The organism is Sphingobium sp. (genome assembly GCF_049304695.1).
Taxonomy (GTDB): Bacteria; Pseudomonadota; Alphaproteobacteria; order Sphingomonadales; family Sphingomonadaceae; genus Sphingobium.
Window position 1 is genome coordinate 56,640 of the sequence record NZ_JBAQOK010000059.1, and the last position, 57,198, is coordinate 113,837.

Here is a 57,198-nt window from a genome sequence, read left to right on the forward strand (position 1 = left end):
AAGGCAGCGGCTTTTGCACGCACCGGTAGCAGCCAATCCGGCATGGGATCTGTAGGTCCGAAGCGTGCGTCGTCGAAGTCATAGCGCCAGCCGAAGGAACTGGTCAGGCGCTTGCCGAGCCAACCCTGGAAACGAAACGGCTCGAGCGCGGATGCGTCGATCCCGTCGATCAGCCTCAACTCTTCATCGCGGGAGATAAGGTCTTCCCGATAGGACAAGCCCGGGATTTTCGGGGTCTCAAACAGGTCGGGGAACAGGCTGGCCATACACGTATAGATTGGGAGGCTACGCGCACAAGGCAATCGCATAGCTGATTTTTTGATGGAGAGCGCGAGGTCCGTAAAGCGTTCAATCAATTCGAGTCAGTTTTGGGCACTGACCGGATTCCGACATTGATTTTATATTGTTTGGCAAATGGGGTCGGAGCGGTGCGGCTTGGAAAACTGCAATCGTCAGTGAGCCGCCGTGAAGTTCGAGCCATTTTAGTAGGCTGGGGCGTTTATTTCCACCCATTGGATTAAGAGAGGGGCAAGTGTCCTTCGTAAAATCCGACCCTTCCCGGCCGTTCAGCGCTCGATTTTCGATACCCAGGTGCCGACCGTCCGCTTGTCGGCCCTCGGAGCTTACCAATGGCCGATCCGGACTGGCACCCTGCAGATTGAAATCCGCAATAACAGAAGCTGAGAGGCCGAAACGCTATTCAACAACGGTGATGGAGCGCTGTCGCAGCGTCCTGGCGCTTTGCTTCCAGCGGAAGGCGCAAGCCCCTCAGGCTTCCGATCTTTTTCAAGTCGGCGACCGTGCTAGTAGATCGCGATATCCGCCCGAACAGAACCCGGCTTCGTTCGCGAGCGCGCGCGACATGATCGCCTGCCAGAATCCCACGCGATGCTGTTCTTCGATCCGGTCAGCATTTGCATGGAGATATGCCTCGATCAGCGGCTGGTCGATGACACCGCCATTGGGCTGGACGATTTCGCGCTCGATCCGAAGTGCCAGTTCGTTGAGCAATTCACCGACCTCGGGGAGCAGTGCCTTGTTGAAGTCGACCCGCTTTAACTGACGCTCCATACGACCAGCGAGCATGGCATCGGGAATCGCTGCAGGCGTGAACGTGAAACTGACGGTGTAGCTACCGTTTGCTCGCGTCACGGTCGGGGCAAAGAAGGAGACCGTGGGAATCTGGTCGATATAAGGATGAATGAAAGCAGTGGCGATCGTTTTGCCAGTCGACGCCGACTTGTGTTGGTTGCATGGGCCACACATCGCAACAAGGTTGAGCGGGAAGATCGCGAACTCAGGAAACGGCGTCTGCGCCAGATGGTGATCCAGCGTCACGGGACGCGCGCCGCCACAGCTTGGACAGCGATTGCCGGCAACTGCTAGCAATTCGGTGCGCAACCAGTAGAGTTGCTTGCCCTCATATGTCTTCTTGTACGCAGCGCGCAGTTTCGCACCATATTTGACCCGAAAGGGCTTGTCCGCCGTGATGTTGCAGCCGGCGCCCGCACCCATGAAATAGCTGAGATATAGCGGACGGAGCTTATCCTCCATCGCCCTAGGCACCGCTGAGCTCAACCCGCTCTTGAGCACGTTGAAGGGGTCGCCGACCTTTTTGTGCGGATAACGCAGCGTATACATCAGTCGTGGACCTTGTCTTCTTTCGCCCGCCGCACGATTGTGGCCATGACATGGGCGAGCGCCTGCGAGGACAAGCGGGACCCTAGCGCTTCCTCCACCCCTTCGACGGTCTCATAGGTAGTGACCATACGGTCGAGCACATTCCGGTAATCCCCGGCGGTCGGATAGAAACCGAAGACCTCGCGGCTCAGCGCGCCGACATTCTCGCCATAGGTCTCGATCGACGGGGGCTTGGAGATGGTCGGCTCCCGCCCTGCGAGAATGACCACTTGGTCCGCCAGCGCTTCCTGTACGACGACCGGCGAATGGGTGGCGACCAAGGCATAGGCTCGCTGGTGAGACAGTAAGCGGCGGATTGCCGACATCAAGGCGGCGAGCAAAGGCGGATGCAAATGAGTTTCTGGTTCGTCTATCAGCACGAGGCCGTGTCGCTGGAGCAGAGCGGTCATACCCGCCAATTGGTGCAGGACGATCTTGTGCCCGCTCGACAACTTCAGAAAGGCGGCGGCGGGATCTTGGCCGATCCAGCGGTTGAGCTGCTCGACGCGGATTTCGTCCAGCCCCCAGAAATCCTCTTCTTCCTCCGGTGCGTCATGCGGTGGAATGCCAGCATAGGCGCGGACCGATACTTCCTCCAGCACCGGCCGCATGACTTCGGCGAACGTCTTGAACCGGTCGAGCTCGCGGATACGCGCAATGTGGCTGGCGAATGTGTCCGCCATTTCTACTTGGGTGACCAGCCGTGGCGTCACGTCACTGCCTTCGATCAGCGCCGCTGGATCGCGGATACCGAGATAAACGTATCGTCCACGGCCAGCGATGAAATCGGCGCGACGCTCTTCGGGATCGTCGCCCTCGAGCATAGGCGGAACAAAATTATCGAACGAGCTGTAGGAGACTGCCAAGATATTGGGGAAACCCGGACCATCGGCGATGGCTCCCTCCACGGACGCCAGCTGCTCACGCTCGGCGGGTGGTGCATACGCTACGCGGGCGATGCGCGCGAGCAGGTGTGTCTTTCCAACCCCGTTCGGTCCGATGATGATGCCCGCGCGCCGAGACGGCTGGGGCTCGCGCAACCCCACCTGCGCTTCTGTTCCGCCTAGATTGAAGGTTATCGGCTCGTTGGAACCCATCGGCGTGAACGCGAGGGTGAACTCATCGTCGCCCGGTGGCGCTCCGCCAGCAGCTACCGTCCGCCCGATCTCGTCGTAGAAATCATCGGGTCGATTGTGATCGCGGTAAAGTGAGATTGCGAGGCCCGGTTCCTTGGCGAAGGCGTCGCGCAGTTCGGGATGCGAAGAAAGATCATTGAACAGCCCCCGTACTTTATCAAGGAGCCCGAGCTCGATCAGGCGGATATAATAGTCGATAGAGGTGCCAAGCGAGACGACATGTTTCTTGAATTGCAAAACCTTTGCCTGCCCGACCGGCAGCGGTATATTACCTTCCCGCTGCCCCTCTTTAAGGATTTTGAGCCTGCCGACCTGATGGATGGTGCCCTTGTGCTTGTAATACAGCGTATAAAGGGTGCGGTAGCTATAGTCGTTCCAGTTATCACCTAGAAGAATGAGGGCATCGTCTGCATTGACTGACGCGATGTTGCGAGCGGGTGGCTGGATGAAGAGGCGCAGCTGCGACATGTATTTTTTGTCCCAGAAAGAGCATTCTTAGCACAATTGATCTTTTATGAGGCCCTTCGTTAGCGATGCGGCGGCGCGATGCAACTCATTTGTCCTGATCGACTAATGGGCATTCGACCCGCAATCGCCGCATTGATAGACGGCAGCTTTCAGCTAAACGTCGCGGCTGCCACAATGACGATATTGGCGCATTTCCGCCGCAGCCGACCCTTATGAGACCCTCAGCGACCAAATCTCGGTCCCTGGGTGCAGACCGTCCGGTTCCAGCAGCTCGCGACCAACCATGCCGTTCCAAGACCAGCGCGAAACGTCTGCCCTGTCCCGAAATCTGCCATCCCCGCTTCATTGACCAGACCGGCGGCATTACGACTCAGTTCAGTCATTCCAGCCGCCTGTGAAGGCCCGTATCCCGTCATTTGTCGCTCTGCAAAAATTACTTATCGAAGCTGAAAGGACTTGGAGGGACTTGTGACGAGGGTGTTCGCTGGCAAATTATTAGGGGCTCAAGCGGAGCTCGTTCCGCGAGCGCGAATGGTCGCACCGAAATGGCTTCGAATGTGGCGCAGTTTTTAAGCTGTAGTCATACACAGAAATTTTGGGTTCTGGCTGCCGAAAATGCGCTTAGGCTTATCAATTCGAGTCTCGTATTTTCTAATGACATTTTGATGGACTTGGCGCGCGAAGTGCCATCATAGGGATTGCAGCTAACGAACGCCTACCGATTATGTCAGATCAGGAGAGGATGCCACTGACCAATGCTACCGCGCTTGAGAATATTGCAGGTCGGCGATGTTCATCTCGCACGGACGGCAAAATTGGGGCTGAAGCTTGACGAAAAGGACCGCCGGTTTCCGCTGGAACTGCGGAACCGGATGGCTGGCGGGCCAATAAAAACTGTTTTTAGGCGGCTTCATCAGTTTCTTGAGCAGGACGACTTTGCCTTCCTCCTGTTCATGGGCGATCTCGCCGAACAAGGCGATCTCAACGGTTTCAGGGCCTGTGTGCGTTACCTCGCGGAAGCGTTGCAGCTCGGCAAGGGACGCCGCTTTGAGGCTCTGAAGGTCGGCATCGTGCCGGGTAATCACGATATCGATCGCGTGCTTGCCGCCAAGCCCAGTTATACGACGAAGTTCACCCCTCTTCAGCAGGCCATGACGAACGCCGGCCTTCCGCTGCTCCCGGTCGACAAGCCCATCTGGCTCGACCATCAAAAAGGACCATGCCGGATCGATGTCGCGCTTCTCAATAGCTGCTGGGGATGCGGCTCGCCAGAATATATCCCGGAGGAGTTTCGCGACGAGATCGTGAAGGCTATTAACTCCGCTTTGACGAAAGGTGTCGATGAGAAGGCGACGCGGTCGTATTATGATCGCCAGCTTGACACGCCCGCCTTCAGCAAAAATACGGTCCAAGGTCTTGTCGAAGGCGCCTCGAAATTACCTGGCGGGTCGCTAATCATCGCTTGCGCTCACCATAATATCTTGCCGCAAAGGCTGCCCAGGCTGGCCCCCTACACCGAGCTCGTCAATTCGGGCGCGATCCGCAGCGAACTTAGTAAATTGGGAAGGCCGGTCCTTTACCTGCACGGTCATATCCACGAGGACCCGGTGGAAATTATCCAGACTTCTGCAGGCGCTCCTCTCGTGTGCATATCCGCGCCAGAGGCGTCGGAAGGCTTCAACGTTGTCGAGATCGTCTTCACCCCGGCTGGCTTGCCTCTGAGCTGCTACATAGAACCATGGCGCTTCGCCGAATCCGGTGTGTTCGCGGCCATGCAACGACAGGTCATTCCGATCGGGGCGGGACGTAGGCGCCCGCCTAACGCAGTGGTCGTGGCCATCTATCAACAGATCATCGCAGAACAGAGCTGCTTCTGGGGCGACATGATGAGCTGCGCCCAGAAGGCTGGCGCAACCCACGCGGCCGACGCCACCGAGGAAGCCCTGGAACTTTTAACCGCTGATCAGCTGGTGACCATCGAACATCATGAACTCGGACGCGAACATTGGTTGGTGAGGTCGAGGCTATGAAAGCAGGCGACCTTAATCCGTTTCGCCCGACCCGATGGGAACATCAGCGCCGGGGGCACCACCTGATTTGGTTTCCTCCGGCCGCCGATAGGTTGACCCAGGAAAAGTCAGTCTATGTCCGCGGGAGCCGCGGAAGTGGAAAGACCACGTTGCTGAGGAGCATCTGCTGGGAGGATCTCATGAGGAATCCTTCGCTTCAACTTCAGCACAAGCTCACCGATTTCGATCACATCGGCGTCTATGTGAAATTTCCTGACCACATCAGCGCCTCACTGTCCCACTCGGCTTGGGAAACGATCTACCCTGATTCTCCAAATCCCGACTTCGAATTGCATCGTTTCTTCTCGCTTGCGGTCGAACTGGTCTGTCTTGAACGGTGCTTGACAGCCTGCCACGACCTGCGTGTGGCCGGGGCCCTCCTCTATCGTCCAATCGAAGAGCTCAAGATCGTCGACACCGTGACAGGTGAGTTTCCTCGACTTGTCGATTTCGGTCAGCGCCCGTCAACCTTCCTCACGCTCGCTCAGCTCTGCCGCACGATAGTCCGGGAAATGAACCAGGCATGCGGTCGCGGCACAGTGAAGGAGCTCGGCGATCGTCTGCCACCGCGCGACGCAGGGGAAATCCTCAAATTCGTGACCGAAAAGATCACGGCTGTCATCCAGATGCCAGGGTCCGCCAACGCAGAGATTGGATTCAAGTTCTGTTTGGATGATTGCGAAGTGTTGAGTCCCATCCAGCAGCGCAGCCTCAACACCCTCGTCCGGATCAGCAATCACCCGATATCGTGGGTTGTCAGTTCGGTCGGCTCCTTCTTCGACACGTCAGAGACCTTCATCGAGCAGCAGCCGCTCACCGACCATGATCGCAAGATTGTCCGTCTCGACCTGCGAACCGCCGAGGAGTTCAAGGCGCTTTGTCAGGCAGTTCTCAGCCTTCGCCTCTATTTCGCCGTCAGCGAGGAGGCGAAAAAAGCCTATGAAGGCCGCATTGAGCAATTCTTCCCGCTCGATATCAAATTGGGCAGCCGCGACATCAATGACCTGTTTGCAGCGATTATCGACGAGTCTGAAAGCCCTTACGCAAAAAGGCTTGCGGTGGTTGCGACAAGCCTGCGCGCCGCGCTGCGCAGCCGTTTCAAAAGCTACCGTCGCGCCTATCCGCCGCGAACGAAGGACCTGCCTTATTATCAGACCTATGTCCTCCTTCTTTCGGAGGATGGTGAGGACGCGTTCAAGTCCGAGTTCGGACCGGCGGATGAACGACGCCTGCTGAGCGGATTGGATATATTCGAGGATGGCGCGAAAATCGCTTGGCTGCGGCGCAAGCAGGCGGCCGCCCTTCTTCATTTCGCCTCACGCCTCGGGTTCAAACGCCTTGCTTATGGCGGAGTGCCGATGATCGCTCAGCTTGCAGACGGCTCGGTGCGGGACTTTCTCGAGATCGTCGGCGAAATCTTCGACGCCTATTGTCATCGCCACAACATCAACCGGGAAACGGTCGACGCGCTTGATCGCTTTGCAGCTTCCCGGACCGAAGTAGCGGCTTGGATGCAGGAGCGCGGCATATACAATGCCAGCACCTCCTATTTGAGTGGGATCAGCAATCGATCGGAACTAGATGCGAGCATCGTCACCAAGTTCATCGACGGCCTCGGCTATTTCACTGCCAACCTGCAAAGCAATTGGCATGATCCAACGACCCTCGGCCGAGCGGAGCGCGGGGTTTTTACGGTCCGCTTTCCCGATCGGACAAAGGCACGCTCAAACCCCGAGCGTCAAGCGAACGAGGATATCGTCTGGAACGTGATCCGGCAGGCTGAACTCGCCGGCTACATTCGCACGTCGGCGATCCAGCTCGGGGCCGGGGTGAAGCCTTCCGAAGGCGAGGCGCGCAATATTAAGTTTCGCCTGCATCATCGCTTCGCGCCTCACTATAGGTTTTCGCACCGCGGTGCATATGAGACAGTGGCGATCCAGGTCGATGATCTCGCCCAACTCTTGGACCGGAACAACCAGATCGATTCTGCCGCATGGGGTCAGCGCATGGCCGCGCGTTTAGGCGGGGGCAGCGGGGGGCAGCTTGATCTCGACCTTTCGATCGGGGTTGATGATGTCTGAGCCCTTGTCGATAGGCCGTTTTCTTGTCAGGCAGAGCCAGGTGACCGCTAATACGGCGATGACGGCGATCTATGATCTCGTTATTTGCGCCGTGAGCTGGGAATCGCGCAATCCCACTTCTTTGCAAACGATCGGTGGCACCAACTATCCGACGGTCTTCGTGCGCTTCGCTTCGTCGAAGCCCGCAACAGACGATGCCAAGGACGCCAATCTCGCCATCTTGCAGGAGCTCTGTCCCAACAATCAACTGTTGATGCTCGGTCGCTCGACTGAACTCGACGCCAACATCGCGAGCTTGCAAGCCATGGTGCGCGACCAGTTCGTGCGCCATAAGCGCCCCCTCAGGATACTACTCGACATCACTTGTCTTCCTAAATCCTACGTCAGCTTCCTGTGCGGCCTAGGATTCAACGAGGACTATCTCTGTCGCCTCGACTGTCTTTATGCAGCCGGTCACTATGATCTGACCGGCGACGCCAGCGGCGGGGGACCGCTCTCGATTGTGTCAGAGGGCGAATGGACTTCCATCCAGATCCCTTTTCTGGAATCAGCGAATACCTTTTCGCCGGTGCGCGATCTCGTCGTCATCCTCGGCGGCGAGATTGGTTACTCCCTCCCTTTTATCGACCGATATGAGCCAGCGCGGTTGAGCGTCGTGTTCATCGAAGATGGGGTTGCGCCCGACAAACTGACTGGGAGCGAGAAGGCGGCTTATGAGGATCTGACCAATCAGCCGACCCTCGTCCGCGCGGACTTCAAGATTAACGACATGATCGGCGTACTCGGACATGTCCATGATTTCTGTTCGAAGGATCCAACCCGCGCTATCGTCGGCCTGGCCATTGGCTCCAAAGCCCAATCTCTCGCGCTGGCCCTAGGGGCGCTGGACCTTGATAATCTCGAAGTCGTGTGTCGAATTCCAAGCTCCTATGCCAGCAAGGACGTTGCGCCGACCGGGCAGGTGTTCCTCTATAGTATCGAGGATCGTTTTGAACCGATGGGCTATCTCGATGCACACTGAACGTGGGACAGCGGTGTCCGAGCAGCGAACTGACGTGTCCTTGGCATTTCGCAACACTAATCTGGCGTGGCCGGCAGCTATATGCGGGCGCCATACCGAGATCGGTCATTCTGCAATCGGCCCAACTTTCTGCGCTCTGCCATGCCGATCGAACAAGCTCTAAATGTCGGCTTCGGACAAGACCTGTCGTTCGACATACCGATTGGGTATGGCAGGAAAGCCCCAGGGCCGGGCGTTCCCGTTTTAAGTGGCGCTAATCAGGTGGGTCGATAGTCGACCCTTTGTGGTCCTTCCCGATCGCTTTTTCATTCCCGGTAAGCGGACATAGGCCAACGTGCGATTGTCGGCTTCTCCACGTCCGAAAGGTTGGACGATCCGGCAAGTCCGCTTCCCGGCGGCAAACTGGCTGGAGCGGTCGTTCGTTCAACTAGAGGGCGCGCCGCACTTAGTGAAGAAGAAGGCAGCAGTATCGCGCAATAGAGGTGGCCGGGTTGATTTGAACAGGGATCTGCAACGGTTAAGTGGATCGTCTGCCGATTTCATCGAACTGCCGATATGGGGCGTCATGTCGGGAGGGCGTAGCCGACCAGAGTGACGCCCCATATCGGCGGCCAAATTCAAGCTGCCATCAACATGGGCAGGTTGTCAAAATAGGTCTGGTCCGGCGTCTTGGCAGCAAGGCTCGAATGCGGCCTCCTACTATTGTAGAAGCTCAGATACCGACCGATCGATGATCGGGCTTCGCTGACCCCGCCGTAGGCGTGCAGATAAACCTCTTCGTATTTCACCGAGCGCCACAGGCGCTCGACCATCACATTGTCGCGCCATGCGCCCCGACCGTCCATGCTGATGGCGATTTCTTCGCGGAGCAACACGCTGGTGAAGGCCATGCTCGTAAATTGGCTGCCCTGATCGGTGTTCAAGATCTCCGGTTTGCCGAAGCGCGCCAGAGCTTCCTCCAGTGCCTCGACACAGAAGTCGGCTTCCATCGTGATCGACACCCGCCAGGCCAGGACCTTGCGGCTGAACCAGTCGACGATAGCCACGAGATAGACGAACCCCTTCGCCATCGGAATGTAACTGATGTCGGTCGCCCATACCTGATTGGGCCGTACGATCGCCAGCTTGCGCAGCAAATAGGGATATACCTTGTGCCCCGGCGTCGGCTTTGAAGTGTTCGGGCGGCGGTAAATCGCCTCGATCGCCATCTTCTTCATCAGCGTAGCTACATGCTGGCGGCCGATCTTCATGCCTTCCTGCCGCAGTAGATCGCGCAGCATGCGACTGCCTGCGAACGGAAATTCCAGGTGCAACTCGTCGATGCGCCGCATGATCGCCAGATCAGCCTCCGAAACCGGTCTGGGCAGGTAATAGACGCTGCCCCGGCTGATCCCCAGTTCCCGCGCCTGCCGCGCCAACGGCAAACTGTGCGAACGATCGATCATCGCTTTGCGCTCGGCAACAGACCGGCCTTCCCGAGCGCGCCGGCCAAAAAATCGTTCGCCAGCGTCAACTCGCCGATCTTGGCGTGCAGCGTCTTCATGTCAATCGCCGGCTCGGCCGTTGCCGACGCATTGTCCGAATCAAATACCCCGGCCGCGCCCTCCAGCAACTGGCTACGCCACGTCGTGATCTGGTTTGGGTGCACGTCAAACTGCTGCGCCAACTCGGCCAGCGTCTTCTCCCCCTTCACGGCAGCCAATGCTACCTTCGCCTTGAAAGCCGGGCTGTGATTCCGGCGTGGTCGTTTGCTCATTTCTACTCCTGTCACGCGGCCATCCTGGCCGCCGTCAGGCAGAAAATCCACTCATCTCAATGTCCAGATTTCCCAGGCCACCTCTCAATCTCGCAGCCAAGAAGCATGACTTAAGCCCCTTTCGCATTTGTACAGGTCAAACTTTGGATCTCATTTCCCTTGAAGTACAAGCTTTGCCTGGATCAACCGGAATATCTCCGCCTGATAGCGAGCATCGGCCAAGGCATCGTGGGTGCCGGTGAGGGTCGGCGATACTTTCTGCGCGATCCGGCTCGACCGGGTGTCCGCCCAGGAACAGCCCGTAGCTCCCATATACATCGCTTTGATATCGAGCGCAGTGAAGCCGAACGGGTTCTCCCCGAGGAAGCGATGGAAATAGTAATTGATAAACGACCAGTCGAAGGGAGCGTTGAACCCGACGAATATGACGGTCGCATCATCGCCGCCCAGATCACCCAGCCATTGCGCGAATTTCTTCATGGCTAGGCGGGGATCATCCCCGGTCTGCGCCAGCGTCTCCAGCGAGAGCCCGGTCACTTCGAGAGCCTTGGGATCGAACTTATCGCCGACCGGCTTCAGTTCACAGGCAAACGCCTCTTCCGGTGCAAAGACCGAGCAGGCGCCGATCGAAAGCAGGCTGTATTCGCCGGGGATCGGTCCCGCCGTTTCCACGTCCACCGATACGAATATCTCGCGCTTGTCGCTCATGAGATCAGTGGCTCCGTCGGCACGAGAGAGGGACGATTGCGGATCGCATTCCAATGCTCGCGAAAAGCACGCTTGCGATCCTCTGCGCTACCGCTGACCTTCCAGTGGAGACCGGAGAAGGTTGTGATGTCGAACGGCAGGCTGGCACCTTCACGCACCATGACCATGGTGGGCAGGCAGCGACCAAGGGCATAGCCCAGTTCCAGGAAGCAGTTGGGCCGCGCTCCAGTGATGTCGGCCAGGACGATGCTGCTGCGGTGCAGCTTGGCGAATATCTCCTGATCGATGCGGGCATGCTCATAGGCTTGCCGTCCGTCGATGACGACCAGGCGATAGCCCAGTTCATCCTCGATAACCGGCTTTACAACCAGATCGAAAAAGGTCTGCACATCTTCATAATCGTCGAGATCAGGATTAAGCAGTCGGACCGCGAACGCTTTTGGTCGTTCCAACGCCTCTAACAGATCGACCAGTGCCGCTATGCGGTCCGGGATCTTCTGCCGGCTTGGAAAGCCGACCCGGTTGATCCAGTCATGAGCATCGCCATCGTCCGCAATCTGGAACAGGCGGCGGGTCTGACTGCTGGCCAGACCAAAATTGTAGAGCCGCCGCGCGCCCTTCGTCTCAGCGCAGAGCGGGAGGTTGAGCGGCACGATCGGCTTGCCGGCTTCATGATAGAGGTTCGCCAGATAAAGGACGCCTTCATCGCCACCCAGAGCGATGAGAACGTCACCAAAACGTGCCTGCGCCTCCATGCGCTTGCTGTTCATATTCCACTGCGCGGCGCTTTCGATCTTGATAAGCTGGGACGAGCGCAACTCATCCCAAAGTTCAGCATGTTCTTCAGGAATCTGCTCTTCGGTTTTATGGTGCTGCACGGCGACTACAAACGGACCCGGCACATTTTGCGGCCGATGCGCCAGATTGTCCTTCACGGCCTTCCAGATCAGCCAGTCGAAGCAGACCGGCAGGCCATCTCCCTCTCGATGAGGCTCGGCATCGACCGGGATGACGAAGTTGGCACCGCGCCGGACCAGTTCTTTGACCAGCCCGGCGACCAGTGTGCGCGCGGCTTCAACGTCAGCCGTTGGGGCGATGGTGAGATCCTTGGCCACGCTGCCAGAGATATGGATGCGGCGTCCGAACAGCGGGGAGCGCGCCATCACTTGTCCTCCATGACAGGCGAAGCATGAAGCGTCGCGGCAACCGAAAGCAGATCGTCGAAACACAAGGCGCGATCCGGATAGGCCTGGGCCAGCGCCGTTGGATAGAGCCGCGTGCGGATATCGGAATAGGTCCAGGGCGGGCGCCCCTCCTGTGCGGCCGTCGCCCGCACCAGTTGGGCAATCTGGGCCGCCCCCGCATCAAGGCCGGCCAGATCCATCTGGAAGAGTTGCCCGCGCTCCTGGTCCGATGGGCGGCGGAACTCCTCGATGATGGCGGCACGGCGCCGCAGCGCGGCGTCGAGAACGGACAGACGGTTGGTGCACAGAATCACAATGATCCGGCCGCCATATTGGCGCAGGTCATCCACGCCCTGAATGAGCGTGTTGACAGCCACCTTGTCTTCATGATGGCTGTGATCCTGCGATCGGGAAGCGCCGAGGCTGTCGCCTTCATCGATGATGAGGATCGCGCGCCGGCTCTTACCCGCCGCCTGGACGACCTTGTGGAAGGCCTCGGTGATGAGGCTCCCCATTTCGCCGACCATGCCATTGCCGCGTACCCGGTTCGACAGCTTGAACAGCATCGAATCCGAACTTCTCGACTCCGCGACAAGGCGGTTGGCGATACATTCCGCCGTCGCCGTCTTGCCGGTGCCGACGTCCCCGTGGAAAATCACCAGCGGATATTGCTCGGCGACCAGATCGCACAGGGCAAGCTTGCCGCCATGCTTTTGACGGTTCCAGTCGCCCAGGGCGCTGACGTTAAGCAATAGGCGGAGTTGGTCGTGAACGCGGGTGTAACGGACATCGAACCCCAACAACCGCTTTTCGCGCGCAGCCAGCACATCGCTGGGGAGCGCGACTTCGCTATCGAAGATACTCGGCTGGCTCATGCGGCCCAATCCTTGCGCTGCATGCCATAGGCACAGCTGACATAGTTGCGCCCACCCGACGAACTCAGGCTGGAATGGCTAGTGTCGTCATATGACGTGGTCCAACCAATCTTCAGCTTGCCGCTGGTGGCCCGGCGAGCTTCGTCGGTATAGTCAGCGGTGTAGCTGATGACGATCCGCAGCGTCGCACCCGACAGGCGGGGCCAGAGCACGCCGCCGGGGCGGCTCGTGGTCAGGCCGCCGGCATCGGTGTCGACATTGAAGCGGACGGCCTTCTTCTCGACCCCGTATTGGAGCAAGGTGAGATCGACCCAGGCGAGATACCCTGCCTTGGCCAGCACCTCGATGTCATGGGCATAGTTGGCCGCTTCCGCAGCCGTCCATGTGCCGGTGCTGTCGGCGATCATCGTGAGATCTGCCTTCACCCGCCGCACGACATTCTCAACATCGGTCGTCGTATAGGTGGCGGATGCGGTTCGCGTCTGGCTCATGGTCAATCCTCCACCTTGAAGCCGGGACCGAAGAGTTCCTTCCAGACCCCTTTGTCATTTTCAGCGGAAGCGAAGTTCGCAGTCTCCCACGCTTCCTGGGCCGCAGCGACGATCTCCTTGCGCTCAGCCTCCGAAATCCGGCTGGTCACATTGTTGAGGCTGTAGACCGGATCGAGGATCACGACCGGGTCCGAAAATGACCCGAACGGTGCGGTGTTCTCAGGGAAACTGATCTGGTCTTTGAGGCCCGATTGGGCGATATAGAGAAGGAAGTTGCGGAAGCGCTGCTCGACGCTGCCCGCCTTGCCCTGCGTTGCCAGAACATGCGCCATGATCAGTTCAATGGCGAAAGACTTGAGCGGCTTGATCTCCGCATAGTTGCGCCACTTCTTCGCCATTCGGACCAGGGTGCGGAAATCGCCGTCCTGATTCTTGCGATCGCGAACGAACTGAATCTGGCACGGCGCGCAGGTCTGGACCTTCGAGCCGTCATGGATGTCATACTGCCAGCCATAGCCTGCCCGCGTCGCATCTTCGATCACCGGCACGATGTCGACGCTGAGCCCCGAACCAACAAATTTCACCGTGGCGGCCTTGCGCTGAATCTCGAAATCCTCGACCGATTTGGTCGGATAAATCTTGATCAACAGATCGTAGATCGTGGCGCTGAGGCTATCGAGGGTTTCCTTGGTCACGTCGCGGCCAGTGATGTAGAACACCACGTCGACGTCTACCGGATCGGACGCCGTCTTGCGAAGAATCGTGTATTTCGCGAACGACCCCGCTTTCACGACCTTGGTGATCTTGATTTCGGTTTTGTCGCGGACACTCTTGCACAGCTCGGTGATCAGCCGATCAACCTGCGCGTGATACTCTTTCCGCTTATCCGCGGGCAAGCGCAGCACATTGCTGTCATAGTATCGCAATTCCGTGTTACTCAAAGCCATCGCCCCACCCTTTCCGGTTTGGCATTCTCAACCGGAATGGGACCGGCCCCTTGCAACACGCTTCGGTTTACAGAAATCCGAGTTAGCGCAGCATTAAGCCTAATCTGAGTGCTGTTTACCGCTTTTCAAGAGGTTTTGGTTTACAAAAGTGTTCCTATATCGCATTTATGGAAACCGACCTGTTGCGGTCGTCAAGGAGGCCATCATGATCGGAAACAAGCTAAAGGTCGCGAGGTCGGCATCCGGCATGTCGCTACGGGCGCTTGCCGATGCCATGGGCAGCATCGTCTCCGCTCAGGCCGTCGGCAAGTATGAACGCAACGAAGATATGCCGAGTTCTCGCGTACTGATCGCCCTTGCGAAAGCGCTCTCTGTCTCCGAGGAATATCTACTGAACGAGGACGAGCTGTCGCTGGAAGGCGTGGATTTTCGTAAGAAGGTCGGCACGTCGTCCCGTGAGGAAGCCACGCTCGAAGCGCGCGCCATTCACATGCTTGAACGCTATCTCGCGGTCGAGGACATGCTCCAGATGCGCAGCGTCGAATGGGAACAGCCGCGAAGCGCGCCGCATCCCGTGTCAGATATTCGGGATGCGGAAGATGCGGCCCGTTCCGTTCGGGACGATTGGGGGCTGGGTAACGACCCCATCCCGCAACTCGCGGAGCTGCTCGAGGAACGCGGCATCAAGGTGCTCTCACTCGATCTTGATGATGTGGACGGGCTTGCCGCCAAGGTCCGGCGCAAGGGCAGCGATGCGGCGCGCGTCATTGTCATCAAGCAGAGCTCCTGGTCGGAACGCAAGCGCTTCAATCTGGCGCATGAGCTTGGTCATATGGTCATCGCTCCCTCTGGCGGTGTCGACGAGGAGAAGGCCGCACATCGCTTCGCTGGCGCGTTTCTGATGCCGGCGGACGTGCTCCGTGCCGAAGTGGGCGCCCATCGATCCTCGATCAGCATCGGCGAACTGGTGGCGCTCAAGCGACTGTTCGGTGTCAGCATCCAGGCCCTGGCGTATCGCTGCAAGGATCTTGGCATCATCAACCAGGCGGCCTGCGCCCGTCTGTTCAAGGTTTTTGCGGAGCGTGGCTGGCGGACCTCACCATTCGAGGAACCGGAAAGCATGAAGCCGGAACTGGAAGAACCTCGTCGTTTCGAGCGCCTATGCTTTCGGGCCTTGGCCGAAGGCGTGATCGGAGAGTCGCGGGCCGCCGAGCTACTCGGCATTTCCGTGCGCGAACTCGATCGACGACTGGATCAGGTGGCGGCCTGATCCGTGACGGTTCTGGTTTCCGACACTTCGGTCATCATCGACCTCGAACGGGCGGACCTTCTCGATGAGATGTTCCTGCTGCCGTTTGAGTTCGCGGTGCCTGATCTCCTTTACATCCGTGAACTGGAAGGGGAACTCGGAGACAGGCTGATGGCGCTCGGGCTGCGCGTCGAGGAACTTACAGTTTCCGAACTGCGGCGCGCGACCGGCGTCAATCGACAGCACCAGAAACTCTCCGTACCCGATACCTTTGCCTTCGCCCTTGCGGAGTCCCGAACATGGACGCTGCTGACCGGCGACGGGATCCTGCGCGAGCTGGCCGCTATCGAACAGATCGCCATGCATGGCGTCCTATGGCTTTTCGACCAGATGGCTGATGGCGACCATGTGCAGTTCGATCGGCTGCATGGTGGCCTGACCCAGCTCTTTGCTCATCCCCGCTGCCGCCTTCCTGCGAACGAAGTGAAACATCGCTTGACCCGGTTTGCCGGTTGACTTGGATCGGCAGGAGAACGAGCGCCAACCAAAAGCCTCATCCGATCAGGCACTTGATAGAGCCAGCTAAACAGCGATGGCACCCCGTAACGTGAATTTCGCAATGCCATCGCGCCAGCAATTCTTAGACCTGGCTATCGAAATCCGCGTGACGTCCCGTCGGTTAAATGGCACGTCTCGAAGTATGGCGATCCTCTGGACAATATTCCGTATCATCGGACTCTACGTCGGCTTCTTTATTGCCAGCGCAATATTATCCGCGGTAGTACTGGACAGCCTTTCCGACGCACTCGAAGCGCTCTTCATGCTGTTCGCGCCGGTCTTGTTCATAATCTGGTATGAAAAGCGCCGAGCCGCGAAGATGGCCTTGAGGAATGCCACCGCGAGAACCAATCCCGCACGCCGGCGCCAGTTGGCGTTCGACGAAAGGGACGCAGAAAATTCGAGGCCAAGCTCACGTTCGGAAAATCAACGCGTTGTCCCTTTCGTGCGTCCAGCGATACCGGAGGACGCGGCGAATTATCCTCCGCTTGTGGGTTCGGGCGTCGGAGAAGCCGGTGCTCCAACCGCAAGCATAACCATGTCCCAGTCGCGATGGCCTGACGGCCAATCCAGGACGCAAGAACTCCGGCAGCGGCTGTTCGGCGACGATTCCTCGATATTTGATCCGAAGAACGCCGACCGCGTTCAGGCGATTGCCGCGCGATCATCACCGGTTGAAGCGGCTCCGGAAGCTGCCGTCACGCCCGCAGCCTTGCCTGCGTACCGACCGCAACAGGATAATGCCGAACTTGTCCGTGTCGGCAAGGCAGCGCGGGAAGCCCTCGAGGCCGCGTCGCTGAGGCGTGCGACGAAGGAGAGCGCCGTCCCGCCGCAGCAGGTTGCTCCCTCCATCAACGGCCCGATCGCGCGCGCAGGAACTGTTCCAGCGGCCCACCGTCCGTCACGGATCGAAGAACTGCGCCAGAAGCTTTTCGGGAGCGATCCCGCTGTCCATACACCGCCAAGGCCCGCAAGGCGTGCTGAACAGCGTCCGGTCACTCGCCAGAGTTCTTCAGTCAAAATCCAGGGATGGCTGCGCAAGGGGCAACTAGTGACCATCGCCGGACGCGAGATCGACGGCATGGTCTATGTGGGCGCGTCGCCCAAGATCAACGCGCATGGCTATGGCGAGAAATGCCGCGCTTATATCGATCCGTCCCTATCGGTCGCATCATCCGGGTCCGACAGCAATGGCGATGGTATGTCATACTGGCCCGGATATTCGAACATTCCGGCCGTGTGCCGGGCCACCTATCTCGACTGGCTGGCCGGTGGCCGCCGCGATGCGACCGTCAATCCCGGCTATATGTTCCTCTTCTTCTACGGCCTGGAGCGCCGCTTTCTGGTCGACCAGCCACCAGAAGACGAAAAACGGGAGATCGTTGCCGAGGTGGAGCGTCTCAAGGCCGTCTTTGCCCAGAACTATTCGGTGCAGAGATATCTTGGCGAGTTTCTGGACATTGCCCGCATCATGGCGATGGGCGGGCTGTCGTTGGATGATCCGGCACTCAAGCAGTCCATCCTCGACAATCGCAGCTGGGAGCTGCCCTTTTCCCTGAAATTTGCGCTCGGGGGAATGATTGCCGAAGGGAAGGCGTTCGATGCGGAATGGCTGCATCTTTGGCTGATGTGCCATCCAGAGCGCCGCCTTCGCACGCCGGCTGAACGCTGCAGCGAAGAGTTCAAGGCGCTCTTCAGATTGAAGTTCAACGCACTCTATCCCGATGGCCTGAAGGTGCGAACGCCGCGCAAGCAGCTCGCGATGAACTACCGCGCCGCGTCGAGCGAATTCAGTTGTTCTGTCAATCTCACAGCGGGCGAAGGCAAAGACATCGCAGTCCCCGACGTCTCCGATCTTCGTTCGCCCATCCAGAAAGCGCAGAAGATTGCGGATGAGGCGATGGATGAGCTCGATAAGTTCAGCCGCTACCTTGGGCGCAATGCGGACGGCAGGGGATCGATTGAGGCACAGGCGCTGCTTCCTGCCCGATTGTGGGGATTGTTCCCTTCCGCAGAGTTGGAAGGCCTCAGGGAATGGGCGCGTGAGCGAGTGGCAGCTGGCGGTCTCGTCCCGGCGCTCGAGGTGGTTTCTCGTCTGGAGGGCAGTTCTCCCAAGAAGCTTGGCAAACGCCAGTTAACCGGCGCGGCCGATGCGCTCGCCCGCATCGGCTTCGGCATGGCGCCCGATCCGAGATTCTCGCTGCGCGCGCCCAGGATCGACGAACCGGTCGTGATGTTCGATCTCGGCGAGACGGTCGAGCAACTCGAAACAGTCTCGCCTGCCTATCGTGCGGCCTTGTTCGAACTGGCGTTGGCGACCTTCGTTGCACATTCGGACAGCAAGATCGTCGAAGCGGAACGCCGAGCATTGCGCGATAAGGTCGAAGCGATCAGCGGCATCGGCGATCCCGAGAGAAAGCGTCTCCATGCCAATCTGACTTGGTATCTGGAGGTTGCTCCTGACATGTCGTGGCTGCGCAGCAGATTGAAGGAAGTGGATGCCGAGCACCATCTCACGCTGCGTGCGGCGGTTGTCGTGATTGCCCATGCCGATAGCATCATCCGATCCGAGGAGGTCGCTTGCATCGAGAAGATCTACAAGGCGTTGGGGATCGATGCTGGCCTCGTATATGCAGATCTTCATGCTGGCGATGCCCCGGATGGACCGGTACGGGTCAGGGCAGCCGAACCGGAGGCGCCAGGCGAACGAATTCCTGCCGAACCTCAATCAAGGGGCGGTGCGCTCAATGCGGCGCGCATCGCTGCGATCCGCAGCGATACCGAGCGCGTTTCGAATGTCCTGGGCGAGATATTCGCAGCAGACGACGATGCGGGCGACGGGGCGCCGCGCGAACATGCGCTTCCAACGGCATTGCCAGGCCTCGACAGCAAACATGCGGATCTGGTGACACTTCTCATCCAGCGCGACCATTGGACGCTGCGAGGCTTCGCTGACATCGCCGGAGAACAGGGCCTGCTGCCGTCCGGCGCTCTGGAAGCTATCAATGAGTGGGCCTTCCAGAAGTTCGAAGAAGCGTTGCTTGACGAATATGATGGCTATGACGTGTCGCCGGATATCGCGGGAGCGTTGCGGGCCGAAATGGCGAAGGAGGATAGTTGATGTCGAAATTGAAGCCGCGCGAGCGTGATGCGATCGTTCAGGCATTGCGCGCGGGCGTGGTTCCGAAGCTGGGGCTTCGTCACATTCAGGTCGGTCGCGCTCGTGAGATTGAGGAACTCGTCAAGGATATGGACCGGATCGCCGACGGAGGTTCCGCGATCCGGTTCATCATTGGCGAATATGGGTCGGGCAAGACCTTCTTCATGAATCTCATACGCCTTGTGGCGCTGGAAAAGGGGCTGGTCGTGATGTTTGCCGATCTGGCTCCTGACCGGAGGATCCATGCCACAGGCGGCCAGGCGCGGGGCCTGTATGCCGAAATGGCGCGGAATCTCGCGACGAGAACCAAGCCGGATGGCGGCGCGCTTACCAATGTCGTCGAGCGTTTCGTCAGCCAGGCCCAGCACGATGCCGAGGCGAAAGACCAGCCGACGGTAGACATCATTCGCCAGCGCCTGGCCCATTTTGAGGAACTGACCGGAGGCTTCGACTTCGCGCAGGTCATACGCCGCTATTGGGAAGGGCAAGAAACAGGTGACGAAGAACTCAAGTCGGCCGCGATCCGCTGGCTGCGCGGGGAATTCGCCACCAGAACCGACGCGCGCAAGGCTCTTGGGGTTCGCACGATCGTCGATGACGCCAGCGTCTACGACCAGCTGAAGCTGATGTCGGCGTTTGTTTGCGAAGCGGGTTATAAGGGGCTGCTCGTTGGTCTCGACGAGATGGTCAACCTCTACAAATTGACCTCATCGCAGGCACGCAACGCCAATTACGAGCAGATCCTGCGCATTTTGAATGACGTCCTGCAGGGTAGTGCGGAAAATCTCGGTTTCCTCATGGGCGGAACGCCCGAATTCCTGATGAACACCCGCCGTGGACTCTACAGCTATGAAGCGTTGCAATCGCGTCTGGCCCAGAACAGCTTCGCCCGCGAGGGTCTCGTGGACCTCTCCGGCCCCGTCATTCGCCTTGCGAGCCTGACGCCTGAAGATCTGTTCGTGCTGCTAGCCAATATCCGCGCCGTTATGCAGAGCGAAGGCGCGTGTCTGCCGGATGATGCCCTGGAGGCGTTTATGGTCCATTGCTCGGACAGGATCGGCGAGGCCTATTTCCGGACACCACGCAACACCGTTACCGCCTTTGTGAACCTCCTCGCGGTTCTCGAGCAAAACCCCGGTGTTGAATGGTCCGATCTCATCGGCACGCTCGACGTCACCCAGGATGATGGTGACGATATGAGCGATGTCGATGAGACTGTCGGCGCGGCTCCAGCGGCGGATGAGCTTGCCAGCTTCCGGCTGTGAGCACCGCCTTCGACAAGCTTGCCAGACCGATCCAGAAGTGGATTCGCGAGCAGGACTGGCGTGAACTGCGCGATATCCAAGCACGCGCAACGCACGTGCTCATGGACAGTGACGCTGACCTCATCGTTGCCGCCAGCACGGCAGGCGGAAAGACCGAGGCCGCGTTTCTTCCGCTGCTTTCTCAAGTGTTCAATGATCCATCCGAACTCTCTGGCTTTGACATTCTCTATGTCGCACCGTTGAAGGCGCTCATCACTGATCAAGCGCGGCGGCTGGACGATGTCTGCCGCGAGACCGAACTACCGGTCATCCCCTGGCACGGCGACGTACCATCTTCGGTCAAAGCCCGTGCCCTTAGGCATCCCAGAGGCGTACTGCTGATCACGCCGGAATCGCTCGAAGCCCTCTTCATTCGCCGAGGACTGGAGATACCGCGACTGTTCGGCGCGACACGAGCGGTGATCCTTGACGAACTGCATTCCGTGCTCGACAGTGAGCGCGGCATTCAGATGCGCTCGCTGCTCGCGCGCCTCGAGCAGTCACTAAACCGCCCGATCCGCCGTGTCGGTCTCTCGGCTACGCTCGGGGACATGGAACTGGCAAAGGCCTATCTCCGCCCAGACAATCCCGAGAACGTCGAGACCGTGATCGCCACAAGCGGTTCGGCGGAGCTGCAACTCCAGTTGCGCGGCTATGTGGCCGGGGACAAGGATGACGATGCACCATCGGCAACCGACGCCATTTCCCTTCATCTCTTCGGACATCTCAGGGGCAGTGACAATCTGGTGTTTGCAGGCGCGCGCCAGACAGTCGAAATCTATTCGGATCGATTGCGGACCTTGTGCGAGAAGGAGCATCTGCCGCAGGAATTCTACCCCCATCATGCGAGCCTATCCCGCGACCATCGCGATTTCGTGGAACGGCGGCTGAAGGATGGCAATGCGCCAACCACGGCGATCTGCACTTCGACGCTTGAACTCGGTATCGACATCGGTGATGTGACCTGTGTCGGGCAAATCGGCGCCCCTTTCAGCGTGGCCTCGCTCCGGCAGAGGCTGGGCCGGTCAGGGCGACGCCCGGGCAAGCCTGCCATTCTCAGGCAATATGTCGTCGAGGCAAAGCTGACCCCGACGAGCAACTTTTCCGACCGATTGCGCCTTGGCCTGGTGCGGGCCACTGCGATGATCGAACTGCTGCTGGAAGGCTGGTGCGAGCCGCCACAGCGCGGCGCGCTGCACCTCTCGACGCTTGTCCATCAGATTCTGTCGGTGATCGCGGAGCGCGGCGGCGTTCGCGCACAACAGCTTTACGGAATGCTGTGCCAGAAGGGACCGTTTCGACAGGTCGACACCCAACTCTTTCTCGATGTCCTGCGGGCGCTCGGCCAGCCTGAAACAGCGCTGATCGAGCAGGCCGACGATGGCTTGCTGCTCCTCGGCGCAAAGGGCGAGAGGCTGGTCGAGCATTACAGCTTCTATGCGGTCTTCCAGACGCCCGAGGAGTACCGCCTGATATCCGGGGGGAAGGAGCTTGGCACCTTGCCAATCGACAATCTGATAACTCCGGGAATGCTGATCATCTTCTCAGGACGCCGCTGGCTGATCCTGGAGGTCCTCGACCGAGACCGCATCATCATGGTTTCACCGGCCAAAGCCGGGGTCCCCCCGCTTTTCGGGGGGGACCCGGGGAATATCCATGACCGGGTGATCGAAAGAATGTTCGATATACTCGAGAGCCGCCACCGCCCGATTTACATGGATGCAACAGCGCTGGAATTACTTGAGGAAGCTCAATGTCAATACGCCCACCTGTGCTTCGACCCTGGTCGCATTGCGCATCTTGGCGACAAGGCCGCAGTCCTCGCCACGAAAACAGGCTCGGTTCGTACCACAACGCTGGCCCTTGCCCTGCGCGCTAGCGGATTTACGATTCAGACACACGATGGCTTACTTGAAGTCTTTGGAAACGACGAAACGCCTCCGCTCATCGAGGCGCTTTCAGCAATGGCGAGCGGCAAGCCTTTAGATCTGTTCGGCCATTCGCCGAACCTGCTATTTGAGAAGTTCCATCCCCACCTTACCGAAGGGTTGCTGCAGAAAGATGCGCTTTCAGCGCGGTTAGACCCTGACGGATTGGCTGAACTTTCCCGCTCAATCCTGAGGTGAACGAAAGGCCGCTATCAGGGATCGTGTTCTAGCGGATTGAATGGCGGCTTTGTTGGCGGCAGCGGCGATCGGTATTTCCAAGCCGGAATGTCCGTTATCCCATTATCAGTGCTCGGAACCTGACTGTCGCGAATGTCCCATCCTTGGTCATTCCGCTGTAGAATTCTTTGCGCAGATAACAGTCTAAGAGCGTCAATGGGCTGCCTTTTCGCGAAGTTTCGCGACATGGGCTGTGCATATGGAATGTGTCATCCGGCCGAGGATCTCTACCCTCTCAGCCAGCCAGTTCAGTTCTTCCAGATCGATCTGATAATGCTTAGAATAGCGCGCCTTCACATAGGCGTCCTTCAGCTTCTGAAACATTGCGCGTTCCTTGCGTAAGCCCCGAGGCCAAACATCGAAAAGCGCGGGGTTTCTACCTTCGGCCTGTAGTCGGAGGAAGGCGATATTGTGATCGTACGGGGTGTAAAATGTCAGCGTTAAAAGGATAGCCTGATAGAGAGCTTCGGCTGTACGATGGAGTAAGAAGGCCGCTTGCTTTTTGAAGTCTCGCTCGATTGCCACTTTGGCCAGCTCAAAATTACTCATCGCATCAGGAAAATATTCGTCGAAATAGTCCTGCGCGGCTGTTGCTGCTTCCGACGGCGTCTTGGGCTTGGGCTTGGCCAGTTCGCGATCGTCGGCCTCGTAGAGGGCGATGCCCTGTTCGGCGATTTCCATGAAGAAGACCCGGCCATGGCTGAGGCCCTGGTTCACTTGCTGGAGTGAGTGGACGATGAAATGCACTGGCGTATTGATGCGCTTCTCGATCAGATAGGCGTCGATGAGGCGCTGCTCTGCGACCGACCAATAGGCCGCGACGTCGGCCAGTTCCTTCTGGTTGACGATGACCAGGATATCCATGTCGGATTTATACTGATTGGCATCGAAGGGCGCATCGATCCAATCGCCCCGGGCATAGGAACCGAACAGGATGATCTTGAGGATGCGGGCCGACTTCTTGCGGCCGGTCGCATTCTCGGTTGCCTCCCGAAACTCGGCGAACAAGATGCGCACAACCTCTTCGAGTTCGCGCTGCTTGGCTGCTGGGAGGTGGTCAAGGTCGGTACGCATCACTGATGTCCAATGAGGTGGATCGCGTCCTTGCCCCCGGCCACCCCGTTTGGCGTCAGGCGGCGGTCGAACGTCGCGAGCTTGCCTCTGTTGGCGACCGCAAGGGCAAGGAGATAGGTGTCGGTCACCTGCGCTGACGTCAGGATCTGGCTTGCATCGACATGGTCTGCGGTCAGCAGGCTGATATCGTCCGGCCAGAAACTGTGACCAGGAAGCCTACACATCTGGGCCATGATCGTCGCGACCTCGGCTGGAGAACCCGGCGTTGCGGGATAGCGGACATTGCCGACGATCCGGATCAAGCCGTTTTCGGTGATAGGACAAGTCGCCCAAGCCTTTCTGCCTTCCGCTTCGAACCATTGGTGCGCTGCTTCATGACCGACATGGTTGGGGTCGATCAGTGCAACGAGAACATTGACGTCCAGAAGATAGGTCATGGCGCCTCATCACGCAGGGCGTTGACGATATCCTGCGTCACCACGACCCCAGGCTTGGCCGGCAAGAGACTGATCCCGTTGCGCGTGCGCGTCGCTTCGGGCGCACGGAGCGCCTTGCGGGCGAGATCCGACAGGACGCGCCCGATCGAACTATGCTGATGATTGGCAATCGCACGCGCCGCCGCCATGACATCATCATCGATCACCAGGGTCGTCCGCATCGCATTATCCTTACGCATTGAGCATCGCGCATCATATGCCATCTGAATCGATGGCGCAACGATGGACGAATGTGGCGGCTGCCGCATATGCACCGTCCATGACTTGGTCGAGGGCGTCCTTGATAGGCGGTGCCAGCCGAACCGTGATCCGTCGCTTGTCGCGCGGGTCGGGACGGCGCGTCAATATCCTCCGCCCGGCCAAATTGGCGGTCCACCGATGCGCGCTTGAATGGGGGATGTTGGCGACCGTGCAGAGGGCGGACTGATAGACCGCAAAACCTTCCAGCTCGGCCTGGTACAGATGGAGCAACATGTCCCAGTTGGGATTGGTGCACAGGTGAGTGCCCAGGCTCTTTTCGATCAGACGACGTTCCTCGATCAGTGCCCGGCACGTCTGCAGCCGTTTATGCCGCCGCCTCGCTGCGGCCTCTTCCAGATCGTCGTCGTTGTGCCGCATTTTATCCCCTGTCGATGCACGCGAATATCTATCCCTGCTTCCGTTCAGCCGGTGACCGGCGCCGACAATTCGCCGGCCCGAAAAGCGTCGATCAGAGCATGCTGCTCGGGGGCCAGCATGTCGATCGCGCCAACCTGCCGCCCCGGATCGCGCAACAGAAGGGAAGGACAGCGTCCCTCGTGGTTGCCAAGATTAGGTCGGTGAATGCGGTAGCCCAGCAAATCGGTCAGATCGGCATCGAATGCGCGCGCGACTTCGGGCGGGTAGGCCAGCCACTGCAGTTCATAAGGCTTGAGCCATCCCAGTGTATAACTGATAATCATGCCGCGGCGGGGCGCGAGCGAATGATTGGCCCCGCCGGCATGCAACGTGGAGCCCAGGAACAGGAGCGCCGCGCCCGGTTCCATCTCGGCGACGATGGATTCGTGCGGATCGATCAGCACCTCACTGCAGCGCCGATGGCTGCCCGGCCAGACATGGGTTGTGCCATTCTCCTGGGTGTAGGACGTGAACGGCCACATCACATTGACCAGAAACTCGACCCCGAGCGCCGGATCGACCAGGCGGCTGCATGGCCACATATCCTGGTCGCGATGCGGCACCTGCTTCCGCGAACCGGGCATTAGCTCAATCGCTTGCGTAAGGTTGAGCGAGACATGATCACACCAGGGACCCAGCACCTTCTGCACGATATCGAGGATTATGGGATGCTGGACGAAATCCCTTGTCCGGTCTGACCGCCTGAGCAGACTGCCAAAGCGTTTCGTATCGTCGCCGTAAAATGGCCCCGCCGAAAGCGGGGTGGCGCTAAAGTCGTCGGCGAGGTCGCACGCCAGGGCTGTAACCTCACATGGGGATATGGCCTGCGGAATGATGCAATAGCCCTGGTCGAGCAGTAGATCGGCGTGAAACTCTGCACATGGAGTATCGGGTAAATGTGCCATGGTCGTTTCTCCTATGCGGCGGCAGCCGCGGCGAATTGAACGGGCGCAGGGCGCCAGACGCCGGCGGCTTGCATCAACGCGGGCGTGTCTTCCGAGATGATGATCTGCATCGCACCCAGCATGCCGCAGGCCAGCGTCCTTGGAAGGCCAAGCGGACGGCATTCCCACCCGAAGGACAGGATCTGGCTGAACCAGGGCATGTCGGCCACGCAGCAATAGCTCTCGATGCCTTCCTTTAGCGCGAAGCTGGCCGCCATCGTCACAAGGTGATCGCGGACCTGACGGCGCTCGGCCGCACGCAAGTCGCGAGACAGGCAGAAGCGCGATATCTCCCAGATCGTGGCACTCGCGGGCGGTGCCTGATCGCACAGTTCAGGGAAGATATCGCCAAGAAGGTTGGGGCCGCTGGTGGGCAGAAGCCGCATCGATCCCAGATGGGTGCCGTCGCGCTCGGCGGCAATCAGATAGATGGTCGATGGACCGTCGAACTGATCGATTTCATAGCGTCCGGCCAGGACGGGGATGTCCCAGCGGAGCAGATCGATGAAGACGCGCTTGCGCGCCTCATACATGGATCGAAGAACGGTTTGTTCCTGGAGGCTCCCGCCTCGAATGATTTGCATCATGTCGGCTCCCTTGTCCGGTTGGCAAGTCAGCGTCGCGCAACAGGGACGGGGGAACAATTCCTCCAAAAAGAGGGATGGCGGGGAGTGGGGGACCGAAGATAGTGCCGCACGCAAAGCGTGCGGCTTTGGAAGATCTACCTTCTGATATTGAGGGCGCGGTAGCAAATCTGTCCGTCGAACAGGGCGCGGACGACCAGCTCGGTTCGCTTGTAGACATCATATTTGCGCATGGCATCCTCAATATATTGGCGGACCGTGTTCGGTGAAATATTGAGGATACCCCCAATCTCGGCATTGCCCTTACCGCATCCAACCAGGGCAATGCAGTCAAGCTCCCTCTGGCTGAGCGCGGGAATGTCGGGCGTTTTCGTGCCAGGTGCCCATCGCGCACGCTGCAAACGGCGCGCCGCTTCAAACGCGAACATGCCGATGACTTGAGCGGCCCCTAACAGGTCGGCGGTGGGCCTGACAGTCTCGCGTCCTGCGAACGAACAGCTTCCCCTATATTCGCCGGCCGCCTGCACCGGGATGGTCAAGCCCTCGCGCAAACCGAATGGCTTGGCCTCTTCGAGGATGTGACGTTGTCGTTTCGTCATCCTGATCATGGCGGGAATGACGCTCCACAGGAAGGCCGTTACCGTTTTCGTGCTGGCTGCATGCACGGGGTCGTCGACATAATAGTTGCGTAGCAGGGATCGCTCTATCCAGCCTTCAGGGTAGCTGGTGATCACCATAGTGTCGTGGGGCGGACCGATCAGATCCACATGATCAACGAGGGCGAATTGCTCGAAACCCAACGAGGGCGTTGCCTCGCCGAGCAGCGCCTTAAGCGCAAATTCGTCCTTAACTTCTCTGCAGTCGTCTACAAAGGTTGCGAGACGCGGTGACATATACATGACTTTCTCCTCATATGGGTTGGCCTGTCGGCGACACTGTCCAAATTGACGACGCGATCCTCGCGCATCGGTCCGCTCACTGCCGGGCTGCTGCCCATCCCGGCCGTGGAGGAGAGCCGGGGTCACTTTGCTCAGCGGAACGGGAGAAGAGTAACAGCGGCGACGTCAGCGCCAAGTCGGTTTTAAACCGAAATGTTCTTTTCACAAATTTGTCATCGAAGGCGTGGCTTGGACGCAACATCCTATCGGCGGCAAGCGCGCCTCAACGGGCCCGCCCGCCCCGATACACAAGGCACGGTGCTGCGATTTGGGCGATGGGTTTAGGCAGTGATCTTCGCGATAATGCTAGGTCAGCATTCTCATCACTGATCGACCGCCTATCTTGGCGGCTTCGACTTCTTGCCAGGCATTTTGGGTGGTAGCGGGGGCTTGAGGGCGGCAATGGCTGCTGCGCCACCACGTTGGATTGAGAGCTGCCGCAGCTCGCGCAACTCCCGTTCAGTCAGTGTTTCTACCGACAGATCCTGGACAACAGCAGCATAGCGCAATTGCACGGAGATGCGCGCAGCGTCGATCTCGTTGGACGATTTGCGCTGTCTCGTCTCAAGCTCGGCCAGACGTTCGCGTGCGGTTAGTCTCAGCATGATCCATGGTCCTCATGGATCTGCCCGCCGGAAGTGAGAATGCCAAATCTACACAGCGTTGCAAGGGGGGTGTCGGCGCTGAGGTGCAGATACTGCTCGTTCAGGGGAAGCGATCTGGCAGGCGCTGACCCGATCGGGATTACGGCTTTTCCAGATCCTCCAAATAATCGGACGCAAAGTCTACCTTGAAGGCTGACCTAAGAAGGAGGTAGTGATCTGGCATCTGGTAGGTCCGCCATTCTTTACAGGTCGGCAGCTTGCCCTTCTGACTGTGCTTGATCTCCGGGGTGTACGGGGGGGGGCGACAATATCGTGGATATAGTCCCCCGCCTGATCGTCAACAGCATCGATGCGACCATCGCCGCTGCTGAGGCGGGGGTGGGATTCGCCAATGTGCTGAGCTACCAATCGGCCCCGCGCATCGCGAACGGGCAGTTAGTGGAGGTGCTGGCGGATCATGCCCCGACCCCCATGCCGGTAAGCTTGCTCTACGATCCCGGTCGGGCGGCTATGCCTGCGGTTCGCGTATTCATTGAGGCCATGCGGGAACAAGGGAGGCAAGGAGCGTGGTCCTGATCAAGATCGGTGCGAACCGAGAGCACAAAATCATTGTCCCGAGAACGGAGCAGAACGCCCGATTGCGGGAATCAGGACTTCCCCTTTGACAGGCTGGAATGGTTCGATCGCGGAATTGAGTAGGCAGTTTTTCTCCTGAACGGGGACTTACAAATCAACGACCAACGACCAACGACCTAAACGGGATAGAGCTTTGCCTTCAGCCCAGCCGAAATCACCCCGCAGAACTTCGGTGCGAGTCTAAGCTATCCCGTTCAGCTGGACGCTTATGTCGCCACAAAGCCAACGGGCGGCGCGCGCGTGATGAAATGGCCCTTCACCCCGTCGGGCCATTGCGCATAGGCTACCCGCCCATCTTCGCTCTCGGCATAATGCACGGCATAGTCGAGGATAGCCCGCGCCGCCGCCTCGTCGGGCAGGAAGTGCCCAAGCACATAGCTGATCTTGCCGGGCGCACGCAGATGGATGGTGCAATGCGCCTTGCAGGCAAAAAGGCAGGGCATCTCCTGGACGTCCACGCCATCATAGCGGTTGGAACTCGCTTTGACCTGGTGCAGTGCCTCCACCAGCCTCCCTCCGCCGAACACGCCATTTGCGTCCTGCCGCTCCTCGGGGGAGAAGCGACAGCTGTTGCAGGCGACGATGGCAGGCCCATCCTTGACCGCTTGCAACATGGTCAGGCCGCCGCCCGCAGATCGCGCCGCAGCAACCCGCCGCTTTCCAGCAGAAGCTGGAACAGGCGGAGGCCACCCAGGATAAGGGCGTAACGGACAAATTGCCGCAGCAGGATGTCCGGCGTGAACGCTGCATAGCCTGCGTTCATCGCCACGGCACCGACCAGAACGACCAGCTTGAACCCGACGAAGGCAGCGATATAGGCGATGACGAGCCGCGCAAAGGAGGACCGGACCGGCAAGGCGCTGACCGCGTGATCAGCCACCAGCAAGGCGGCCATAGCGGCCAGCGCCAGGGTGAACGCCCATCCGGCATTCTGCGCCGTCAGCGAATAGTCCAACAGGCAATAGCCGACGGCCTGCGACGCCGACCAGGCGGCCAGCATGAGGATGATCCCCGCCGTGCGCGGCACATAGAGCGTCGCGAGCGCAGCCAGAGCGGGAAAGGGCGTGGCGCAGGCCAGCACCAGCGTCGTCGCTATGCTGGCGAAGGTCATCGATCCGATCCACAGATTGCGGGCGGCGGCAGGGGACATAGGCTGCATGTACAGGCACTCCTTGGCTTTACGGGGATGGGGATAGGGGCGGGTCATCACAGCCGCGCCCGGAACCCGGCGTAGATGCTGCGGCCAAGCTGGCCATAGCGACGCGCGGTTTCATAATAGTCGTCGAACAGATTTTCGGCCCGCGCGAACAGGGTGAGGGTCTGCGTCACCGGCATCTCCGCGCGCAAGTCGATGATCGTATAAGCGCGGTTGACGAAGGGCGTCACCGTGGCACTGGTCCGCGCCGTGTCGATCGTCTCGCCTGACCATCGCATGGCGACCGCCGTGTTGAGGCCGAACGGCCAGGCATAGCGCGCCGTCGCATTGGCGGCGTGGCGCGGCCTGCGCGCAAGCTGGTTGCTGAAATTCAGGCCCGGCGACCGGTCTTCCGCCACGATCCAGCTATAATTGCCGTCGACGGTCAGGCGGCCGATATGGGCAAGCCCTGCCATCTCCAAACCATGCGCCTCGCTCCGCTGAATATTGGCATAATAGCCGGCGCGCGGCGTGGTCGTTCCTGGCGCAAGGCAAAGCGGCGGGCGGTTGCTCGTTGGGCAGCCATTATAGGTGATCAGATTGTCCGTGTTCCGCTCGAACCAGGTGGCCGACAGGATCAGCTTGCGGTCGAAAAGATGCTGCTCGACGCCGACGTCCCAACCGCGCGACTTTTCCGGGTCCAGCGCAATGTTCCCATATTCGCTGTGCAACTGATAAAGGGTAGGGGCTTTGAAGCCCTCGCCATAGCTGGCGCGCAGGATCGTGCGATCGTCAAACAGCGACCAGACCGCGCCGCCGCCAAACACCATATTGCCGCCAAAGGCCGAATGATGATCGTGGCGAAGCCCGCCATTGAGCGTGAGGCCGACGACCGGCTCGATCCTGACCTGGGCATATTGGCTGTCGATATCGGCCGACGCCCGGATGGTGGCATAGCTGGCCAGGCTGTTGGGGGGAGAGGCAGAGCGCATCGTCTGTTCTTCGCGTTCCGCACCGAAGACGATGGTCCAGCCTTGAGCGAGGCCAAGCGTACCCTGATATTCGTAACGATCGGTTTGCCCCTTTGCGGCGAAACTTTCCGGCCGTATCAATCTCAACGGATTGATATTGTCGCGCACCGTTTCGCTACGGCTAAACCCCAGCCGATTGTGCAGCGCGCCGTCGAACAGATCGGCATTGAGGCCAGCATAACCGGTCCACTCCTCGACCAGCGAATATTCGGGGCTGTCCGGGACCGATCCGGCGCTGTCGATGTCGGCGCGCCCCTTGGCATAATAGCCCCGCATGTCGATCGACACGTCGGGCGACAGGGCAAGGCTGACCCGCCCGTTGAGCGTGCTGTTGGTATATCCGTCCCGCTCCTTGCCGCCAAAGCGCGGGCTGATCGCGGAGATGCCGTCGGTTGTGAAGCGCCCCCCTGCCACGCGCCAGTGAACGGGGCCGCTGCGCCCGCCCACGGCTGCCCGCGCATGGACGGTATCGCGCGATCCGGCTTCGATATCGGCGGACGCCTCCAGCGCGCGATCGGGCGTTGCCGTCACGATGTTGACCACGCCACCGATCGCCTGGCTGCCCCACAGGATCGACTGCGGCCCGCGCAATATTTCGATCTGGTCGATGTCGCCGGTCATCAGTGTCGCGAAATTATAGCCGCCACCGGTCGAGGACGGGTCTGCCAGCTTCACCCCGTCGATGACCAGCACGGTCTGGTCGCCCTCGGCACCGCGGATGCGGATGGATGTCGCCGTGCCATAGCCGCCATTGCGGGTGAAGCTGATGCCTGGCGTGCGGACCAACAGGTCCGACACGACAGGTGCCTGCGATGCATCGATCGCCTTCTTGTTAAGAACTGTGAGGCTGGAGGCGACGGTATCGACAGGCGTTGGCGTGCGCAGCGCCGACACGATGATGACGCTACCGGCATCGACTGCCGCCAAGGGCTCGGCCAGGGCGGCTACAGGAAGGCCGACCAGTACGGCCAAGCTGGTTTGCAAGATTATACGCATTACTATTCCCCCGTCTTTGACAAGACCGGGCGCGCACGACGCGGAGCAGGAACGGGCGCAGAACGCACGACACCACGCCGCGCGAACACGCACGGTCGAACTGTCGTTGCGCGAGGATATCCTCGTTCGACCGGCACACCCTGTCCGGACGAAGAACGACTGCGACGGGCAGGTCTCCTGGCTTGCGGGTCAACGCCGGTTCGGCCGCCTTCTCAGAACCTTGAAGGTTCCAATGGCATCTGGCCGATGGCTCACCGCTCACAGTTGCAGGGGCAGCCGGGGTCTTGAACCCCGTTCCCTTTTGATCCCCTTGCGGGGAACCTGTCGCAATTTCTGACCTCTAGGCGGGAAGCATCAGGCAATCAAGTGGAAGAAACTGCCGGTCACGTCGCCGTTGCGATGTCCGGCGGGTGGCAACGCATGGCCCTGGGCGTCGGCCATGTCGGCAAGGGGTATGCCCTCGCCCGCCAGTATCGTCGCATAGTGGAACTCGTGGCCGAGCAGCAACTGTCCCGCCGACGCGAAGCGGGTGTCTTCACGCAAGGTGGCCTTGCGATAGCCCAGCGTCATGCGTCGTTTGGCAAAGCTCGTTTCCACCGGCAGCAATCCGGCCATGGCATGGACGACGCCGTCTGCATCTTCCAGCGATCGGCCAAGCACCATATAGCCGCCACACTCTCCATGGACCGGGTGATCGGCAGCGAACGCGCGCAGCCCCGACAGGAAGCGCGCGTTGGTCGCAATCCGCCCGGCATGAAGCTCGGGATAGCCGCCCGGCAACCAGCAAGCGTCGCAGTCGGCAGGGGGCGCTTCGTCGGCAAGCGGCGAGAAGAAGCAGAGTTCAGCGCCCGCCGCGCGCCACCATTGCGCCAGATGCGGGTAGAAGAAGCTGAAGGCGCTGTCCCGCGCCACCGCAATCCGCTGGCCAGGTGGGCGAATGGTGGCGGGCTGACATGCCGCGTCCTTGGCGGGGGCCGCTGCCTTGACGATCGCGTCCAGATCGCATTGGCTGCCCACATGATCAGCGATTGAAGCGATGCGACTGTCCAGTTCGCCCGTCTCTCTGGCTTGCACCAGGCCCAAATGGCGGGAGGGCATCTCCATGGTCTTTTCCGCCCCGACCATGCCGAGCAGGGGCAGGCCCGCGCGCGCAAAGCCCTCTTCGACCATGGCGGCGTGGCGCACGCTCGCCACGCGGTTGACGATGAACCCCGCGATCGGCGGGGCACCCGGAAAGGTCGCGCAGCCATGCGCCACGGCAGCGACCGACTGGGCCGCAGCGCGGGCATCGACGACCAGCAGCACGGGCCATCCCAGCAAGCGTGCGACATCCGCCGAAGCGCCGGATCGGCCGTCTGCCTGCGCGCCGTCGAACAGCCCCATGGCACCTTCCGCAATGACGAGATCACTCTCACTCGCCGCCTGCGCCGCCAGTCCCCGCAGCAGCGGTCCGTCCATCGCAAAGCCATCCAGGTTGATCGACGGCCGTCCGGTCGCGACTTCGTGGAAGGCCGGATCGAGATAATCCGGCCCGCATTTCGCGCCCTGGATGCGCAGCCCCCGATCACGCAGCGCTCGCTGGAGGCCAATGGTGATTATGGTTTTGCCCGCACCCGAAGCAGGCGCTGCGACGACGATTCCCGCTCCAAGCGACAGCCCTGCGGCGGCGGTCAAAATTCGATACCTTTCTGTGCCTTCACGCCCGTCTGGAAATGATGCTTGATCTGCACCATTTCCGTGACGAGATCGGCCGCTTCGATCAGGGCATCGGGTGCATTGCGGCCCGTGACGATGACATGTTTCATGGTGTCACGATCCATCAAGCCCGCGATCACCTCTTCGACCGGCAGATAGTTGTAGCGCAGCACGATGTTGAGTTCGTCGGCGATTACGAGGGCATAGCTTGGATCGGCGATCATCCGCCTAACCTCGTCCCATCCCGCGCGCGCCCATTCGATGTCGCGGGCGCGATCTTGCGTGTCCCAGGTAAAGCCTTCGCCCATGACCTTGTGATCCACCTGCCCCGGAAAGGCGGCATAGACGGCCTTTTCGCCCGTCGCCCATCCGCCCTTGATGAACTGGACGATGCCGACCTTCATGCCATGGCCCAGCGCGCGGCAGGCCATGCCGAACGCGGCGGTGGACTTGCCTTTGCCCTTGCCCGTGTGGACGATCAAAAGGCCCTTTTCTTCGGTTTTCCGTGCAATCTTGTCCTGCATGAACGCCTGGCGTTTCCTCGCCTTGGCGTTGTGGCGTGCATTGATATCGTCCTGATGGTCCATCTGCGATCCTTACGTCGAATGCGCGCGTCCAGATGGACACGCGGGGGGCTTTCATGCCGCTCGAACGGAAAAACCGTGTCCGGGCCAGTCCCTGGGCCGGGGCAAGAGCGACCCGTGTCGGCAGGTCTCCTGGCTTGCGGGTCAGGGCCGACCAGGCCGCCTTCTCAGGATCGCTCCCAATGGCATATGGCCCGGCGACTCGCCGCTTACAGTTGCAGGGACAGCGATGGAATCGGCGCGACACGCCTCACCATCTTCCCCTTTAAGCCCGATGGGCACCGACATGGTCGAAGGCAATTGCCTTCAGGCCAACATCTAAAGACGCCTTGCTCCGAAAGCCACAGGCTTCGCTGGAAAAGATATTGCCAACTGCGTTTCTTGGCTCAGCTTGGCAGTCCGACAGGGAATGGCTGCCACCCAGACCGATTAACGCTCCAAGTTGCGGAAATAGTTCGAAACACCAAGCGTGAACGCTCGCAACTTTAGCAGGCTGTCACAAAGGGGGCGATAGGCGGACAATTGGCATTTCGGGATCAAAAATTAAACGCTAAGTGGCGAATCTGGTTCGGTTTCAATAGCAGCTGCCTGGATCCAGCAGATTGTTCAAACTGCAGTTCTGCCGTCCAGGCAGTAACGATCAGCCAGTCACAGCGCGTTGATGACGCTCTGCCCAATCCAGCGCTGTGTCGGCGACTTCCTCCCAACCTTCGTCGAGCAATGTCCAATGCGAACGATTTGGGAATATGCGATACTCGGTCAGCGCAGGAGCTTTCTTCTGTTTGGCGAAGATGGCGCGCGTCATCGCTGCGTCGGCGATCAGGTCCTTGCCCCCGCCGATCAGCAGCATCGGCGCGCGCGCCGGATTGCGCCAGTCGATCTTCATCGGATTGATGACGCCGTCCCAATAGACCCGCCCGGGCGTTGGGATGATATAGCGATCATAGAGCGCATCGGCTTGTGCGGCTGGCACGGTCTGGGCGAAACGACGTGCGAAGAAGCGGCGCGACATATGCTTGACCCTGTTCCGGCTGAACGGATCGAGAAACACGGGCAGCGCCGAGACGATTGCATGGGGATAGAGCGGCACCCCTGGTGTCGGCGCCGGATGGATCACGACGCCCGCAACGCCCATTCCCCGGTCCATCAAATGCTGGACGAACACCCCGCCGACCGAATGACCGATCAGGATCGGCTGCTCCGGCAATGCGCGGATGATCGCTTCGTAATGCGCGACGATTTCCCGCTGGCCGCTTTTGTGGAGGCCAGGATGAGGGGCCGCGCGCAGGTCAGCCGGATCGCGATCGTCGAGCGGCCAGTCGGGGGCGATCACGGTGTAGCCGCGCGCCTCGTAGCGGGCCTTGACGCCGTTCCAGCTCCTGGCATTGAGCCAGGCACCGTGCACGAGGACAATGGTCTTTGATTGGGTCATGACTAGATTCCCTTCTGTGGACGGGCCGCATCAAGCCCGGTAGCGGGCGGCGGCATGGTTGCGGGAGAGATTGGGCCGCAGCGCCGCGCGTGCGGCCAGATAAGCATCAAGATCGGCGCTGTCGGGTAGGGCTGGAATGGTGATCGTTTCGCCCAGGTCGAGGCCCCTCATAGCGGCGTCGACCATCTCGTCGGCTTCCATCACCATGTCGGCCGGGATGTTGGCAAGCTGCTCCTGAGTCCAGATGGCGGTGCGGGTTATCCCCGGCAGCACGGCCTGGACGCGAACGCCTTTCGATCCCAGTTCGCTCTGCAATGCCTCGGTAAAAGCGAGAACGAACGCCTTGGTTGCTGGATAGAGCGCGGTGAAACCTTCGGGCATCAGCGCCGTGACGGAGGTCATGTTGATGATCGTCCCGCTGCCCAACCCGACAAGGCGCGGCGCGATGGCGGCGGTCAGGCGGGTGACAGCCAGCACATTGAGGTTGATCATGCCCGTCAGGAAGGATGGATCTGCTTCCACCAGCGTGGTTTCCCCCGCGATGCCGGCGTTGTTGACCAGGCCAACAATGCGGTCGTCTGTTCGCAGTCGGTTTTCGATACGGGCAAGATCGTCCGCGTTGGACAGATCCGCGCTGATGACCTCCACTGCGACGCCTGTCTGCGACGTCAGCTGCTGCGCCAGGGCCGCCAGCTTGTCCGCGCGGCGGGCAACGAGGATCAGGTCGTGGCCGCGGCGGGCCAGCCGGTCGGCATAGATGGCACCAATGCCATCGGAAGCGCCGGTGATGAGGAACATATTGTTCATGGCGAATATCCTTTGTGCGAAACGGAGGCGTCAGTTGCGGATGAAGGCGAGCAGATCGGCGTTGAACCGATCCTGATGGGTCTGCGTCAGGCCGTGGTCGGCACCCGGATAGATTTTGAGCACCGCATCCTTGACGATTTTGACCGTTTCCAGTGCGGACGCGCCGATCGGCACGATCTGGTCATCGTCGCCATGCAGGACGAGCGTTGGCACATCGAATTTGGCCAAGTCGGCATGGAAATCACTCTCCGAAAAGGCCCGGATGCTGTCGAGTTGTCCCTTGAGGCCGCCCATCATGCCCTGCCGCCAGAATTCATCGCGGATGCCATCGGATATCACCGCACCTTCGCGATTATAGCCATAAAAGGGGATCGTCAGATCCCTGAAGAACTGACTGCGGTTGTTAAACGTGCCCGCGCGGATGCCATCGAACGCATCGATCGGCAGACCGCCCTGATTGGCCTCGGTCATGAGCATCAATGGCGGCACCGCGCCGATCAGTGCCACCTTGGCGACACGGGCCGTCCCATGACGGCCGATATAGCGGGTCACTTCCCCGCCGCCGGTCGAATGGCCGACCAGGATCACGTCGTGCAGATCCAGCGTCTGGATCAGCTCGGCCAAATCGTCGGCATATTGATCCATGGTGTTGTTGGCCCACACCTGGTCCGAACGACCATGGCTGCGGCGATCATGGGCGACCGTGCGGAAACCCTGATCGGCAAAAAAGACCATCTGCGTGTCCCAGACATCGGCGCTCAGTGGCCAGCCATGCGAGAAGAGGATCGGCTGGGCCTCCTTCGATCCCCAGTCCTTGTAAAAGAGCCCGGTTCCATCCTTGGTCGTAATCCTGCTCATGTTGGCACTCCCTGTTGAACGGGGCGGTTGCGCCCTGTGATCAGAGGAATAGGATCGTTGCGCGGCAGCCAGGAGCGGCGGTTCCGACATTAAGCAGGTCAAAACCGACAAAGGGAGCATAGGCATGGCGGTGGGGGCGGGAACGGCGGTTGACCTGGGTGCCGAAGTGGGGCTGGTCCTTTATCCCGGGTGCCAGATCGGCATGGTGTATGGCGTCACCGATCTATTCGTGATCGCATCACAATTTTCGCTGGACCGGGGCGGCAAGGCGTTGCGCGTCAGCCACTGGTCAGTCGACGAGGCCGGCACTTTCACTCGGACGTTCGACACCCATCCCGACCAGCCGGGCATGCCGACGATCCTGATCAGCCCGGGCCGGCTGTCGGGCCCGCCCGACGCGCACGAGGCAGCGCCCTATGCGCGTTGGTTGCTGGACCGCCATGCGCAGGGCACCGTTCTGGCATCAAATTGTGGGGGCACGTTCCTGCTCGCGGCCACGGGCCTGCTGGCGGGCCGACCCGCCACAACCCACTGGCTGTTTGCCGACCAGTTTCGCGATCGCTTTCCCGACGTCAGGCTCGACACGGCCAAGATGGTGATCGATGATGGGGATATCATCACGGCGGGTGGCCTCATGGCCTGGACCGACCTTGGCATGCGGATCGTGGATCGGTTGCTGGGTCCCACCGTGATGATCGAGACCGGCAAGTTCCTGCTGATTGATGCATCTGGCCGGGAACAGCGCCATTTTTCCAGCTTTGCGCCGCGCCTTACGCATGGCGACGAAGCGATATTGAAGGTGCAGCACTGGCTACAGGGGCGTGCGGAGCGGCCGGTCAGCGTTGGCGATATGGCAGGAACGGCGGGGCTGGAGGAGCGCACCTTCTTGCGCCGGTTCAAGGCGGCGACCGGCATGAAGCCGATTGAGTATGTGCAGAACCTGCGCGTCGGCAAGGCGCGCGAACTGCTGGAATTTACCAGGCGGTCTGTAGACCAGATTGCCTGGGCAGTCGGCTATGAGGATGCAACCGCCTTTCGCCGCGTGTTCCATCGCATATTGGGCTTGGCACCTGGCGAATATCGCAGCCGCTTCTCAAGCGGATCAGACGTTCAGATAGCGGCATGACTTCTGGACATAGCAAATCCGACAAAGGGCCGATTAACGAATGAGACGATCAGGACGTTGAAAAACAGTCTCGTCCCAACCTATGTTCAGAAGCCCGGCGCATTGTCGGACTGGCTCGGAAAAGCTCGAGAGGGCTGGCCACTAGCCCAACCAATCAGTCGTGATCTCGCCCCTATGCCCTTTCGGCGCCAGCGCGGCGCGCAGGGCTTCCAGCAGAGGCGGCAGCGCCTGCGTGAAGGCGTAGGGCGGATTGACGATATAAAGGCCCGCGCCGTTGTATAAGCCGGGCTGGTCGCCATCGTATAACCAATGCTCCACCCGCAGCAATTTCGGAATGCCGAGTTTGCGTAACTGCTCCCTCCACCGCCAATGCGTGGCGCGGTCTTTCAGCGGATACCAGATCACCGTCACGCCATGCGCCCATTTGCGGTGTGCGGCGGCAAGTGTGGCTGTGATGCGTTCGCGTTCGTCTGCCTGCTCATAAGGCGGATCGACCAGCACCACGCCGCGCGCGGTGCGGGGTGGCACCATCGCCAGCCAAAGCTCGTAAGCGTCGCGCTCATGTACGGCAGCGGTCGTGCCGCGCATCATGCCGCGCAGGGTATAGACATCCTCGGGATGTTTTTCGTTCAGGATCAGGAAATCCTGCGGCCGAAGAAGCTGCGCCAGAATTCGCGGCGAGCCCGGGTAGAAATGTGCCTCGGTCCCGACATTTACCGCTTGTAGGACGGCGCGGTAGTCGTTCAGCAAGGCGTTCGAGTCGACAAAAGCCCGCTGCACGCCCTGCGTGGACTCGCCGGTGCGTTGGGCATCCTCCCCGTCAAGGTCGTAAAGCCCGCAGCCGGCATGGGTGTCGATCAGGGTCAGCGCGCTCTGTTTTTGCTGCAAGGCCCGCACGAGGGCGATCAGCAGGCTGTGCTTGACGACATCGGCGCTGTTGCCGGCATGGAAGGAATGGCGATAATTCATTGCGACCCGAATGCTTGACGATCTACATTTATATTTGAGGCTGGGCACGGTTGCCGAGCGCGAAGCGATTGAAGAAACCAATCCGGCGCTAGTATGAAGTCGTGTGGAAACCTTCAATACACTTCTGCACGACGCCTCAAGTCCGCGTTAGCGATCGCTACCAGAGGCGAAGACGCAGGGCTCCGCGCGCATGGAAATGTTCGAACAACATAACGGACTTGCGCCCGCTCAATGTAGGATGACCTGGATTAGTTGACTGCTGCCGGACAGGAGCAAGCTCGGCCATAGACCCGGCGAAGTCGGACATGACAAAGCCGCTGGCTGGATGCATCGATACAGTCACACTATGTGTGGAGGTGTGTCATTTAGTTTGCTTGGCCGGAACGGTGCCGGTTCCGGGGTCGAACACCCAATTGAGGTAGACCGCGATCCTTATGCCTCCGCGCTTCAGTCGATCGTCCATCTCCGATCGATGTTTGTAGGCATAGTCCCAGGATATGCTGGCGTCGGCGGGGTAGATCGTCTTGCGTAGCGCGATGCTCTCACCAACCCAGACCGAAGGCGCAGGATCGCTCCAGTCGATCACCTGCTCGGGCGAGATCAAGCGCGACAGCCAATGCGCATATTCGGAATAGGATAAGGCGCGTTGCTCGATCATCGCTGAGTCCCACACCGAATGAAGGTTGGTCGCGCGCCCGAACCAGTTCACTTTGACATCATTGCCGCCCCGGTCATCCCCACCGCCCGCGTGTAATGGCTGATGCAGATCGCCGATGATGTGCACAATGAAGCGGAGGGCCAGCCGCTTGTCCTCGATCGACGATTTGGGATTGCGCAACGTCGCCGTAAAACCATCCAGCGCGCTCATGGCATCGCCCTCTGGCGGCGCGTCCTTGCTTTGATAGCTGTCCCCTTGCCTCACCGTCACATAGTGCCACGGGCCAGCCTTCTTCTGCCAATATTCGGCAGGGTCGGACTTCATGTCATCGGGCCAGGTCGCCGCCTCGGCAAGATCCTCGGCACCAAGCAGAAGCCGGACATGGGCACGTGCAACACCGCTCAGATTTTCATCGGCAATGGCACCTGTTATGCGATGCCCGACAGGGCCCCACGCCTGTGCGGGTGTGCATAGAAGGAATGGGATGGCGAGAAGGGAGAATATGCGCATGGCTATTCCTTGGCGATATTTCCTCTTCAGGGAAAGACGGATTGCTGCGGATGACATTTCGCTCCCCGCGGGCGAACTTAAATCGTCCTGTCGGTCTTGTCGGCCAGCATCAGCCGTTCGCCCTGCTTCTCTACTATGGCGGCGATCGGCCCTGACATCAGGCTGAGCATGCCAGGAAGATGGAGCGTTACCCGCAGCCGATTGTCTTCTGCATCGACGGTGCAAGGCACTTCGACACCCATGGTCGCGACCGTCAATGCAAGACGCTCGGCGCTGAGCCACGAATGGGTCACAGTGGCGGCACCGCCCGGGATGTGCGAGGCCAGCTTGCCAACGCCCCTCTCCATGCGCCGTTTGGCCTCATCGCGGCCAAGAGTGTGGGGAATATCGATCACAGTGGGAGTTGCCATGGTCCATGGACGCTTGGAACAAGGCTGTGGTTCCGGCTCTGTCGCGTGGGCCAATATCATGACGCCGGGGCTGGGGCTGGTGCTTGACCGGGAAAAGGAGGGATCCCCAGCAGCAAACCTCGCTCATCTCGCCTTTACGGCGGGCACCTCGGCAATGCGGGTGGTGTAGTTGGGCGACTTGCTGTCCGATCTGGCCGCCCATTCGCGCTTGAACCCCTGACTGGCTGGAACGGCCGCGAATGTCCCGAAACGCATATTGACCTGATCCATGGCGACCATCAACCGATCACGCCGTCCGCTATCGTCCTCGAAGAGCGTTCGCGGTCGTCTATCAGCGTCGATGAGGTCTTCCAGCATGACGCCCGCCTTGGTGATGCCATAGCCCTCTCGCCAAGCGCTCTCTATGCCGCGCCGGGCGTAGGCAAGAAGCATGAGGCCATCGTTGGTCATGGGCTGCATGCTGAGCGTCCGCGTCGCAGAATATTGCGGCTGGTCCTGCTTATGCCGATTGGTATGGAAAAATACCGTCAGGCGTCCTGCTACTAGGCCGTGCTGCCGCAGCTTTTCTCCCGCCCGCATCGCATATTGGGCAACGGCGCCCATCAGCATGTCCATATCGGTGACAGGCGTACCAAAGGATCGGGTGACAGCCATGCCCTTGCGCTGAGGCTCAACGGTTTCGATGGCGCACGCCGGAACACCGCGCAATTCAGCGACCAGCCGTTCCAGCACGACACCGCCGATGGCGCGGGCCTGCTTGAGGGCCATGTCGCGCAACTGCCCGGCAGTGCAGATATCCAGGCCTGCAAGTTTGGCCGCCGTCGCCCTGCCGACGCCCCATACATCGTCCACGTCGAACTGGTCGAGCACCCAACGGCATAAGTCTTCGTCGCGCAGATCGGCGACGCCATCAAATGTCGGGTTTTTCTTCGCCGCCGCATTCGCCAGCTTTGCGAGCGTCTTGGTCGAAGCGATGCCCACACAGGTGGGTATGGTGGTCCACTGCCGGACCTGCGCGCACATGGCACGGCTATGCGCGGCGAGATCCAGATGCTCGAAGCCTGCAAAATCGACAAAGGTCTCGTCGATCGAGTAAATCTCGAAATCCCTTGCAAATGGTTCGATCGCCGCGACGACCCGCCGCTGCATATCGCCATAGAGGGCATAGTTGGACGACAGGACGCGAATGCCATGCTGCCTGATCTTGTCGCGGATGAGATGGACAGGATCTCCCATTTTGACGCCCAGAGCCTTGGCTTCACCCGAACGGGCAATCGCACAGCCGTCATTGTTGGAGAGGATAATGACCGGGACACCAACTAGGCTGGCATCGAACGCTCTCTCGCAGGACACATAATAATTGTTGCAGTCAATCAGGGCGACCGGCGCGCTCATCCGTATTTGCGGGCCAGTCCGACGACCACGCCCCATATCTCGACATATTCATCCACGATGATGTCAGGAAAGCCATCGGCTTCCGGAACAAGCCAGAAGCGCCCGTCGCGACGCTTCAGCCGCTTCAACGTGCGATCGCCATGGACCATAGCGACAACGATATGGCCTGAAATGGGCTTTTTTGCCCTGCTGACGATGATCAGATCGCCATCGGTAATCCCGGCCCCGGTCATGGAATAGCCATCGACGCGCATGATGTAGCTTGCAGCCGGATGCTCCACCAGCCAGTCGGCCAGATTGATCGGTTCCTCCATGTCGTCCTGCGCGGGCGAAGGAAAGCCTGCCGGAAGGCTGACCAGCAGCAGCGGCAGATCGGGCATGGCAAGGCAAATGGGTATGGGTTCAAACATCAAATAGGCCACGAATCAGATACCCGATCCGGCATAGCCTGATTGTCCGAAACGGTCATTTGTTCTTTTTATGTTCTACCCTTGAACGGTCATCCGCGCGGCAGGATATGCCCTCGCCATCGCACAGGCACGGTCATAATCCGTCGATAGCCATGCCTGATAGTCGGCCGGTTCAACTATGACCGGCATCGCTTTGGGATGCAGCGGCGCGACCAGCGCATTGGGTTGGCAGGTCAGAAACGCATAGACCGGACCATGGTCGCTCTGCCGCCATATGCCAGCGAACGCCGCGATCGGCTGGTCGATCACGTTGAACCACCACTCATCGCGTCCTTCCCCGATCCTGGGTTCTGCGAATGTCGAAAAGGGTACGAGGCAACGCTGCGGAGGATTGGCCAGCATTGACTTCCAGAATGGGCTGCTGAGATTCCGCACATTGGTGACGCGCTTTTCCAGCAACTTTCCGCTCTTGCCTTTGACGTGGGCTGGCACGCCCCACGACATGACATCGCTTCGGATCACACCATCATCGTTGCGGACGATCATGCCAGGCTTTTTGGGCCAGACGTCGGTGGCGAACGCGGCGTTGGGTTGCCGAATATCGAACCCTGCATAGTCCCGCCAACTGGGAATCTTGTCGGGGTCGGTTCGATAATGATTGCACATTCGGGGAGCCTAGCGATCGCCAATTTGATCGCAAGCCTCTTGCATCGTTCCTGATATGTTCTTTACGATCGCAACCATGATCCACCCTGATTCTCTTTGGCTCGCCCAGAGCCTGCTTCACGCCCCGGCCTGGGCACGCGTCGCCCTCACCGCACCCAACGAGCGCTTGCGCGAGAAGGCTGCGGTGGAATTGGCGCAAAGCGTCATTGCAGCTATAGAGCATCCCCCGAATATTCCTGACATCCGCCAGATGACGCTGCCCCTGTGACGCAAAGCCTGCGGCACATCCGCGTGATGCACAGGGTCAGCCATGCTGAATAGTCTGCCGATTTCCTGATCTTGAGCAATAGACCGCATAGCGGCTGTGCAATCCGGCACCGCCACGCTAGCGTCTCGGTTTGAGCGATCGGGAATAGATATGAACGGATTTGTACGTTTGGAAACGGTGGACGGCGATTTTGTCGTCGTCAATGTCGATCGGGTCAGTTTCGTTCGGCGCTACCGCGGTGAAAACGGCACTAGCGCGATCAATTTCGAGAAGGGAAATTATCTCGTCGTCAAAGGCAGCCTCGACAGCGTCATGACCATCCTGGCCGACGGCTGAAACGACGCTCATGCTTGCCGCCCTATCAGCAGTCGTTCTGGCATCCGGGCAGGCCTTTGCTTGTACGCCGACCCATGTCTGGGACGGGGACGGCCCAATCTGGTGTGCGGAAGGTCCAAAGATACGGTTGGCCGGTATCGCCGCACGCGAGATGGACGGCACATGCAAACAGGGGCACCCCTGTCCCAAGGCATCGGCTATTGCAGCACGGGACCGGCTGGTGCGCCTGCTGGGCGGCGCGAAAGGCAAGGCGCGGACCGGCCATATTCTTGTATCGGCGTCGGCCATGCGCTGCGTGTCGAATGGATCGGCGCGGGGCGGTCGCACGGCGGCATGGTGTACGCTGCCAGGCACGGGCGACATAAGCTGCGCCATGATCAGGTCCGGCACTGTCCTGCGATGGGATCGTTATGCACGCGGGCAGTGCCGCTGATGCCGAGAGGAACGCGCCATGAACTGACCGGCCTTCTTCTGGAAGGCGACTTCTATCCGGTGCTGCGTGTAGCCGATGGAGGCGAGTGGCGACTGGAGATCACCAAGGCCTGGCGACCTCTGTTGGGCAAGCGCGTTGCCATCATCGGCGTGCGCGATGGTTTTGATCTGATTGCGGTCGAACGGATCACCCTGGCATGACGCACGACCAGCTTTTGTGGGGGGCGGTGTCCATGCTGATGAAGCAGCATGGTGAGCGCGCACCGCGCAAAGTGGCCGAACGGATAGGTACTCTTGCGGTTGAGGGTAAGGGGACTGCATCGTAACGAGCGCCGGGCCGCAAGGAGGCTGCTGCGCCGTGTCCAAGCCAAGCAAGACGCTTTTCTGCTTGGCGGCGGCAGCGCAAAATTGTCACTGGCTGATCAGCGACTCAAACCGAAGCGATCTTCAAGGAAGGCGGCGATGCGGCGATACCCGTGAACGCGATTGGCAAGGCGGGCGATACCATGTCCTTCGTCCGGGAAGCGCAGATAGGTGACGGTTCCACCACTTGCTCGAATGCCCTCCACCAAACGGTCGCTCTCGGCGACCGGATCTCGCGGGTCGTTCGCTCCGTGCATGACCAGCATCGGCGTGGTAATCTTGGCTACGTTATTGATCGGCGACAGCTTGGCAAAGAAGGCGCGGACCTTGGGATCTGCGATGTCACCGAATTCAAGCTTGTCAGCGGCCTTCAGTCCGGGGCTGGCTTGCTCAAGCGCTGTTACCCAGTCCGATACACCCACGATAGAAACGCCGGCCACGAACATGTCGGGATATGTGCCAAGCGCCTGGTTGGTGAGATAGCCGCCATAAGAGCCGCCACCGACCGCGATACGGGTGCCATCGACCTGACCCGACTTGCGCAACCATTCCGCCGCGTCGGCCAGATCTCCGACCTCGTCGACCTTCTTCTCACGGTCATTCAACTGCTCGAACGTCTTCCCTTGGCCCGTCGAACCGCGATAGTTGAAGTCGAGTACCGCAATGCCGCGGGCGACATAATATTGGATGTCCGCCGAAAAGCTTGGCGTCGCATAAGCACTGGGGCCGCCATGGATACGCATGAACACTGGCGGCTTGCGGCCGTCGGGCGATGTCGTCGGCAAATACAGGAGCCCCGTGAGCGGTGCCCCGTCACGCGCGGCGAAGCGGACTGGCTCTGGGACCACCATCTGCGACAGGTCGAGCCCGGGCGCATCGGTCGGCACCAGAACACGGGCGGCGACATCCTTTGCGGACAGATCCCACGAAAGCACTTCGCCCGCCGTAGTCGGGCTGTTCGCGCTGATCAGGAGCATTGGCCGCTCCCCAGCGAACTGGACAGACATAGTGCCTGAGGGCAGTTTTGGCACAGGGATGTCGTGGCCGGTGCTTAAGTCGCGCGCGTGCAGACGGCTGAACCCAGTCTCGATCGTGGTCCAGACCAGATAGCGGCCATCGGGGCTGAGCGCGATCTGACCGATATCGAAGCCTGGCTTGATGATCGTTTGGAGCCGACCCCGGCCTACATCATAAAAAGCGATCTCGTGATAGTCTGAGGATTGGTTGGTCGAAAGATAGAAACCGCTGCCATCGGGCTTCCATGCGATAGAGCTGTATTCAGCGATAGTCTTCGGCTCGAAAACGGTTGCCATCTCGCCGGTTGCGGCGTTGAGCAGGTGAAGGTTATTACCACCCCCGCGGGTCTCGCTAACCGCGATCAAATCACCACCTGGCTGCCATGCGGCGGCGTAGAAACCGCCCTTTCCATCATAAACGCGCCGACTTTGGCCGGTCTCGACGTCCGTCACATAGATGTCGAAGTCGGTACCGTTGCGCTCGGTCGAGGAATAGGCGAAGCGGCGCCTGTCGCGGCTCCAAGCCCCAAAGCTGCGGAACGCTGGCGATTTCTCAACGATTGTCCGCTCTTTGTTTCCGTCGATGGTGAGCAGGTGCATGCCGACGCGCTCGTCTCCATCGGTATCAGCGCCGTACAGCCAATGCCCGGAGGGGCCGGGCTCCAGCCAGTCTACGCCCGATCCGTAGGTGAGTTGGTCTGGAAAGCCGCCGCTTACCGGCATCGTCCAGATCTGGGGCGAACCGGTGATGTCGCTGATCCAGGCAATGTGGGTCCCTTCCGCGGAGAGGACTGCACCGCGCGGGCTCCGTACAAGCAGGAAACGGGTGATGTCGAATTTGCCATCTTGTGTTGGCGCGAGCGAAACTGGCTCGGCCTTGACAATGTCCTCAGGACGAGGGGTTTGCGCCGCAACTGCTCCTGCGGCACCGCTTGCTAGCAGCAATGAAAGGATAAGGGCCCGCATCATGTGCTCCATGGCGTCTCGAATGAACGGGCAGGCTTGTCAGCCGCCTTCTTGTTGAAAACAAAGCTAGCCGGATGCGGATGGGAAAGCGAGGCAGAATACCCCCATTTGCCCACCACCGGTCGTCAACTCTTTGACGTCTGCCGCTGCTCCTTGTCTTGCACCTAATTCCACGCCCGCCTTGCCCGCACGTGCGATGCAAAGCCACATCGACTTGTGTGACGCCTTCTGGGCCGTTTGCCGAACGGCAAGTCCCGTGACTTTGGCGATTTTAAAGGCCGATTCCGGCAATTGCGACACCTGAAGCGGACATCCACTAGACGCCCCAAGTCTGGACAAAGCTGATGGCGGCGGCCTAGTTCGTAGGCCATGATTGAGAGAGAGTAGCAGAATGAAGGCTTGGCGCTTTGCGGTAGATCGTGGCGGTACTTTCACCGATATCGTTGCGACGACCCCTGAAGGGAAGCTAGTGACCGAGAAGCTGCTGTCCCAAAACCCGGGATTTTATTCAGATGCCGCCAGCGAAGGCGTGCGGCGCCTGATGCTGCGGTATGGCAAAGGACCGATTGCTGAGCTGCGTATCGGCACAACGGTGGCGACCAATGCGCTGCTCGAACGGAAGGGGGAACGGTTGGCGCTGGCCATCACGCGCGGCTTCGGTGATGCATTGCAGATCGCCACGCAGGCGCGACCCGATATTTTTGCCCGTCACATTATGCTGCCCGAGCAACTGCCTGCCAGGGTGGTCGAGATCGATGAGCGGGTCGGGGTTGATGGCAAAGTTCTGCGGCCGCTCGACGACGCGCAGGTTCGGCAGCAACTTGACGCCCTGCGTGCCGACGGCTTCGATACTCTTGCGATTATCCTGATGCACGGGTGGAAGCACCGGGACCACGAGGCGCGGCTTGCGTGGATGGCGCGCGATATCGGCTTTACGCAAGTTAGCGTCAGTCACGAGGTGGCACCGCTCATCCGTCTCATCCCGCGCGGCGATACGACGGTGGTCGATGCCTATCTTTCGCCGGTGCTGCGGCGCTACACCGATGTGCTCGAGGCCAGCCTCCCCGCGACCGGGAGCCTGCGTTTCATGCAGTCGAACGGCGGGCTAGCGGAAGTGGGCGCGTTTCGCGGCAAGGATGCTATCCTGTCCGGCCCCGCTGGCGGCGTGGTCGGCATGATCGCGGCGAGCGCACCACTGGGCCATACCCGGCTGATTGGCTTCGACATGGGCGGCACGAGCACCGATGTTGCACATTATGCCGGCGAATATGAACTGACCGGCGACAGCGTGGTTGCGGGGGTGCGGGTCGCGGCACCGATGATGCAGATCCACACAGTCGCGGCGGGTGGCGGGTCGATCTGCCGCTTTGACGGCGCTCGCTTCAGGGTCGGGCCGGAAAGCGCCGGGGCGGACCCTGGCCCTGCCTGCTACCGCAAGGGCGGACCGCTAACCGTGACCGACTGTAATCTTTTCCTGGGTCGCCTCGATCCTGCGTTCTTCCCGGCCGTGTTCGGTCCACAGGGCGATGCCCCGCTTGATTCGGTGGCGGCACGAGGGCGGCTGGAAGAGGTTGCCGCAATGCTGTCCGAACCAAAGCCGCTTGAAGTGATTGCCGAGGGCTTCCTTGCCATCGCGGTGGACAATATGGCCAACGCCATCCGCAAAATCTCGGTCGCGCGCGGGCATGATGTGACGGCCTATGCGCTCGCTTGCTTTGGCGGAGCGGGCGGACAGCATGCCTGCAAGGTCGCCGATGCGCTGGGGATGGAGACGGTGTTGGTCCATCCGCTTGCAGGGATGCTCTCGGCCTATGGCATAGGACTTGCGCCGGTGAAGGTCATCCGCGAGGTCAGCCTCGTGCGGCCGCTGGACGAAAGCTTCGCTCGTGAACTGGCTGCGCTTGAGGAACAGGCGCGGCAGGAGCTCCTTGATCAGGGCATCGCTGCCGACGCGATCCGGATCGACAGCCGCGCAAGGCTGCGCTTTGCTGGCAGTGACAGTCAGCTAGCCATAGCGTGCGCCGATCCAGAGGCTATGGATGGAGCCTTCCGCAAACTGCACCGCCAGCGCTTCGGCTATTCCGAGGCGCAGGCGGCAATCATGGTGGAGGCCCTGAGTGTCGAGGTGAGCGGGCAGGCGGGTGGGCTGTCAGCATCGGTCGATCTGCCCGAAACGTTGGTTGATGGTGATGCCATCGCGCCTGGCGCTTGGAAGTTTCTGTCGCGTCGCGCCTTCGATGTCGGCAAATGCGAACCCGGGCCGCTGCTGGTCATCGACCCGGGGTCGACGACCGTGGTCGAGGAAGGCTGGCAGGCGCGATTGGCCGATGAAGGAAGCCTGATCCTGACCCGCAGCGTGCCGCTGAAGCGTGAGCGCGCGGCGGGAACGGATGTCGATCCGGTCCGGCTCGAGATTTTCAACAACCTGTTCATGGCCATCGCCGAGGAAATGGGGGTGGTGCTGCAATCCACCGCGACCTCGGTCAACATCAAGGAGCGGCTTGATTTTTCCTGCGCACTGTTTGATCGCAGTGGGGCGTTGATCGCCAATGCGCCGCACATTCCGGTGCATCTTGGCAGCATGGGCGAAAGCATTGTGCGGGTGATCGATGCGCGTGGGAGCGGGCGCGACAGGCGCGGGTTTCGGCGCGGCGATGCTTATGTGCTCAATGATCCCTATCGTGGCGGCACGCACCTACCCGATATCACGGTGATCGTGCCCGTGTTCTACAGCGAAGAGGCGAGCGAACCCGATGCTTTTGTTGCAGCGCGCGGGCACCATGCCGATATTGGCGGGATCGCGCCCGGATCCATGCCGCCGGAAAGTCGGACAATTGAGGAAGAGGGTGTCCTGATCGACAATGGCTTGCTGGTTGACGAAGGGCAGTTTTGCGAAGCGGAAATGCGCAAATTGCTGGCGGCAGCGACATTCCCGGCCCGCAATCCCGACCGCAACCTGTCCGATCTGCGCGCCCAGCTTGCCGCCTGCACGCGTGGCGCGGAGCTGCTGCAGGGCGCAGCAGCGGATCATGGTCCAGACGTGATGGCGGCCTATATGGATCATGTTCTGGCCAATGCCGAAGAAAGCGTGCGGCGGCTGATCGATCGGCTTGAAGATGGCAGCTTTGCCTATGAAATGGACAATGGCGGGACAGTGAAGGTCGCCATCCGCATCGACCGCGCAAGCCGCTCGGCGGTGTTCGACTTTACTGGCACCAGCAACCAATTGCCGGACAATTTCAATGCGCCGCACGCGATTACCCGCGCTGCCGCGCTCTACGTGCTGCGCACGCTGATCGACGATGCGATTCCGATGAACGATGGCTGCCTGCGCCCGGTCGAACTGATTGTGCCAGAAGGCTCGATGTTGAACCCGAAGCCCGGCGCAGCCGTGGTCGCCGGGAATGTGGAAACCAGTCAGGTGGTCACCGATGCACTGTTCGCCGCTTGCCGCCGCCTTGCGCCGAGTCAGGGGACGATGAACAACTTCACGTTCGGTAATGAATATCACCAATATTACGAGACGATCTGTGGCGGTTCGGGCGCGGGTCCCGATCACGACGGGACGAGCGCGGTGCAGACGCATATGACCAACAGCCGTCTTACCGACCCGGAGATACTGGAAACGCGGCTGCCCGTGCGGATCGAGCGGTTTGCAATCCGCCATGGTTCGGGCGGGGTGGGTTTGCATTGCGGCGGCGACGGTGTCGAACGGCGCGTGACCTTCCTTGAACCGATGCGTGCCAACATACTTGCCAATCGCCGCCGGATTGCGCCAAGCGGGATATGCGGAGGCGAAGATGCACTGGCTGGCCGGAACTGGGTGGAGAGGGCGGACGGATCGCGTGAGGAGCTCGGGGCGACAGCGTCGGCGCATATGCAACCGGGTGATTGTTTTGTAATTCTCACCCCCGGTGGCGGCGGATTTGGGAAGGTGTCTCAATGAGCTATTGGCCACTCCTTGGAATTGCGATCGTCGTTGTTGGTTTTGCGTTGCGGTTCAATCCGCTGATGGTGGTGGTGGGTGCGGCGCTGGCGACTGGTGTGCTCGCCGGGTTCGATCTTGTTGCTGTGATCAAAGCGCTGGGCAAAGCCTTTAATGACAATCGCTACATCACTGTCACATGGATCATTCTTCCGGTGATAGGCCTGCTGGAACGGAATGGGTTGCAGCAACGCGCCCGCGCGGTGATCGAAGGAATGCGTGGCGCGACCATGGGCCGGTTGCTGGTCGCTTATCTTGCCCTTCGCCAACTCACCTCAGCGCTCGGCATGAAGGATATTGGCGGGCATCCGCAGGCCGTGCGCCCCTTGGTGGCACCTATGGCGGAGGCGGCGGCGATCAAGAACCATGGCGATCTATCTGAGGAGGACCGCGACAAGATCAAGGCCATGGCGGCTGCGACCGACAATGTAGGCCTGTTTTTTGGCGAAGACATTTTTTTCGCGATTGCCTCGATCCTGCTTATCCAGGGCGTGTTCGAGAGCGCGGGCTACCCCATGACCCCGTTGCAACTTTCCATCTGGGCAATCCCCACGGCCATCTGCGCCTTTGTGATCCACGGCGGCCGCATCCTCGCTTTCGACCGCCGGTTGGGGAGGGCACGCCCATGATCACCTACGAATGGCTTTACGCGCTGGCGGGCGCGGCCTTCGCGCTTTGGGCGCTGCTCAGCGTGCGTGAACGGCGCTGGGGCAACGCCGGGTTCTGGGCGCTGCTGGCCGCGAGCTTCCTGCTGGGCAGCCATGTCTCCGATCTCATGAACGGACTATTGGTGCTGGCGATGGTGGCGATTGCGGGGGGTGGCGGGCTGACGCGGAGCGATCCGCCGACGACCACGCCCCAGGAACGGCAGCTGCTGTCGGAGCGGCTTGGCAACCGGTTGTTCCTGCCAGCCCTGGTGGTACCGCTGATCGCTGTCGCGGGGACGCTGCTCTACAATTACACGCCTTTTAGCGAGACCGGATTGTTCGAGGCGCGGCGCGAAACGCTGATCCTGTTCGGGGTGGGCGTAGTGGCGGCGCTGATGAGCGCTATCGCGTGGCTGCGCCCGCCGCTGCTCGCTCCGGCCGAGGAGGGGCGGCGGCTGCTCGATTCGATCGGCTGGGCGGCGATCCTGCCGCAGATGTTGGCCGCGCTCGGTGCGGTGTTCGCGCTGGCGGGCGTTGGCGAAATTATTGGTAGCCTTGCAGGTGATATCATACCTCGCGGTAGCGTTTTTCTGACAGTTGTCGTCTTTGCGCTGGGCATGGCGTTGTTCACGGTGATTATGGGCAATGCCTTTGCTGCCTTTCCGGTCATGGCAGCGGCGATCGGAATTCCGCTCCTGGTCCAGCAATATGGCGGCAACCCAGCGGTGATTGGCGCAGTTGGCATGCTCGCCGGCTTTTGCGGAACGCTGTTGACCCCGATGGCGGCTAACTTCAACATCGTTCCCGCCGCGCTGCTTGCGCTGAAAGATCAGCATGGGGTGATCCGCCAACAGATCGGGACCGCTCTTCCGCTGCTGGTCTGCAATATTGTCATCATTTATGTAGGGGCTTTCCTGTTGTGGAATTGACCGAAGATATTGCCCGCAATTTCGCAAGGATAGCGCTTGGCCATGTGACGCGGCCCTATCCCTACAAGGACGACCATGTCTTCGAGAGCGACCAGGACGTCCGCGCCCCGCGCATGGCCCACCCGGTTTTCTTCGGCAGCTTTGACTGGCACAGCTGCGTGCACGGCTGGTGGACCTTGCTGACTTTAAGGCGGCAATATCCCGGCATGGCCGAAGCTGTGCCAATCGAGGCGCTAGCCGACGAAACCTTTACCGATGCCAAGCTCGCGGTGGAGTTGGCCTATCTCGACAGGCCGATGTCGCGCGGCTTCGAGAGGCCCTACGGATGGAGTTGGCTGCTATATCTGCATCTTGAGGCTGAGCGGCACGATGATCGCGAATGGTCTGTTCGTCTTGAACCCTTGGCACTGGCTTTCGCGGCGCGCCTTTGCGATTACCTTAGGATACTGACTTACCCGATTACCGTGGGAACACATTTCAATACGGCTTTTGCGCTGATCCTAGCACGACGTTGGGCGTTGGGTCGCGACGAGGCAATGGTGACCTTGATCGACGCGTGGGCAGAGCGAGCCTTTGGTAACCGTGCCGATTATCGCGGTTGGGAGCCGGGTGGCGACGAATTTCTCTCTCCCGTTCTCACTGCGGCACTATTGATGACCGAGACTCGGTCGAAGCGGACTTTTGCTCCCTGGTTCCGAGCCCTGGTGATTGCCAATGGCTGGCTTGAGAACGAATGCCGCCCTGCGCTCGTCTCCGACCGCACCGATGGAAAGATCGCTCATCTCGATGGTCTCAATCTCAGCCGCGCTTGGTGTCTTCGCATTATCGCAGATGCGCTTGACGATGAGGGAACGCAAAAGGCGCTGATGCTTTTGGCGGACGAACATCTTGATGCAACGCTGCCGCATGTGGCTGGTAATTATATGGGAGAGCACTGGCTCACCAGCTTCGCAGTTCTGGCGTTGCTCGTGCCAAAGCAAATCTAGCCACCAGCACGCCGCCGGACCCTTTTGTATCTACTCGTGGCCACTGACAGGAAGAGCGGACCGGCAAATCTATCTGACCCGAACGGAAGATTTTTGGAAGAGGCGCCGTTCGCGCTCGGCGAAAGAAAGGCGTATGTTGATCTCCTGCTGCTGAGTATGCCGGGTCGTCGGCTTCGTTCAAATCGATCGCCGCGTTCTGGGACTTTGCTGTCGTTCCCAGTCCATGCCTCAGAGGGCAGGTTTTTTCGGGAGCAGACACACGATGTTTGTCCATCTGGCCCGGGGGTACGACGAAGAGTGAGCCGTCTGCCAGTGGCGGAACCAGGGCGGTGAGATGCGATAGCGACTCAACGCCGATAGCTTCCCACACCACGCGGTTCACAGTGTCGCGGCGAGCGATCGAATTTGAAGATCCGCCATCGCGTGTCAGTAGGATCAGCCGTTCTCGCAATCTCATTTGAGTCAAAGTGGGCTGATCCATGAGTCCGATATAAAAGAATAGCTGTATTCAGATAGATAGCGGCTAATTTCCATAAATTTACCCCTATTTATCCCTTCCTCGAACCCGCTCGGTAGTAGCCCTTTGTCCACGGCGCTGATGTCCCTCGGCACCATGTTCGAAAGGCAAGGATCATGAAAAAACGACACCTCGTCAGCGCGCTGGCCATCCTCGCAGCCACGGCCCCGGTTGCCGTCCATGCGCAATGCGCTCCGGCCCAGGCTGCGGCATCGGTGCCTGTCATCCACTACAAGAGCACCACGATCGACGGCGTGAAAGTGTTCTACCGCGAAGCCGGACCGGCCGATGGCCCCGTGCTCCTCCTGCTGCATGGTTTCCCGACCTCGTCGCACATGTTTCGCAACCTGATCCCGCTGCTTGCGGATCGCTACCGGGTGATCGCGCCCGATTATCCGGGCTATGGCCAGAGCGACGCACCCGACCACAAGTCGTTCTCGTACACCTTCGCCAACCAAGCCGACATCGTCGACAAGCTTGTGACGAGGCTGGGCGCCCAGCGTTACGCCATGTACGTCATGGATTACGGTGCCCCCATCGGTTACCGACTGGCGCTCAAGCATCCCGAACGCGTCAGCGGTCTGATCGTGCAGAACGGGAACGCCTACAACGAAGGCCTGCAGTCGCCGTTCTGGGATCCGATCAAGGTCTATTGGCACGATCGTTCGCAAAAGAATCGGGACGCACTGAATGGCCTGGTCACGCTCGCCATTACGAAATTTCAGTACACCGACGGCATGGGCGATGTCGCGCGCATCAGTCCCGACAACTGGGTGCAGGATCAGGCGCTGCTCGATCGCCCCGGCAATCGCGACATCCAACTCGACATGCTCGGCGACTACGGGTCGAACGTTCCGCTCTACCCACAATTCCAGGAGTTCTTCCGCAAGTTCCGGCCGCCGACGCTGATCGTCTGGGGCAAGAACGACAAGATCTTTCCCGAAGCCGGTGCGCCTCCCTACCTGCGCGACCTGCCTGAGGCCGAGATGCACATCCTCGACAGTGGCCATTTCGCGCTCGAGGACAAGCTCGACGTGATGGCCCCGCTGATCCGCGGCTTCCTCGACCGCAAGGTCTGCAAGTGACCCCCCGCGTCCGGAGCCTTCGGGCTCCGGACAAACCCTGAAGGAATATCCCATGAATGGCTCTGCAACGGGCGGCCAGGCAATTGGCTCGCCGCCCCTTTCGATTGTCCTCGTCCACGGTGCGTTCGTCGACGCTTCGGGTTGGCAAGATGTCTATACCAATCTTTCCGCCCGCGGCTTCGAGGTTCTGGTCACCCAGCACCCGACCCTGTCGCTCGATGGCGACGTCGCGGTGGTCAAGCAGGCCATCGCCGCTGCCAGCGGACCGGTCTTACTGGTCGGACACAGCTACGGCGGCGCGATCATCACAGTCGCCGGGACCGATCCCAAAGTCGCCGCGCTGGCCTATGTCGCCGCATTCGTTCCCGATGCCGGCGAGTCGATCGGCACGCTGACGGCAGGGCCGCTGGAGGACGGCGAGGTCCCGGCTCCGGTGATCCCCGCCTCCAAAGGATTCCTGATCGTCGATCCGGTTGGGTTTCCGCAAGCCTTCGCCGCGGATGTCGAAGCGCGGACAACCCGGTTCATGGCCGCCGCGCAGCTGCCTTGGGGTCTCGAAGCCGTCGGCACTCCCCTAGCGACAGCGGCCTGGAGATCGAAGCCGTCGACCTACCTTGTCGCCGCCGCGGACCAAATGATCCCGCCACGTGCCCAGCGTCAGATGGCCCAGCGCGCCGCTGCGCCGATCACCGAAGTCACGGCGAGCCACGCCGTCATGCTCTCGCAGCCGGCGAAGGTTGCGGACTTTATCGCCGCCGCCGCTGCGTCGGTCTGAGGGGAGGATACCGATGACCCGGTCAGCCACTTTCCACCGCACGGTCTCCGTCGCTGGGACCGAGATTTTCTACCGCGAAGCCGGTGAGAAAGGGGCGCCGGTCATCGTCCTGCTGCATGGCTTTCCCAGCTCATCGCACATGTTCCGCAACCTCATTCCGGAACTGGCCGACCGGTACCACGTCGTCGCGCCAGACCTGCCGGGGTTCGGGCTGTCGGCCATGCCGCTGCCCGACCGGTTTGCCTACACCTTCGCGAATTTTGCCGAAGTCGTCGCCGCCTTCCTCGAGCAACTCGAAGTGACGCGCTACGCGCTCTACGTGATGGATTATGGCGCGCCGACGGGATTTAGGCTGGCCCTGGCGCACCCTGACAGCGTATCCGCCCTCATCATCCAGAACGGCAATGCCTACGAAGATGGAATGGGCGCGTTCTGGAATCAGACGCGCGCCTATTGGGCCGACAACGGTGCCGGCAATCGCGATGGCATGCGCCCATTTCTCTCGCTGGAAGGCACACAGTTCCAGTACCTGACCGGCGCGCGCGATCCGGCCAGGATCGACCCGGCCGCCTGGCTGCACGATCAGCTGTTTCTCGACCGACCAGGCGCCGCCGAGATCCAGCTGGACATCATCTACGATTATCGGACCAACGTGGCCCTCTACCCGGCGATCCATGCCTACTTCCGGCAGCACCAGCCGCCCGCATTGATTCTGTGGGGAGCCAATGATCCCATTTTCCTGACGGCCGGCGCGCAGGCCTATCTGCGCGACCTGCCCGCAGCCGAGCTTCGCCTATTCGACACCGGCCATTTCGCGCTTGAGGAGAGGGCGGACGAAATGATCCCCGTATTGCGCGATTTTCTCGCACGAGCCCTCTCAAACGGCCCCCAATCCAACCAAGGAGAATGACCATGACCGTCAAGCACACCAAGACCAGCATCCTGCCCTCTGGCGGCGGCGTTGCCCTGCTCGATCCATCCGACGCGCTGATCCTGCTGCTCGATCACCAATCGGGCCTGTTTCAGACCGTCAAGGACATCTCGGTCGCCGATCTGCGCCGCAACGTCGAGATGATCGCGAGGCTTGCGACCCTTCTCGACATCCCGGTGATCACCACCGCCTCTGAGCCGAATGGCACCAATGGGCCGCTGATGCCCGAGATCGAGCAATATGCCCCGCACGCGGTCTATGTGCCGCGCAAGGGCGAAGTAAACGCCTGGGACAATAACGACTTCGTCAGCACTGTCGCCGCCACGGGACGCAAGACCCTGATCATGGCTGGCGTGTGGACGAGCGTCTGCGTGATGTTCCCGGCGCTCGACGCCCGCGCCGCAGGCTACGACGTCTACGCCGTGATCGATGCCTCGGGCGATCCGAGCGAGATGGCATCACGCACCTCTCTTGCCCGGTTCGTCCAGGGCGA

At 60.3% G+C, this 57,198-nt stretch carries 55 protein-coding genes and 2 riboswitches (2 of these 57 running past the window's edge); of the genes, 22 read left to right on the forward strand and 33 right to left on the reverse strand.

The window, feature by feature from the left end:
* The 4 genes from WA070_RS09335 to WA070_RS09350 all read right to left on the reverse strand — a co-directional run.
* Window positions 1-266, reverse strand: the 5' portion of a protein-coding gene (locus WA070_RS09335) for an alpha-ketoglutarate-dependent dioxygenase AlkB (protein WP_169575065.1). Its footprint begins 328 nt before the window's first position; only the first 266 of its 594 coding nucleotides appear in the window; it begins with the start codon at window positions 264-266; its stop codon lies beyond the left edge, outside the window.
* A 520-nt stretch (window positions 267-786) separates the two neighbouring features.
* On the reverse strand, window positions 787-1,641 hold the full coding sequence (locus WA070_RS09340; RefSeq protein ID WP_235955222.1) for an HNH endonuclease: 855 nt from the start codon (window positions 1,639-1,641) through the stop codon (window positions 787-789).
* Complete coding sequence (locus tag WA070_RS09345; RefSeq protein WP_169575064.1) at window positions 1,641-3,284, reverse strand: AAA family ATPase; 1,644 nt, start codon at window positions 3,282-3,284, stop codon at window positions 1,641-1,643. The genes WA070_RS09340 and WA070_RS09345 overlap by 1 nt, the downstream gene beginning before the upstream one ends.
* 221 nt (window positions 3,285-3,505) lie before the next feature.
* Window positions 3,506-3,667, reverse strand: a complete 162-nt coding sequence (locus tag WA070_RS09350; protein WP_422633767.1) for a hypothetical protein — start codon at window positions 3,665-3,667, stop codon at window positions 3,506-3,508.
* Between the two features lie 372 nt (window positions 3,668-4,039).
* Between WA070_RS09350 and WA070_RS09355 the strand changes: the two genes are divergently transcribed.
* From WA070_RS09355 to WA070_RS09365, 3 genes are read left to right on the forward strand one after another with little or no spacing between them, the layout of a single operon-like run.
* Window positions 4,040-5,314 carry a metallophosphoesterase family protein gene (locus WA070_RS09355; protein WP_422633768.1) on the forward strand — a complete coding sequence of 425 codons (1,275 nt, stop codon included), beginning with the start codon at window positions 4,040-4,042 and terminating at the stop codon, window positions 5,312-5,314.
* The gene (locus WA070_RS09360; protein ID WP_422633769.1) at window positions 5,311-7,434 is read left to right on the forward strand and encodes a hypothetical protein; all 2,124 of its coding nucleotides are present in this window, start codon (window positions 5,311-5,313) and stop codon (window positions 7,432-7,434) included. The genes WA070_RS09355 and WA070_RS09360 overlap by 4 nt, the downstream gene beginning before the upstream one ends.
* 40 nt (window positions 7,435-7,474) lie before the next feature.
* Window positions 7,475-8,455: a hypothetical protein gene (locus WA070_RS09365; protein ID WP_169575061.1), complete on the forward strand. Its 981-nt coding sequence runs from the start codon at window positions 7,475-7,477 to the stop codon at window positions 8,453-8,455.
* A gap of 617 nt (window positions 8,456-9,072) precedes the next feature.
* Here the strand turns inward: WA070_RS09365 and WA070_RS09370 are convergent.
* The 6 genes from WA070_RS09370 to WA070_RS09395 all read right to left on the reverse strand — a co-directional run bounded on the left by WA070_RS09370 (window position 9,073) and on the right by WA070_RS09395 (window position 14,416).
* Window positions 9,073-10,211 (reverse strand): IS3 family transposase gene (locus WA070_RS09370; RefSeq protein WP_169575060.1). Its coding sequence is split into 2 segments (ribosomal slippage): window positions 9,073-9,944 and window positions 9,944-10,211, totalling 1,140 coding nucleotides; the frame shifts between segments, so codons are not numbered across the junction.
* Window positions 10,212-10,361: 150 nt separating this feature from the next.
* On the reverse strand, window positions 10,362-10,919 hold the full coding sequence (locus WA070_RS09375; protein ID WP_169575590.1) for a 3'-5' exonuclease: 558 nt from the start codon (window positions 10,917-10,919) through the stop codon (window positions 10,362-10,364).
* On the reverse strand, window positions 10,916-12,082 hold the full coding sequence (locus tag WA070_RS09380) for a hypothetical protein (RefSeq protein WP_422633770.1): 1,167 nt from the start codon (window positions 12,080-12,082) through the stop codon (window positions 10,916-10,918). Before WA070_RS09380 ends, WA070_RS09375 begins: the two co-directional genes overlap by 4 nt.
* Window positions 12,082-12,978: an AAA family ATPase gene (locus WA070_RS09385; RefSeq protein WP_422633771.1), complete on the reverse strand. Its 897-nt coding sequence runs from the start codon at window positions 12,976-12,978 to the stop codon at window positions 12,082-12,084. The genes WA070_RS09380 and WA070_RS09385 overlap by 1 nt, the downstream gene beginning before the upstream one ends.
* Window positions 12,975-13,469: a hypothetical protein gene (locus WA070_RS09390; RefSeq protein ID WP_206378097.1), complete on the reverse strand. Its 495-nt coding sequence runs from the start codon at window positions 13,467-13,469 to the stop codon at window positions 12,975-12,977. The genes WA070_RS09385 and WA070_RS09390 overlap by 4 nt, the downstream gene beginning before the upstream one ends.
* A 2-nt stretch (window positions 13,470-13,471) precedes the next feature.
* Window positions 13,472-14,416 carry a CBASS oligonucleotide cyclase gene (locus WA070_RS09395; RefSeq protein ID WP_169575564.1) on the reverse strand — a complete coding sequence of 315 codons (945 nt, stop codon included), beginning with the start codon at window positions 14,414-14,416 and terminating at the stop codon, window positions 13,472-13,474.
* A gap of 205 nt (window positions 14,417-14,621) precedes the next feature.
* On the opposite strand from WA070_RS09395, the gene WA070_RS09400 reads away from it, so the two are divergent.
* The 5 genes from WA070_RS09400 to WA070_RS09420 all read left to right on the forward strand — a co-directional run bounded on the left by WA070_RS09400 (window position 14,622) and on the right by WA070_RS09420 (window position 22,813).
* Window positions 14,622-15,686, forward strand: a complete 1,065-nt coding sequence (locus tag WA070_RS09400; RefSeq protein ID WP_043151729.1) for an XRE family transcriptional regulator — start codon at window positions 14,622-14,624, stop codon at window positions 15,684-15,686.
* Between the two features lie 3 nt (window positions 15,687-15,689).
* Window positions 15,690-16,181 (forward strand): hypothetical protein, encoded by a 492-nt coding sequence (locus WA070_RS09405; RefSeq protein ID WP_169575583.1) that lies wholly within the window; start codon window positions 15,690-15,692, stop codon window positions 16,179-16,181.
* Between the two features lie 76 nt (window positions 16,182-16,257).
* On the forward strand, window positions 16,258-19,344 hold the full coding sequence (locus WA070_RS09410) for a TerB N-terminal domain-containing protein (RefSeq protein WP_422633772.1): 3,087 nt from the start codon (window positions 16,258-16,260) through the stop codon (window positions 19,342-19,344).
* Window positions 19,344-20,648, forward strand: a complete 1,305-nt coding sequence (locus WA070_RS09415; protein ID WP_422633773.1) for an ATP-binding protein — start codon at window positions 19,344-19,346, stop codon at window positions 20,646-20,648. The genes WA070_RS09410 and WA070_RS09415 overlap by 1 nt, the downstream gene beginning before the upstream one ends.
* Entirely contained in the window at window positions 20,645-22,813 is a 2,169-nt protein-coding gene (locus WA070_RS09420) for a DEAD/DEAH box helicase (RefSeq protein WP_422633774.1), read from the forward strand. The genes WA070_RS09415 and WA070_RS09420 overlap by 4 nt, the downstream gene beginning before the upstream one ends.
* A 192-nt stretch (window positions 22,814-23,005) precedes the next feature.
* On the opposite strand, the gene WA070_RS09425 is transcribed toward WA070_RS09420, so the two are convergent.
* The 8 genes from WA070_RS09425 to WA070_RS09460 form a co-directional block, all read right to left on the reverse strand.
* Window positions 23,006-23,926, reverse strand: coding sequence for a nucleotidyltransferase and HEPN domain-containing protein (locus tag WA070_RS09425; protein ID WP_043151692.1), 921 nt, complete (start codon window positions 23,924-23,926; stop codon window positions 23,006-23,008).
* Window positions 23,926-24,363 carry a TA system VapC family ribonuclease toxin gene (locus WA070_RS09430; protein WP_169574768.1) on the reverse strand — a complete coding sequence of 146 codons (438 nt, stop codon included), beginning with the start codon at window positions 24,361-24,363 and terminating at the stop codon, window positions 23,926-23,928. The genes WA070_RS09425 and WA070_RS09430 overlap by 1 nt, the downstream gene beginning before the upstream one ends.
* The gene (locus tag WA070_RS09435; RefSeq protein ID WP_206378001.1) at window positions 24,360-24,584 is read right to left on the reverse strand and encodes a hypothetical protein; all 225 of its coding nucleotides are present in this window, start codon (window positions 24,582-24,584) and stop codon (window positions 24,360-24,362) included. The genes WA070_RS09430 and WA070_RS09435 overlap by 4 nt, the downstream gene beginning before the upstream one ends.
* Window positions 24,585-24,615: 31 nt before the next feature.
* Window positions 24,616-25,041, reverse strand: coding sequence for a MarR family transcriptional regulator (locus WA070_RS09440; protein WP_169574770.1), 426 nt, complete (start codon window positions 25,039-25,041; stop codon window positions 24,616-24,618).
* 44 nt (window positions 25,042-25,085) lie between these two features.
* A complete protein-coding gene (locus tag WA070_RS09445) occupies window positions 25,086-25,985 on the reverse strand; it encodes a phytanoyl-CoA dioxygenase family protein (RefSeq protein WP_169574771.1) in 900 nt (299 codons plus the stop codon).
* Between the two features lie 11 nt (window positions 25,986-25,996).
* Window positions 25,997-26,611: an acyl-homoserine-lactone synthase gene (locus WA070_RS09450; RefSeq protein WP_169574772.1), complete on the reverse strand. Its 615-nt coding sequence runs from the start codon at window positions 26,609-26,611 to the stop codon at window positions 25,997-25,999.
* Window positions 26,612-26,745: 134 nt separating this feature from the next.
* Window positions 26,746-27,507, reverse strand: a complete 762-nt coding sequence (locus WA070_RS09455; RefSeq protein WP_169574773.1) for a LuxR family transcriptional regulator — start codon at window positions 27,505-27,507, stop codon at window positions 26,746-26,748.
* Window positions 27,508-27,884: 377 nt separating this feature from the next.
* A complete protein-coding gene (locus WA070_RS09460; RefSeq protein WP_422633775.1) occupies window positions 27,885-28,151 on the reverse strand; it encodes a hypothetical protein in 267 nt (88 codons plus the stop codon).
* 312 nt (window positions 28,152-28,463) lie between these two features.
* On the opposite strand from WA070_RS09460, the gene WA070_RS09465 reads away from it, so the two are divergent.
* Window positions 28,464-28,727 (forward strand): LysR substrate-binding domain-containing protein, encoded by a 264-nt coding sequence (locus WA070_RS09465; RefSeq protein ID WP_328804703.1) that lies wholly within the window; start codon window positions 28,464-28,466, stop codon window positions 28,725-28,727.
* Between the two features lie 266 nt (window positions 28,728-28,993).
* Here the strand turns inward: WA070_RS09465 and WA070_RS09470 are convergent, their stop codons facing one another.
* From WA070_RS09470 to WA070_RS09505, 8 genes are all read right to left on the reverse strand, one after another.
* Window positions 28,994-29,401, reverse strand: coding sequence for a DUF1636 domain-containing protein (locus tag WA070_RS09470; protein WP_169574775.1), 408 nt, complete (start codon window positions 29,399-29,401; stop codon window positions 28,994-28,996).
* Window positions 29,402-29,403: 2 nt separating this feature from the next.
* Window positions 29,404-29,946 carry a hypothetical protein gene (locus tag WA070_RS09475; protein WP_169574776.1) on the reverse strand — a complete coding sequence of 181 codons (543 nt, stop codon included), beginning with the start codon at window positions 29,944-29,946 and terminating at the stop codon, window positions 29,404-29,406.
* A gap of 47 nt (window positions 29,947-29,993) precedes the next feature.
* On the reverse strand, window positions 29,994-31,949 hold the full coding sequence (locus tag WA070_RS09480; RefSeq protein WP_422633776.1) for a TonB-dependent receptor plug domain-containing protein: 1,956 nt from the start codon (window positions 31,947-31,949) through the stop codon (window positions 29,994-29,996).
* 150 nt (window positions 31,950-32,099) lie between these two features.
* Window positions 32,100-32,289: riboswitch (cobalamin riboswitch) on the reverse strand.
* 14 nt (window positions 32,290-32,303) lie between these two features.
* Window positions 32,304-33,623: a cobyrinate a,c-diamide synthase gene (locus WA070_RS09485; RefSeq protein ID WP_235955181.1), complete on the reverse strand. Its 1,320-nt coding sequence runs from the start codon at window positions 33,621-33,623 to the stop codon at window positions 32,304-32,306.
* Window positions 33,620-34,231, reverse strand: a complete 612-nt coding sequence (gene cobO, locus WA070_RS09490) for a cob(I)yrinic acid a,c-diamide adenosyltransferase (protein WP_169574778.1) — start codon at window positions 34,229-34,231, stop codon at window positions 33,620-33,622. Before cobO ends, WA070_RS09485 begins: the two co-directional genes overlap by 4 nt.
* Before the next feature lie 102 nt (window positions 34,232-34,333).
* A riboswitch (cobalamin riboswitch) is annotated at window positions 34,334-34,528 on the reverse strand.
* A gap of 340 nt (window positions 34,529-34,868) precedes the next feature.
* A complete protein-coding gene (locus tag WA070_RS09495; RefSeq protein WP_169574779.1) occupies window positions 34,869-35,660 on the reverse strand; it encodes an alpha/beta hydrolase in 792 nt (263 codons plus the stop codon).
* A 30-nt stretch (window positions 35,661-35,690) separates the two neighbouring features.
* Window positions 35,691-36,467 carry an SDR family NAD(P)-dependent oxidoreductase gene (locus WA070_RS09500; RefSeq protein ID WP_169574780.1) on the reverse strand — a complete coding sequence of 259 codons (777 nt, stop codon included), beginning with the start codon at window positions 36,465-36,467 and terminating at the stop codon, window positions 35,691-35,693.
* Between the two features lie 30 nt (window positions 36,468-36,497).
* Entirely contained in the window at window positions 36,498-37,325 is an 828-nt protein-coding gene (locus WA070_RS09505; RefSeq protein WP_169574781.1) for an alpha/beta fold hydrolase, read from the reverse strand.
* A 124-nt stretch (window positions 37,326-37,449) separates the two neighbouring features.
* On the opposite strand from WA070_RS09505, the gene WA070_RS09510 reads away from it, so the two are divergent.
* Window positions 37,450-38,451: a GlxA family transcriptional regulator gene (locus tag WA070_RS09510; protein WP_422633777.1), complete on the forward strand. Its 1,002-nt coding sequence runs from the start codon at window positions 37,450-37,452 to the stop codon at window positions 38,449-38,451.
* Window positions 38,452-38,592: 141 nt separating this feature from the next.
* Here the strand turns inward: WA070_RS09510 and WA070_RS09515 are convergent, their stop codons facing one another.
* The 6 genes from WA070_RS09515 to WA070_RS09540 form a co-directional block, all read right to left on the reverse strand.
* Entirely contained in the window at window positions 38,593-39,420 is an 828-nt protein-coding gene (locus tag WA070_RS09515) for a 23S rRNA (adenine(2030)-N(6))-methyltransferase RlmJ (RefSeq protein WP_169574783.1), read from the reverse strand.
* Window positions 39,421-39,781: 361 nt separating this feature from the next.
* The gene (locus WA070_RS09520) at window positions 39,782-40,588 is read right to left on the reverse strand and encodes a S1/P1 nuclease (RefSeq protein WP_169574832.1); all 807 of its coding nucleotides are present in this window, start codon (window positions 40,586-40,588) and stop codon (window positions 39,782-39,784) included.
* A gap of 77 nt (window positions 40,589-40,665) precedes the next feature.
* Entirely contained in the window at window positions 40,666-40,998 is a 333-nt protein-coding gene (locus WA070_RS09525) for a polyhydroxyalkanoic acid system family protein (protein WP_268932739.1), read from the reverse strand.
* Window positions 40,999-41,121: 123 nt separating this feature from the next.
* Window positions 41,122-42,393: a Y-family DNA polymerase gene (locus WA070_RS09530; RefSeq protein WP_169574785.1), complete on the reverse strand. Its 1,272-nt coding sequence runs from the start codon at window positions 42,391-42,393 to the stop codon at window positions 41,122-41,124.
* A complete protein-coding gene (locus WA070_RS09535; RefSeq protein WP_422633778.1) occupies window positions 42,390-42,773 on the reverse strand; it encodes a LexA family protein in 384 nt (127 codons plus the stop codon). Before WA070_RS09535 ends, WA070_RS09530 begins: the two co-directional genes overlap by 4 nt.
* A gap of 105 nt (window positions 42,774-42,878) precedes the next feature.
* Window positions 42,879-43,469, reverse strand: coding sequence for an SOS response-associated peptidase family protein (locus WA070_RS09540; protein WP_169574787.1), 591 nt, complete (start codon window positions 43,467-43,469; stop codon window positions 42,879-42,881).
* A 55-nt stretch (window positions 43,470-43,524) separates the two neighbouring features.
* Here WA070_RS09540 and WA070_RS09545 point away from each other — a divergent pair, with 55 nt between their 5' ends.
* The 4 genes from WA070_RS09545 to WA070_RS09560 all read left to right on the forward strand — a co-directional run bounded on the left by WA070_RS09545 (window position 43,525) and on the right by WA070_RS09560 (window position 44,706).
* Window positions 43,525-43,737, forward strand: coding sequence for a DUF6771 family protein (locus WA070_RS09545; protein WP_235955182.1), 213 nt, complete (start codon window positions 43,525-43,527; stop codon window positions 43,735-43,737).
* Window positions 43,738-43,887: 150 nt separating this feature from the next.
* Window positions 43,888-44,073, forward strand: coding sequence for a hypothetical protein (locus WA070_RS09550; RefSeq protein WP_169574788.1), 186 nt, complete (start codon window positions 43,888-43,890; stop codon window positions 44,071-44,073).
* Between the two features lie 10 nt (window positions 44,074-44,083).
* Window positions 44,084-44,506, forward strand: coding sequence for a thermonuclease family protein (locus WA070_RS09555; protein ID WP_169574789.1), 423 nt, complete (start codon window positions 44,084-44,086; stop codon window positions 44,504-44,506).
* A complete protein-coding gene (locus tag WA070_RS09560; protein WP_169574833.1) occupies window positions 44,506-44,706 on the forward strand; it encodes a DUF5818 domain-containing protein in 201 nt (66 codons plus the stop codon). The genes WA070_RS09555 and WA070_RS09560 overlap by 1 nt, the downstream gene beginning before the upstream one ends.
* A 221-nt stretch (window positions 44,707-44,927) precedes the next feature.
* On the opposite strand, the gene WA070_RS09565 is transcribed toward WA070_RS09560, so the two are convergent.
* Window positions 44,928-46,862, reverse strand: coding sequence for a S9 family peptidase (locus tag WA070_RS09565; protein WP_169574790.1), 1,935 nt, complete (start codon window positions 46,860-46,862; stop codon window positions 44,928-44,930).
* Window positions 46,863-47,241: 379 nt separating this feature from the next.
* Between WA070_RS09565 and WA070_RS09570 the strand changes: the two genes are divergently transcribed.
* The 8 genes from WA070_RS09570 to WA070_RS09605 all read left to right on the forward strand — a co-directional run.
* Entirely contained in the window at window positions 47,242-50,796 is a 3,555-nt protein-coding gene (locus WA070_RS09570) for a hydantoinase B/oxoprolinase family protein (RefSeq protein ID WP_422633779.1), read from the forward strand.
* On the forward strand, window positions 50,793-51,464 hold the full coding sequence (locus WA070_RS09575; protein ID WP_169574792.1) for a DUF969 domain-containing protein: 672 nt from the start codon (window positions 50,793-50,795) through the stop codon (window positions 51,462-51,464). Before WA070_RS09570 ends, WA070_RS09575 begins: the two co-directional genes overlap by 4 nt.
* Window positions 51,461-52,411, forward strand: a complete 951-nt coding sequence (locus WA070_RS09580; protein WP_169574793.1) for a DUF979 domain-containing protein — start codon at window positions 51,461-51,463, stop codon at window positions 52,409-52,411. The genes WA070_RS09575 and WA070_RS09580 overlap by 4 nt, the downstream gene beginning before the upstream one ends.
* Window positions 52,402-53,397, forward strand: a complete 996-nt coding sequence (locus WA070_RS09585; RefSeq protein ID WP_169574794.1) for a DUF2891 domain-containing protein — start codon at window positions 52,402-52,404, stop codon at window positions 53,395-53,397. Before WA070_RS09580 ends, WA070_RS09585 begins: the two co-directional genes overlap by 10 nt.
* 633 nt (window positions 53,398-54,030) lie before the next feature.
* Window positions 54,031-54,999, forward strand: coding sequence for an alpha/beta fold hydrolase (locus WA070_RS09590; protein WP_169574795.1), 969 nt, complete (start codon window positions 54,031-54,033; stop codon window positions 54,997-54,999).
* A 52-nt stretch (window positions 55,000-55,051) separates the two neighbouring features.
* Window positions 55,052-55,774 (forward strand): alpha/beta hydrolase, encoded by a 723-nt coding sequence (locus WA070_RS09595; RefSeq protein ID WP_169574796.1) that lies wholly within the window; start codon window positions 55,052-55,054, stop codon window positions 55,772-55,774.
* A 13-nt stretch (window positions 55,775-55,787) separates the two neighbouring features.
* A complete protein-coding gene (locus WA070_RS09600; RefSeq protein WP_169574797.1) occupies window positions 55,788-56,684 on the forward strand; it encodes an alpha/beta fold hydrolase in 897 nt (298 codons plus the stop codon).
* Between the two features lie 2 nt (window positions 56,685-56,686).
* On the forward strand, window positions 56,687-57,198 hold the 5' portion of the coding sequence (locus WA070_RS09605) for an isochorismatase family protein (RefSeq protein ID WP_206378002.1). 166 nt of this gene lie beyond the right edge of the window; 512 of the gene's 678 nt are visible here — the first part of the coding sequence; its start codon is at window positions 56,687-56,689; its stop codon lies beyond the right edge, outside the window.

Coding starts and splice junctions, on each gene's coding strand:
- WA070_RS09400 (WP_043151729.1), top strand. CDS start 14,622: ATGATCGGAAACAAGCTAAAGGTCGCGAGGTCGGCATCCGGCATGTCG.
- WA070_RS09440 (WP_169574770.1), bottom strand. CDS start 25,041: ATGCGGCACAACGACGACGATCTGGAAGAGGCCGCAGCGAGGCGGCGG.
- WA070_RS09425 (WP_043151692.1), bottom strand. CDS start 23,926: ATGCGTACCGACCTTGACCACCTCCCAGCAGCCAAGCAGCGCGAACTC.
- WA070_RS09495 (WP_169574779.1), bottom strand. CDS start 35,660: ATGACCCAATCAAAGACCATTGTCCTCGTGCACGGTGCCTGGCTCAAT.
- WA070_RS09505 (WP_169574781.1), bottom strand. CDS start 37,325: ATGAGCAGGATTACGACCAAGGATGGAACCGGGCTCTTTTACAAGGAC.
- WA070_RS09460 (WP_422633775.1), bottom strand. CDS start 28,151: ATGCTGAGACTAACCGCACGCGAACGTCTGGCCGAGCTTGAGACGAGA.
- WA070_RS09415 (WP_422633773.1), top strand. CDS start 19,344: ATGTCGAAATTGAAGCCGCGCGAGCGTGATGCGATCGTTCAGGCATTG.
- WA070_RS09565 (WP_169574790.1), bottom strand. CDS start 46,862: ATGGAGCACATGATGCGGGCCCTTATCCTTTCATTGCTGCTAGCAAGC.
- WA070_RS09555 (WP_169574789.1), top strand. CDS start 44,084: ATGCTTGCCGCCCTATCAGCAGTCGTTCTGGCATCCGGGCAGGCCTTT.
- WA070_RS09525 (WP_268932739.1), bottom strand. CDS start 40,998: ATGGCAACTCCCACTGTGATCGATATTCCCCACACTCTTGGCCGCGAT.
- WA070_RS09450 (WP_169574772.1), bottom strand. CDS start 26,611: ATGATGCAAATCATTCGAGGCGGGAGCCTCCAGGAACAAACCGTTCTT.
- WA070_RS09600 (WP_169574797.1), top strand. CDS start 55,788: ATGACCCGGTCAGCCACTTTCCACCGCACGGTCTCCGTCGCTGGGACC.
- WA070_RS09430 (WP_169574768.1), bottom strand. CDS start 24,363: ATGACCTATCTTCTGGACGTCAATGTTCTCGTTGCACTGATCGACCCC.
- WA070_RS09590 (WP_169574795.1), top strand. CDS start 54,031: ATGAAAAAACGACACCTCGTCAGCGCGCTGGCCATCCTCGCAGCCACG.
- WA070_RS09350 (WP_422633767.1), bottom strand. CDS start 3,667: ATGACTGAACTGAGTCGTAATGCCGCCGGTCTGGTCAATGAAGCGGGG.
- WA070_RS09510 (WP_422633777.1), top strand. CDS start 37,450: ATGGCGGTGGGGGCGGGAACGGCGGTTGACCTGGGTGCCGAAGTGGGG.
- WA070_RS09445 (WP_169574771.1), bottom strand. CDS start 25,985: ATGGCACATTTACCCGATACTCCATGTGCAGAGTTTCACGCCGATCTA.
- WA070_RS09380 (WP_422633770.1), bottom strand. CDS start 12,082: ATGGCGCGCTCCCCGCTGTTCGGACGCCGCATCCATATCTCTGGCAGC.
- WA070_RS09580 (WP_169574793.1), top strand. CDS start 51,461: ATGATCACCTACGAATGGCTTTACGCGCTGGCGGGCGCGGCCTTCGCG.
- WA070_RS09575 (WP_169574792.1), top strand. CDS start 50,793: ATGAGCTATTGGCCACTCCTTGGAATTGCGATCGTCGTTGTTGGTTTT.
- WA070_RS09500 (WP_169574780.1), bottom strand. CDS start 36,467: ATGAACAATATGTTCCTCATCACCGGCGCTTCCGATGGCATTGGTGCC.
- WA070_RS09345 (WP_169575064.1), bottom strand. CDS start 3,284: ATGTCGCAGCTGCGCCTCTTCATCCAGCCACCCGCTCGCAACATCGCG.
- WA070_RS09435 (WP_206378001.1), bottom strand. CDS start 24,584: ATGCGGACGACCCTGGTGATCGATGATGATGTCATGGCGGCGGCGCGT.
- WA070_RS09540 (WP_169574787.1), bottom strand. CDS start 43,469: ATGTGCAATCATTATCGAACCGACCCCGACAAGATTCCCAGTTGGCGG.
- WA070_RS09455 (WP_169574773.1), bottom strand. CDS start 27,507: ATGTATATGTCACCGCGTCTCGCAACCTTTGTAGACGACTGCAGAGAA.
- WA070_RS09530 (WP_169574785.1), bottom strand. CDS start 42,393: ATGAGCGCGCCGGTCGCCCTGATTGACTGCAACAATTATTATGTGTCC.
- WA070_RS09390 (WP_206378097.1), bottom strand. CDS start 13,469: ATGAGCCAGACGCGAACCGCATCCGCCACCTATACGACGACCGATGTT.
- WA070_RS09355 (WP_422633768.1), top strand. CDS start 4,040: ATGCTACCGCGCTTGAGAATATTGCAGGTCGGCGATGTTCATCTCGCA.
- cobO (WP_169574778.1), bottom strand. CDS start 34,231: ATGGACCATCAGGACGATATCAATGCACGCCACAACGCCAAGGCGAGG.
- WA070_RS09545 (WP_235955182.1), top strand. CDS start 43,525: ATGTTCTTTACGATCGCAACCATGATCCACCCTGATTCTCTTTGGCTC.
- WA070_RS09395 (WP_169575564.1), bottom strand. CDS start 14,416: ATGGCTTTGAGTAACACGGAATTGCGATACTATGACAGCAATGTGCTG.
- WA070_RS09550 (WP_169574788.1), top strand. CDS start 43,888: ATGAACGGATTTGTACGTTTGGAAACGGTGGACGGCGATTTTGTCGTC.
- WA070_RS09375 (WP_169575590.1), bottom strand. CDS start 10,919: ATGAGCGACAAGCGCGAGATATTCGTATCGGTGGACGTGGAAACGGCG.
- WA070_RS09570 (WP_422633779.1), top strand. CDS start 47,242: ATGAAGGCTTGGCGCTTTGCGGTAGATCGTGGCGGTACTTTCACCGAT.
- WA070_RS09515 (WP_169574783.1), bottom strand. CDS start 39,420: ATGAATTATCGCCATTCCTTCCATGCCGGCAACAGCGCCGATGTCGTC.
- WA070_RS09385 (WP_422633771.1), bottom strand. CDS start 12,978: ATGAGCCAGCCGAGTATCTTCGATAGCGAAGTCGCGCTCCCCAGCGAT.
- WA070_RS09595 (WP_169574796.1), top strand. CDS start 55,052: ATGAATGGCTCTGCAACGGGCGGCCAGGCAATTGGCTCGCCGCCCCTT.
- WA070_RS09410 (WP_422633772.1), top strand. CDS start 16,258: ATGGCACCCCGTAACGTGAATTTCGCAATGCCATCGCGCCAGCAATTC.
- WA070_RS09470 (WP_169574775.1), bottom strand. CDS start 29,401: ATGTTGCAAGCGGTCAAGGATGGGCCTGCCATCGTCGCCTGCAACAGC.
- WA070_RS09480 (WP_422633776.1), bottom strand. CDS start 31,949: ATGCGTATAATCTTGCAAACCAGCTTGGCCGTACTGGTCGGCCTTCCT.
- WA070_RS09340 (WP_235955222.1), bottom strand. CDS start 1,641: ATGTATACGCTGCGTTATCCGCACAAAAAGGTCGGCGACCCCTTCAAC.
- WA070_RS09535 (WP_422633778.1), bottom strand. CDS start 42,773: ATGCCCGATCTGCCGCTGCTGCTGGTCAGCCTTCCGGCAGGCTTTCCT.
- WA070_RS09520 (WP_169574832.1), bottom strand. CDS start 40,588: ATGCGCATATTCTCCCTTCTCGCCATCCCATTCCTTCTATGCACACCC.
- WA070_RS09560 (WP_169574833.1), top strand. CDS start 44,506: ATGCCGAGAGGAACGCGCCATGAACTGACCGGCCTTCTTCTGGAAGGC.
- WA070_RS09475 (WP_169574776.1), bottom strand. CDS start 29,946: ATGCAGCCTATGTCCCCTGCCGCCGCCCGCAATCTGTGGATCGGATCG.
- WA070_RS09360 (WP_422633769.1), top strand. CDS start 5,311: ATGAAAGCAGGCGACCTTAATCCGTTTCGCCCGACCCGATGGGAACAT.